Below are 52222 nucleotides of genomic sequence, written 5' to 3' on the forward strand. Positions count from 1 at the left end.
CAACGCCAATAACGGTTCCCGATACACCCAGAACATTTTTCATATATACCGGCAGAACCGCCACGAGTAATGATCCCTTAATAAACTCGACTAAAAAAATAATCGCGAGCAGCTCAAAGAAAAAAGGAGACATTAATCGGCGCTTTTTCACCGGGGAAATGACTTGCGACATATTTTCACATCCCATCGTTCATACTGTTACAGCGATATCTCTATTCTTGCCTGTTCTCGGGAAGACATGCCTCCTATATCCTTTGCTTGCATTCCCCCTCCATTTTGCTATACTCAATTTTGTTTATATGAAACACAAATAGACAATCATAAACAATTTCACACACAGAAAGGTTGTGACAGCGTCCATGGACCATAGCCGTACACCGCTCTTCACCGCATTGAAAGAACACGCGGCCAAAAACCCGGTGCAATTTCACATTCCGGGGCATAAGAAGGGTCTCGGTACTGATGCAGAATTCCGGGAATTTATAGGGGATAATGCCCTCTCGATAGATTTGATTAACATCGCTCCGCTAGATGATCTTCATCAGCCTACCGGTGTGATCGAAGAAGCACAGAAGCTTGCGGCAGATGCCTTTGGAGCGGATTACACCTTCTTTAGCGTTCAGGGTACAAGCGGAGCGATCATGACCATGATCATGTCTGTCTGCTCTCCTGGAGACAAAATCATCGTACCCCGAAATGTTCACAAATCTGTATTGTCTGCCATTATCTATTCCGGAGCCAAGCCTGTATTTGTATCGCCAGCACAGGACTCCAATGTAGGAATCGATCATGGAATTACAATTAGCTCCGTACGCAAAGCGTTGAAAAGACACCCTGATGCTAAAGCGGTTCTTGTCATCAACCCAACCTATTTCGGTGTCAGTGCAAACCTGAAAGAAATCGTGGATCTGGCGCACAGTTACAACGTACCGGTCTTGGTTGATGAGGCGCACGGTGTGCTGATTCATTTCCATGATGACCTGCCGATGTCAGCGATGGAGGCCGGTGCTGATATGGCCGCAACGAGTGTCCATAAGCTTGGTGGGTCGATGACTCAAAGCTCTGTACTCAATGTCAACACGAAAAACGGTTATGTGAATCCGTTTAGAATCCAGACGATTATCAGTATGCTAACCACGACGTCAACCTCCTACATTTTGCTGGCGTCACTCGATACGTCTCGGCGCAACCTGGCACTGAATGGGCATAAAATGTGCGAAACAGCGATTGAAATGTCTCAGTATGCTAGGCGGTCGATCAATGAGATCGAAGGCTTGTACTGCTTTGGGGAGGACATTTTGGACGGTGGCGAAGCGACCTATAGCCTTGACCCCACTAAACTGACCATTCACGTACGCCACTTAGGTATTACCGGATATGAGACCGAGAACTGGCTTCGTGAGCACTACAACATAGAGGTCGAACTCAGTGATATGTACAACATTTTGTGTTTGGTCACACCTGGAGACACGGCAGATTCCATTGAAACACTGATCACCGCTCTCCGACATTTGTCCAAGACTTACAATAATGTGAATGAAATCAATGAATTGATTGTGAAAATCCCAGAAATTCCTCAGCTTTCTCTAATCCCACGGGACGCGTTTTATGGCGATACAGAAGTTGTTCCGTTCAAGGAATCTGCAGGACGGATTATTGCGGAGTTCATTTATGTATATCCGCCGGGTATTCCTATTCTTCTGCCGGGCGAGGTTATTTCCCAAGATAACATCGATTATATTATTGACCACGTAGATGTCGGACTTCCGGTTAAAGGACCAGAGGACCGCAGCATTCAAAACGTTAAGGTCATTGTTGAGGCCGACCCGATCTTCTAAAAAAGGCGGGAGAGATCAAAGACCCCAGTGCGTTGCACTGGGGTCTTTACGTTTAACATATACTATTCCTGAGCTGCTACCAGCTCGTTATAAGCTGCTTCAACCGCATTCCATTCTTCTTCATCTTCGATATTGTAAAGAACCATTTCTTCATTCTCTTCTTCCATACGCAGAATGACGCCGTCTGCTCCCGGATTTTCACGTTCAAGAAGAAGTGCATACAGCTTCTCGTTAACATCAAATGTCTCTACGAGTACCATTTCCACTTCTTTGCCATGCTCGTCCGTCAAAGTAAGCACAAACTCTTCATGGTCGTGGTCGTGCTCATGATCGTGATCGTGACCGCAGCCACATGCATCTCCGTGTTCATGTTTGTGATCGCTCATTGAGTAATACCTCACTTCAGTTAAAATTATCTACTCCCGTATGGTAACACGGAAAAATAACTAGGTCAATTTACCAACACCAACACATTAATTCAAAACTGTAATTACTTTTTCAGCCACTTTTACAAAGCTGGATTCAGCTGAAGTCTTGATGTAAAAGCCGACGGAATACTTACCGACTGTGTTGAAATCATACGTGAAGTCATCCGTACGGAACCAGAAATTATCTTTACTATTCTTGACTTCCTGGGTCTGTATATCCGTCACTTTTCCGGCCGGATCCGAGATCGCAACTTTAACCGAATGGATGTTATCATTTAATGTATCGATTTGGCTGAACACATTAAATTTCAGTTTGCCTTTATTTACGTTCCCGAAAACAGTATTTCCTTTGAACAGGAAAATATGCACATTGGGCTGGATAATAATCACTTTTCCACTATCCTTGTCCCAATGTACCGCACCATCAATATCACGGACCGGAATGTATGTTTTGCCTTCTATCAGATAGCCCCCGTCTTTCAGCTCCTGGCCATTCATCCATACTCGTACATGTTCTTTAAAGGAATCCGCAAACAACAAAGAGCTTCCGCCCATTAATGAAAGGACAAGTGTGCAGGCCATTATTTTTTTCCATTTCAATTTCATATAAAAGCATCCCTCCGCTACTTTTTCTAGTTGTTATATGTGTATACTACAAGGTAAAAAACAAAGTTGCGCAGATATAGGTAATTAATGGTCAATTTTTTTAAGTTAAGGATAAACACATAATAATCCGTGTAAATAAACAGAGAATTCGTTAAAATATACCTATTAGCTTACTCTATTATCATTATCGCCTGGAGGTTGAGTTCATTGACACTAAAACTGCAAATGATCGGTACCGGTGGTGCTTTCGCAAAGTCTTTTTTTAATAACAATGCACTTATCATTGACGAAAACTTTACCCTTCTTCTCGACTGCGGTGTTACAGCGCCTATGGCACTTCATCGTCTTGGTCGATCCTTTGAGTCTGTAGATGCTGTGCTCATTACGCATATTCATGCGGATCACGTTGGCGGTTTGGAAGAACTGGCGTTCAGAATGAAAATGCAATACAACCGCAAAATAGCGTTATACATAGCTGAAGCGCTCGTTATGCCGTTATGGGAAAACACTTTGCGTGGAGGATTGTATCAGGAAGGATCAATCACGTCTCTGAATGATGTATTTGATGTCCGTCCACTTCAACCAGGGACAGCCGTTGATATATCACCAGGCATTCGGGCCGAGCTTATCCAGACACGGCATATCCCAGGGAAGGACAGTTTCTCCATCTATTTCAATGACCGCATTTTTTACAGCGCAGATATGATTTTTGATCCGGAACTGCTAAATCGTTTGGTGAACGAACGCGGTTGCGAAGTTATATTGCATGAGTGTCAGCTCGAAGGCCATGGTGCGGTTCACACCACACTAGAAGAGCTGCTTAGCCTACCGGAGCATATCTGCAAACAGATCTATCTCATGCATTACGGTGACGAAATGAGAAGTTATGAGGGCCGTACGGATAGTATGCAATTTCTCGAACAGCAACGTATTTACGAGTTGTAACAGCAAGTAGATATCTTTATCCAGTCCGCTCATGAATAGAATCCTGGGTGTAGCGGGGAAGCTAGGTGTGGGAGGCGATATCAAATGAACAATGATCAACAAGCAGAAGTAGTAGCCGTACGTAAGAACGGTGATGGTGACATTGTACAGCTGAAGCTCGATACAGGCTCTGTCGTAGACTACAAGGCCGCTCAACAAATGGTTCAAAACAATGAAATTAAGAACCTGAACGTATTCCGTGGGCGGGACAATGAGATGCATCTTCGCTCCAATGCCGATGGCGACCCGAGCAACAACCTCGATAATATGCCGATATTTTAAGGAAAACGTCTATCGACTTAACAAAGACCCCGAACATTGATTCGGGGTCTTTTAGTTAGAATGGCTGTAATTTTAAGTTTATTGAAGTTGTTTTTTCATCCGTACATGGGGTATTCCAGCATCGTCAAAAGGCTCATCCGAAGTGGTAACGTAACCGAGCTTACTGTAAAAAGCTTCCGCCTGGCATTGTGCATCGAGCACGGAATGTAACAGCTTCAGTTCACGGGCTTGAGTCTCCATAGCCATTAACAGCACACGGCCTAGACCTTTAGATCGAAAAGGCTTCCGAACAGCAATACGCTGCATTTTGGCTGAATCTTTATTGTAATATGTCACCCTGCCTGTTGCCGCATATTCCCCTTCGTATTTAATCAGGATATGATGCGCGTCGGCATCCAGACTATCAAGTTCGTCGATCTCAATATCTAACGGTACCTTCTGCTCAATGACAAATACTTCCTTACGAATGTCCAGCGCTTCACGCAACTGCTCCTCTGTCGTAACATTGATGATTTCTGCTGCCAATATAAACACCTCTTTATATGGGGAATTTCCTGCATCACTTCGCCGGATATAGATGAATTATTATACAAAATTTTTGTTTTCCTGTATAGTAGAGTGAAATGTATACTATTGGAAAGGGGCTGCAAGTGGGCATGGGTATGAAAGGCACAATTATTTGGTCTATCATCATTTCGGTTCTGTTGATTTACCCCATGTTTTATACCATCAAAAAAGGTTATTCCCGCAAATGGGATGATGAATAGAAAGCACACCACAAAACCGTCAGCTCTTTCCGGGCGACGGTTTTGTGGTGTGCTGTTACCGTTGAGGTAATCTCGACTATTTCACTGAATCTCGAAGACTATCCTGCGGCTTTAGAGACGGTTCAGGAATCAGGCTCTCCCCCCGTCCCCGACCAGACGAATAAACATCTTTATCGACTGAACGGTCATAGACATTTTGTAGTACAGGTGCAGATGGTGCTTGTAGGTTTTCCATCTCTACGGACGATCTTGAGGAAATACTGCACCCACCGAGCATTGGGACAGCCAAAAGCACGGTGCAAATTCCAATCCCACTTAATCTCAGATGCTTTCTTACCATCATGCAGCCCTCTCTTCTTTCTGGAAAAACCATGCTTTCCTTTAGTCTGAACCGGATTACCGGATTTTATAACGAGAAAACAATTGACACTTGTAAAGGCAGCTGATAATATATAAATTGTCTTTCGAAACAGCATATTTATTATTTTATTATGATCTGTTAGCTCAGCTGGGAGAGCACTATCTTGACAGGGTAGGGGTCAGTGGTTCGAGCCCACTACAGATCATCAACGAAAACCCTTGTGGCACTAAGCCGCAGGGGTTTTTTCTTGTTTATACACCTCTCTGTTTTTGGTGCCGTGATACGAATTTGATACGAATCGACTTTCGATACGAATGATACGAAAAAAGCAGCGGTTATGCTCCGCTGCTTACTTTTTCTGGGATGGTATCAAAATTCGTTCCCTCAAACCAATTTCTAAATACCATTTTACTGATGTAAATATCTCTTCCTGCTCGGGCTACGTGGAATGGAGCGTCTGCTAAAAATTCATATGTTTTCTTTTGACTCATCCCCATTATCTGCTCGATGTGCTTTGGTCTAAGAGTCATCGGGTAATCATTCCAATCCAAGCTATTAGTGATAGTCCCCATATTGATCACCTTCCTATTTTTACACCTTTTCCACCACTAAATTCATATTTAAAGCCAGTTTGTAGAACGCCCTCCATCTGATTTTGCTATAAGTCTTCTCGCTGATCGGTGGCTGAAAACTGAAACTATACACCTTTTGATCAGTAATATAATCATGCTCGGTTGTCATGTAACGCTCCTCGATCAGGAATTTTTCCATGCGTGGCAGACGTTTTACCAAACGCTCAATACGATCGCAGTAATCATTCCGATGTTTACTCGAGTCAACGTTGTAAATCGCAATGCTTGCAGTTTGATCACTGGTCACATTTGTAGGGCCACTCGGCCTATCCTCATATGAGGCTGTGATGCTTGCCTCACGCTCTTCAAAGGTCAAGTACTTATATATCCTGTATTTCTCGAAAGCAGCTTCAACGGCTGCCTGTGTCTTCTTCCGGTCTATCTCTGGCAAAAAGCTTTGTTGACCCACCTTATCACCTCAATTCCAAACTTGAAGGGGATCCCCGACCGAAGCCGGGAAATGAATTATGTTAAAACGGCAGATCATCATCATTGTCTGGCATCGGTGGTCCATCTTCTTCAGCTGCAGCTGCCTCTTCCAGTGTCATCTGGTTCTCGTCCTCAACCTCGACCGTGCCATCTGGATTGATCTTGCCGCGAATACCTTCTCTCGGCTCGTTAAACTCCTCTATACTCATCTGGCTTGGAGCGACATTCAGTGTTACGTTACGACCAGCGAACCGATATAACTTCGCTGCCTTATCGTCGCTGTCACCTTTAATACCGAATTTCATCACTGTCTTTTTACTATCACGTTGCATTGAAATGAACTCAGCGTTGATCTCGCCGCAAACATCATCTCCACCGACTTCCATGGAAATCACAACGATATCACCGGATAAATCAAACAGCTCAGCTTCGCCGTCCACATCCTCGGCACCCTTGATTTCAAACTTCAGGATCTCTTTCTTATCATCTTTTTGCATCGATTTAAAAAGTACGTTCATGCTTGTTTTCATGGATTATTGCTCCTCTCGGTTATCGATTAAATTAAAAATCTCCAGGTAGGTTGATAGGGTCCAACACAGCAATAAGAGCAGCTTTACAGATGGCTTCAGGAGCAGTGATAGCAAATGCGGCTATACAGTTGACTGATGCGATGTAACCACCGCCATGATTAGTTTCAATAAATGCATGGTAACCAAATTTTTCGAACACTTCCCATGCTGCGGATAAATTCGTGGAGTAGTTCGGAACATCTCGCCATATAACACTTGTATCTGTAACCTTCACATAAGATCCGTTGCCCTTATACTCAAATTCAGATAAGTCTTCACCATCGAACAATATCTCATGGACATGCCTATCTATTTGCCACGGCTTCATAGCCAGTATCTCTTCCCTTGTCATTCTTCTTCCTCCCTCAATCTCGCTTGAAGCGAACTGACTTCTAACTCCAACCCTTCAATCGTCATGTTTGCCGAGAAGAGTTCATTGTTGAGATCCTCCGCAACCTTCGTCAGCTGATCAGCACGAAGTTTTTCATCCGCCAGCTCTCTACGCTGATTTAAAAATTGTTGGTGCTCGGAATAATAAATAGCGTTTATACGTGCGAATGCTTCTTTATCTTCCGGCGTAGTGGTGGATGCTGGTGGGGTGTCATGAATGATGTTGCCGATCTTAACGAGTTTGTCATTGTCATTTGCGCTTAACCAAAACGTCCCCTTGCCATCTGTCATTTCGAAGTGTCCTTTGCTTTTTTTTCGAATAAAAATCCCGATTCGTCTTGGATTGTCTTCACTGGCATAATGGTTCTCAATGAGGTCTCCGAATTTGAATTTGTATTTCGGCTTTACTTGGCTATTCATGTCTATCCCTTACCTACTGGGTAATCCCGACCTTTTAACATAGCTTCATATGCCCTGTACTCGTATACCTCGCCAGTATAAGTCTGACGTAGCTTTTCAATGCTGTCCTTGATTGCACAGCTACCTGTAAAAACAAAACAGTTTTCTAGTGATTGAATGTCTCTATAGGTTACACTCACAAGCTCTTCTCCTAGCAAACTTTCTACTTTTTCATAACCTCCATCCCACCATTGACCATAACAATGTACAACCTCTCCATTTTCAAGAGGGATGTCGAATTTATGCCCACCGAAGGCGTAGAACCCTGGACTTGGTCGATCATAATAATATGACTTTATAAAGGTGCAGCTATCATCAATACCAATGATCAAATCACCTTGTTGGTAGTACTTGTACTCGATTGGCTTATCCAGCACATAAGCAACACCATCATTAAACTTAAGCAATTGCCTCGACATTGTATGTCATATATGTCTTTCCTCCTTATACTGGAGCTTGCAACCACACCTGGAATTACAACCACACCTGGAATTACAACCACACCTGGAATTACAACCGCCGTTCTTGCTGATAGATCAATTTCTCGCCCTGGTATAGCTCAGTCATGTGATACCCAACCATTTCCCGAGGAAAGGGCAAAGGGCCATGTTTGCAAGCTTCACAACGGCTGAACCTAACTTGAACAGATGTTTGTTTCCATTCGGCATTTGGAAGCTTAGGCCTCACGTAGTACCAGTAAATTGCCTTATATTGAACGTGGTCGATTGTGTTAACGATCTGCTGGCAGTAATCGCACTTGTAAGGCAGAAATCCTTCGAACACATCTCCTTGACCTTCGACCGGTCGATCTTGTCGATACCAGCAAAAGCGTTCATGATCGACTACCTCATACACGTTGCCGTACATCCCCCGAACGAACTCCCAACGTTGTCCAGCAGCCACCCTATCAGCTGAACGGCGTTTTAATCGCTGGTCCGCTCTGACGTTGAGCTTCATGCCGGTGTTCATGCATTGGTAGGGCACGTTTTATCCCTCCTTGATGGGTTATGGCGGTTAAGGCTGTTTGTATGTGATAAATACCGTATCTCTGGCGTATTGAGTTTGCTGTTGATGGCTTCCACGAACCATCATGACTGTCGTGAAGTCCATCTTTATAATTTGGAAGGCTGGGTTATTGCTTAAAAACTTAGTGATACGAAGGTCAAGGTCATTTTCTATCGTCTTGATTTGCGTCACAAAGATTTCGCTCGCTTTTCCGATCATCGTTTATCGCTCCTTTGGTATGAAAACTTCTTGAAATTTATCGCGTATTACATATAAGAGGTGATTTTATGTTAGTTCTAGATTTGTTTGTTATGTTGCTTGGACTTTTTGTTACCGTACTAGCGTTTCTTTTTTTGTTAAAACCCGATTCTGACTGGGTTAGATGGATCAAAAAGATCCCTGAAGACGTGACCCTAGATGATGCTGATTTATTACGTTTCAGAATTATTGGATTATTAAACATCGGTGTAGGAGCAGCTCTTATCGTTGGTTCAATTTTGAAAATTTTTGTGTGGTAGTCGAATTAATAGTAGGGTTATGTGGGTTAAGCATTTACACCCACAACCTTATGCCCTAAGATCTCAGCGGCGATCTGCAAACCTGTACGATAAGCCAAACCTTCTTGAGCTCCATACATCGCTTCTGCTTGCTCAAACTCATACAGCAGCTGTTCCTCTGGAGTCCGCTTGATCTCGTAGCCAAAATACACTGCGCGGATCATGTCATCCATCGTCATATCATTCAGCGGATCGAGCTCACCCAGCCTTCTCTCACGTGTAATAATGAACGTCTGTGAGTGATGCAGGACAATCTCATCCGGCTCTTTGACCTGTAGGACCATTCTCAATGCATCTGCCTGTTCTTGAGGCAGACGTACAGGTATTTGCGGGATCTCCTCTTTTTGTATCGTATCCATTTCAAGGTGGATCGGAAGAGGTCCAATCTCTGGCTCAACTGGTACCTCTTTTTTTACAGCAGTATCCTCGGACTTCTCCTTTTTCCCTTTGATGGCTTCCTTGTATCTGAAAATCGCTACCTCTTCAGCAGCTTCATCTTTAATGCCCCACTGTTTCGTAAGCCAGTAGCTTTCAAGGCTTGCCAACGTAGTTCCGAGTTTCTTGGAAGCTTGTTCTTTGGACAATCCCTTAGCCCGTAGTGATAGGTAATCCTGCTTTTTCACCTTTGCCATATTTGTTTCGACCTCCTTAATTTTGGTTGCAAATCCTATTGGTTTTTTGTGTGATGGTGGAATCGGTTTGCCTTGTATCGCAGCTAATTCCTCTGGATTAAGGGTGTAATGATTGATTTCGCTTGGTGGTGATCCACCTTGAATTTCATTCTTCCAATTGGGTACAGATGTGCCCATATCATCCCTCCTTCACTCAAAATAAGAACGGCTGTTCCGTCAATTGGGTGTGACTATCTGCCGCCGCAGGCTTCCCCCGGCGTTTGGTCGATTTTGATTTTTTCTTCTTCGTTTTCTCGTACTCTTTGTATCCGACCGGATCGATGATGGACCAGATCACTTCTCGCTGGTACTCCAGATGGAAATCGTCCAGCGTCTTCTCACCGTTCCGGATCCGATAAACCGCCTCGCCGATCTTGGCGATGATATAAGCGTCAACCACGTCATGCCTTGGGTTGGAGTATCCGAAGTGCTCCAGGGCCGCGGCTGCCATTGCCTCTTTTTTTGCTTTCCCTTTGAGTCGTTGTTTGGATCCAGGCTCCCCTACCCAGCCGCTTACATTTACGAATTTCTTAACGGCATTGGGGGCAACCTCGTCGAATTCTAGCCCCCTGCGGGTGATCATCCCTTCGAGACCGCCGTGAATCTTGGCTGTGGTGATCAACATTTCGGTTGCGTGCCCAATCCCCTCTTTGGTGACCACATCTCCGGGCCGGAGAATGCTGTATATCTGATTTTCAAGGGAAATCCGCTGCTCTTGAGTGATGCCACCCGGCTTATACTCTCCTTTCCCTGTCAGTACAGCTGCTCCTATGGGCTGTCCCGTGGCATCCAAGATGACCACTCCTGTATTTGTGGCGGGGTCGATGCCGACGATTCTCATTCTGATGCCTCACGGCTCCATGAAATCAACCAGGATATCTGATGGTAAAGGTACCGCTGATGTTGATTAATTTTTTTCCGGTAATAAAGGTTGGTCTCGTTACTGATCGCTTCACGATGCTCACCACAGAGATCGACCAATGCCCAAGTACCTTCAGCAGCATGGTTACACTTTGGAAACTTACATCCTGGCATCTTGCACAACCTCCCATGACCGCTGCCGTGCGTACTCATTAATCTTGTAGAGATGATCAAAATAAGCTCGTTTAATCACATCGTCGAGTACTTTGTTTGCTTCGCTTGGTGACGTGATCTCCCTTGCCTGCTGCCGGATTAGCCCAACGGTTACCTGAAGTACATCAAACAGTTCGCTGAGCATGCGGCGCTGATCGTAGTTCGCTGACTCAATTTCCTCAACCAACTCGTTTACTTCTTCCTGAAGCTTCACTCTCATATCCCCTGGCTGGTATCCCTTAACCGGATAATCAATCAGAGGGATAGCAAAGCATATATGTTCTGGCATCCGTTTCCCCTCGCTTTCTAAAAATCCAGCCATCCTCCCAAACTCTTCTTCGGCTTCTCTTCAACTGGCTGCTGTGGCTCCTGTGGTTCGTTTTCTGGCGCCTGTTCAGATTCCGGCTGTATTTGTTCCGGTATGTGTTTTGGTCCTCCGCTTAGGTCCTGATAAGGCCATCCTAATTCTTCATACTTCTTACGTAATTCCGGGAACTCTTCCGCGTACTTTCCTCTGCTGTATTCCTGCACAAGCTGTGCGGTTCGAGTGAGCATCCACTTTTTCCGGTTAATGTCCTCCTCGTCCGCCAACGGATCGATATCTTCCAATTCTTCCGTCAATGAGACCATGCCTTGTATAGCACGGTTGAATTCTTCGTCATCTTTTATAACTCGGCTCATGCGCTTAATCCCTTCTCCTTGCGCTTTTGCTTCATTTCTTCGGTGATATTCAAGAAGGACTGGTACGGTTTGTCAAACACCATGGTTATCGTTCCAGTGCCGACGTTTCGACCCTTGGCAACGATCAGATCAATCAGACCTTTACGGGCGCTATCTGCGTTGTAGTAATCGTCCCGGTAAAGGAATATAACGATATCAGCATCGCTCTCAATATTTCCGCAATCTCGAATATCTGACATCATAGGACGCTTATCTTGTCGCTGATCTACGCTTCTTCCTACCGCAGCCAAACACACAACCGGAATCATTAACGTACGAGCAATTTGTTTGAGTTGATAAGAGATATACTTGTACATTTCCCTCTCGCTCGTGAAGTTCTTTTCACTTCGGAGATGCTGAAGGTAATCAATATACAGTGTCATTTTGGGATACAGCTTGACCATCCTGCGAACGGTACGCCATATATGTTCAATGGTCGGGCCTGACGAATCGTCGATGAATATCTTACGTTCACCAATCAAATCGGCGGCCCTACTGTAACGTTCCCAGTCACTTTCTGTCATCTGGCCGGACTTCATGTGCGATATCTTGACCCGTCCAACCGCCCCGATCATTCTCTCAAGCATATTAAATGCCCCATCTTCACCAGAGACAATAAATGAAGTCGATCCGTCTTCACTGGATGCATAAGCTTCATTGCAAAGGTAAGCTGATTTACCTACCGACGGCCTGGCTCCGACGACGATAAAATCACCGTTCTGATGCCCTTTACTCATGTTGTTGTAATCTGTGCTGCATGACTTACGTCCGGTTACACCTCCAGGGTGTTGCGACCGCTTGATGATTATCGACGTATGCCTCTCAAGTAGATCCGATAGATTCATCGGGCCGTCCTTAATCGATGTTCTAGCCTGGATATCCTCCAGTTCTTCCATGCGAGCCTTGGCGTTTTGCAAGGTTGTTTTCCCTGTTGCTATTAGCTCCGCAGCATCTTTCATCTCACGCTGTACATATTCATCGTTAACAATCTGTTGATAATGCCTGAACATCCCATTGGTGTGCGGAACTGATCTTTGGATTTCAGTGATTCTACTGAATCCGCCGATCTTCTCCACTTTCTTCCCCCAATGTTGTGCAAGTAAGGGGAGGTAAAAGGGATCCGGCTGATCTGAGAATTTCTTATACGCGTACTTTAGCACCTCGAAGATTTTCCCATTGTCCCAAGCCGGGGAGAATGATTCCGGCATCAGAACGCAGTCGTCCATAAGTGTTTTATCCAACATTATCGATCCCAGGACGTTGATCTCAGCTTCGTATAAGTAGTTGTAATCATTCATTTTCATCACCGCCGCCGCTGTAATCCTTGAAGGCCGGAACCCTAGTCTTGTTAAAAAGTTTTTGTAGCTTCTCCAGAACATGATCTGGGGGTGGACCGACAATATTGTTTTCGTGGTACTCCTTCAAGGACAAAACTTCTTGCTCTCGCTCAATTTTCTGCACGTCATAAATAGAAAGTTGTTTTTTAGGTCTAAGAATATCGGCTATAGTCGGTTCGAATCTCTCGTTATCAATGTGTAAATCCAAGGCGTACATAGCTTGATCCAACGTGACCCCATTGATATTCAGTCTTTCATGCCAAAGCTCTGCAGTTGGACTTGATAGAGCCCTACCACTTTCATCGCGGTTAATTAGATTTGTGAAGCCTGGATATGCCCTTTTGATTTTCGCCAACAATCCGATCACTTCCGGCATTGATATTGTCTGCACCTTTGTTCACCTCGTTGGCATAAAGTTGTTTCAGATCGTCAAAGTCTTCATTCGCCTGTTGGCTACGATTTTTGTACCCCCCAGACTTTTGTTTGTTCTTAGACAGATGTTCCTCATATTTCAATCGCAACCATCCACCTCGTTTAAACACTGCATAATCACTTGCATAAAACTTATCCACGGATAATTTGTATGAACTGAGAACATCGAGCATCCACGTTAATCCTTCTTGTCCAAACTCGTTCAGCAGCTTCTCATGTTCTTCGGGCTTGAGCCATACACTTTCTGCATATTCACTTTTGCCCTCACGACTCTTTTCCACTTTGGATTTAGAAGCCATTTTGTCTACAGCCCCTTTGTGAGTTTTATCAGTTAAACATTCTTCTTTAATACCTTCTTCTTTAATACCTTCTTCTTTCATTGGTTGCTCTGCTGGTTGCTGTGCTGGTTGCTCTGAAAAATTCTGCTGGTTGATTGTGCCTGAAATCCCTTGTCCTGCTTGGGTTCCTGCTGGTTGCTCTGAAAAATTCTGCTGGTTGCTGTGCTGGTTGTTCTGCTGGTTGCTATTTTGGATTATTTCGGGCTCATATTCGAAGGAATAAACAGTGAATTTACTGTGCCTTTGGGTCTGTTTTATGAACCCTTCATCAATCAGTTTTTTGATGAGAGTCTTCAGCCGCTGCTCGGATATATCAAGCCTCCGACTCCAACCAGGGCGACCAAAAATGAATTCCTTGTGATGGATTGTGACTTCCAGCCCGTCTATGGTTCGTATCTCAGGCTTGTCTGAATAACGGGCCAGAAAGTACATTTCACAAAACACCATCCAGTAATCTTTATCACGCCTGAGCCAGTGATTTTGAAGCTCTCTACCAATCGGGATAAACCCGCTCATGCCTCCTCACCAACGTTCTCTTTAAGCGTGAATAGCTTTGTTTGGTATTCAATTCCCCGTGGCACCGAGGACACACCCGAAAATCATCAATGTATTCCTCTCGTCCTGGGTTAATCTCGTTGCCGCATATCTGGCAATCTGGGCAACGTTCATATATTTCTACAACTGCCTGTTCCATAAGTAGATAGGAAAGCCGTTCATTTGAGATTTCATGTGAAATGCGCCTCCTAAGCGTTTATGATTTTGGTGGATTCGTTCTTGCGATGGATAATTTGAAGCAGATCAGCCTTAACCTTGTAAACAAGCCAGTCATTAGGATCAAGTCCAGCTGCTTCTATGAATCGTTTTTGCCTGAGTGTGGGATTCTTTCCATTCTTCAATACTTTCACTCCATTCAGATGATCTATCTATCAGCGACATACACAGGGCACCCAGTCAAAGCTTGTACTTCCTGTTTGAAAAGATCAGCATCACTGTTCGTATCAGACAAGTGAATCAACCAGATTTCTTTGACCTTACTCATGTCGTTTGCTCTGATGAATTCCTTCATGTTTTCAAGGCTGAAATGGGATTTCAGCAAACGTCGCTTTCGCTCAACGCCGACTATTCCTGAGATTATGTTCTGGTCCAAAATATGTTCTGAATAATTGCACTCTATGAGCAAATGTGTCAGACCGCTAAACTGGAACTGGATATACCAGGTATCTGTTGCGAATAACAGCTTTTCCCCAACCTTGTTCACGAGTAGGAATCCAAGTGGTTCGTCAGCGTCGTGTTCGACCTCGAATGGCAGGATCGTCCATGTACCTAGTCTGAATTGCTCCCTGGCCTTCACAGAGATTGCACGATGCCCACACAATCCAGCTGCTTCCAACGCTCCAGCAGAAGCATACAGGTCAATTCCGAATCTCATGATATTCCGCGCAGCCAAAGAATGATCTTGGTGATGGTGGGTCATTAAACAACCAGCTATTTCCGACATTCGATAATTTAGGGCTCGTTGTATGTCCTTGAACCGAAGCCCGCACTCCAGCAGCAGGGGTGTATGACCGTCAGTCACATAATAGGCATTGCCCGCGCTGCTGGACCCTAATGGCTTAATCTCGATCATCAGAAATCGTCGTCAGCTGGAACGTTGTTCTTCTCAGGCTTATTGCTGGCTGGAGGTGGTGTCTCCATCTTCTGTTCCTGTTTAGGTTGATCAGGAGCAGGCTCGTCTTGTGGCTTCCATTGTGGTTCAGTTGGCGTCTCAGGCTTGATGTCGATCGGTTCACGATTGGCTCTTTCTGTGATCTCCTCTCGGACTGCAGCATAATCGCCGTCTGAAGCTTGATCATGAATCAGCTCAACAAAGGCGCTACCGAAATCTTTTGGAATCTTTTTGACCAAGTTGTTCCGCATCTTACGAATGATCATGGCCTCACGGCTGTGATACTCAGACCATGCCGGGCTAATCCATTTTTGAAGCTCGTCATCATCCAGTGCCTTCAATCCGAGTTCTGAAGCTTTCTTCAACAGAACAGTTTTCTTCTCAGCAATTTTCTTTAACTGGTCAGCATTAGCGTCATATCTCGTTTTCCCTGCTGGCAGCACGCCGAACGTTTCGTTCATCATGTTATTTTGAATATGTGCGACGAGGTTTTTAGCTACGTCATCACGTTCTGAAATAAAGTATTGAATACTCTGATCCTTGAAGATGATCGGATACACAACCCGCACGACATCCCCCTTGCCTTTAGGTGTCCATTTCGGAGGAGTCATCTCCAATCCATTAAAGGACGGGTATTCGAATTCATCTCCTTCTCGCACCAACCAGAAGGGACGGACCTGATCGACGTTTCGACCGAAGTTACTCAGGATCGCATCGTTACCGTCGCCTTCGATCCCCATTTCAATCTGCTTCTTCCAAACGTCCTTACCATCGACCTTGACCTTGACGTTCCGGATTTGGAAGTACACTTCGCGCGGACTGGCAGCCGCATTCAACTTCAGTGCAGCCACATTCAGCAGGGTTGTCGTCACATTGTTTTTGTCGAGCTGCGAGTCGTTGAAGCTCAATCCTTTTGTGTCCAAAGCAGCGTTGATGGAAGACAAAGCATTCATAACGCACTGCTTCGAATACTGATCCATGTTGATGCCGTTATTGACTAATTGACTTTCGATCATTGGAAGGAATGTATCATTCACTTTTGTTAATCCAGTGGAATAAGTTTGGTTACTCAAGGTTAAACGCCTCCTGTGTGGGTTTCGGCTTTATCAACGTATAAGTCGTGATATTCTTTGCTTACGATCAATCTGATTTGCTGGCCTGCCGTGCTCTCGATATCAGTCACAGCCTCAGCGTTATCGATAAATATTGGAGCGATCACCTTGTAATGCTCCGACAGAGTATTGATGATATCCAAGCCGGCATTAACCTGTGCTGCTCGGTTTAGGCCGTCTTCGTATGGAACCAGGTTCGGACCATAAAGGATTTTGCATGTCTCATTCAAAGCGCCGTTAACCTGGGTTTCGAACAACCGGAATTTCACGTTACGGAACTTGGCGTTGATCTTGGATTCGAGCATCTGAACTTTTGTGCGAGTAAACTCCTCTGTCAGATAGAGCTGCCGCTCCAATTCTTCATATTGCCGAGCAAGTTCTTTCTCCTCTGTCTTCAGCTCCTCGATGCGCTTCTGCCCTCTTTGGATCTGATCGAACCCGGCGTATTTTCTTTCTTGGGACTCGAGTTCAGCACGCAGACTTACCACTTCCAAACGGGCCTCACTTAAGGCACTGACAGACTGTGAGCGAAGTTCTCGTATCGTGCGCTCAATTTCCTCGCGCTCCTGCAATTTGCTTGCATACACTGGATCAGAAGCAATGTTTGGAGTAGATGACTCGAGTGTTTCGATTCCTGTCACGAGCTCTTTGATTTCTTGGTCCAGGGCATCCATCTTGATTCGGTTAGTTTCGATTGTGTCTGTGATCTGTTCAATTTCTTTAGCCCATTGATCAGCCAAAAGCTTTTCGGTTTTTCCGCGAGACACGATCTGTTCAAGGGTTTGGGATTTTCGTGTGTTAAACTGCTCCTCTGCCCTTTTCCGCGCTTCTTCAACCTTTTCTATGGGCAACGATTGACCGCAAGTTGCACACGAGTCTTCACCGGAATAAACGAACTGCGATTCTTTTTCCTTGTCTCGCTCATCACGCAGCCGGGCTCTCGTTTCCTCGTTCTCTTTAATTTGGGAGCGCAGCCTTGTTACATGGGCTTCCATCCTTTTCGTTGCATCCTCAAGCGCCCCATAGTCGGCGTTTTTCTTGGAGAGATGCTGGCGCTTGGCACTGATTTTTTCAAACGAACCTGCCTGGATTTCATTTTTGATCTGAAGCAGCTCGCCATCGATCTCCCGCAGACGGTTTGTTTTAACAGCTATCTCCCCGCCGTTCTGGATTCGGTTCATTTCGTCTTCTTTGTTGCGGATCCGGTCGCGAAGCGTCTCGATTTGCTTTTGCATCATTTCCTCATTCAGACCGTCAGTATCAGGCATAACTCGCTTGATTTCTGCTATGCCGTTGGGGATTTCCTTCAGCCTGCTATTAATTCGAGCCTGATCGCTTTTGATCTTATTTTTGTGAATATCCAAGGTCCGATTTTCCAGAATTGACGGAAGCTCGGACAAATCCTTGTTGTTCGAGATAACTTCGTTGTCGGATATGTCACCGCAGACCTCCAACAACAACTTTCGGCGTTCATTTAAATCAAGTCGCTCAGCATAGTACGATGGATTAGTCAGCAGTTTGAACGCTTCCTCGTCAATGATCTTTGAAATCTCAGTTGTGTAATTTCCTTCACTGTATGGAGCGCCATCAACAAAATGATTTGTCTTATGACCTGTGAATTCAGCAGTAGCAGCTCCGCGCTTCTTCGTCCATTTTTCGGTGAATACTTTACGGAACTCCCGGCGCTTCCCATCAACTTCAAGAACACCAATGACCTCGTGCTCAACTCCATGCATCGGCTCACCGTTAGATTCCAGGGTTTTAATCCATTTCTCAGGTTTCCCCTTCTCCCTGCTGTCCTTGTTAAACAGGAGCCAGTAGAAACCATCGAATAGAGTCGTCTTACCCGCTGCATTGGGGCCGTAGATGTTGGTGTCCTGACCGTCTGGCTGAAGAGTGACTTCCTGAAGACCTTTGAAATATCTAAAGGTTAAAGAGATAATCTTGATTTGCTTTACCATTTGCCTTCCTCGCTTTCCGTGGTATTATGAATTTGTATAATTTCTTATTGACCGCTCTCATTGGGCGGCTTTTTTTGTGTGATCTGTGACAAGGTTGTATTTTTGTTCGATGATGTTCATCTGGCCTTTCAGAACTTCCCTATGCTTTGGATCGGTTTCCTCCAGGTACCATTCGTATAGAAACAGCAGCTTATCGATGTCTTTCAGGGTTTCAGGTGTAAGAGATTCGCGGAAACTACTAAACAGTTCGCTTTCTGTTCTCATGCTTTAAAGCTCCGCAAGTTCTTGTTCGAGCCGAGTAATTTCACGGTTGATAGCTTCAATAACAAGCGTATTTATCTCACCAATCAACTCATTCGAACCGAGGTCAGGTTTTTTAGCAAAACTATCAATGTGTCCAGTTGTATTTCCGTGTTTATCAAAGAATCTCATCCGATCGCAAATAATCATCCCGGTGCGCGTGCGATTAAGCTCCTCGATTTTCCTCATGATGGCTTTACCTTTCGTCACTCGCTCTGCCATCCATTCCAACGTCTTTTGATCCATGTGATTTCCTCGCTTTCTATTAATTTTTATTGTTAATTCCCATCCAGTTCTATTTCAGCAGCTTTCTCTTGCAAACTCTTGAGCATTGAAGGAATATTCAGGCGATTGATAATATCTGCGGAAAGCTGTTCGCGTAAGTTCTTTTCGAGCGTGCTCAGAACAGTATTTTCAGCCTTCTGCCGTGCATCTGCTATAAGTTCCGATAGTTTCTTTTCAAGCTCCTTGCCGAGCATATTCTTGGCGAAATATTCATGAACGGTATATTTAGCTTCGCGTTCGCGGTCTGTACGTTTGCCATATTCATCGAATACCTTTCGTTCAAGGAACTTGTCATACTGCGTACCAACAAATTCACTGAGGGATAGTAACTTCACCTCATCCCTCCACATGCCTGTGTCATATGGGATTTTGATGTTTTGAAGTTTTTCTTCGAAGATGGCAATAAGGAAATCACTTGTTACCTTGTCAGCAGCTTCTTTGATTTTTGATTCAATCGTAGACTGTACTTGCTTTTCTACTTTATTGATCAAACGATCTTGCAAGCCCCTTACAACCTCGGTTCTAAGTTCATCCGAAACGGTTCCAGTTTCAGAGTCAAACCAGTCCAGCTCCAACTCAACTTTCAGCTTTGTCATTGCTCATTCTCCTTTTTTAGGGCTCAAAAACCCGATTTTGGCAAAAAAATAATAGGTGTTACCGATTTTACACGCGCGGCGGCCAGTTCCATTGACCAGGTTCGTTACCTTGGCGAACGTTTAAAACATTGAACTGATGTCCGAATTCATTCCATACAGATAAATTCACAACATTGTCTACAACTGCGACAATAACTGCAGCTAGTGTCTTACCCACTTCATCGTTAAAATGAACTATACGTCCAATACTTGGTTTCATTGGTTTGTTCACCTCCAGTTATTCGTTTTCGCAATCTTCACACTTACGTGGATACCCCGGCTCCTCGCCATCCACATAAGCCCCGCACACTTGGCATAATAGCCCCTTCAGAACCATCTCAGCAGCTTCTGTCGTTTTCATCTCCTTCCTCATATGGTTCGAATTGATCCAGTACATCCTGTTCCGTCAAATTCGGTGTGTGGAATGCTGGTGCGGCAACTGGTGATAATCTGAATATTTTGATTTCCTCCACCACAACAAATCGCTGCCCCGTTGACTTGAGCTTAAATTTCTTTCCTATCTCGACCTTGCTCATCTCCTGTTTCACCTCCTTCCAGTGAATGATGTTTTATATGACTTCCTGCATTACATCCCGACGATCACCCCACAGTTTCAATAGCTCCTGACGGCATCTCCGGTATTCTCCACGAGCATCCAGCGCTTCCAGGTATCTGCGCTCAGCCAGCATACGCCGTTCAGCTTGCAAGGCTTGTACCATCTTCTTGCGTAGTTCATTTGCTGCGTTCAAGTTTGCTTCTCCTTTCTTTCATCTCTGCTACCATCCAAAGCCGGAAGACAAACAATGCATTGATGAGGACCCAAGCTGCGACGATCAGCAATGCGGTCATTGTGATTCCCTGATGCGAGGAAAGTCGCGTTCGATCATTGCGATTTCCATCAGGACGAAGTCAATTTTCGCGGGATTCACAAGGCCACTTTCTGAGAATATGTGAAGGTTGTTATAGTGGCTCATGACTTCCACAGGGATTTCATTAATCTGCGTCACGAGTACTTCGCCTCCATTTCATCTAATTTGACGGTGATCTCTTGCACCCAATCCATATCCCCCGCTGTCTGTGCTTCAAGCGCCAGGTTCTTCAACTCATCCGTCTCTCGGACTAGCATGAGGTTGTCCATCAATAGTGGGAAAAGCAATCTCATCTCAAGATTTCTGACTTTAAGCTCGCCACTATGATGGTCAATTATCATTTGTACAAGCTCGGCTAGTTTACGGTGTGCTGGGTGGATGATGACTGCCATGTTAATCACCGTCCTTCGTTGATGATCTTTGCGCAACTACGGCACAACTTCAGATCATCTATTTCAGTCATCCCGGGTTGCTGCTGACACAATGGGCAGCACGATAATGAAATCGCCTGTTGTACTGATGGAATCCACTCTTCAATAAATTTGATTCCCGCGTCATAATCTTTTTCAAGGGTGTCACGGTATGATCGAATCGGCTTAAACCACTGCCTGTACTCACTCCAGAGCATTGAAAATCCACGCCGCTTATTAGCCTTAAAATTCTCTGAATCCGGATCTCCCAACAGTTCGATCATCCGAGCTCTTCCCCTCACTCGAAGCGCTTCTTGATCTTTACGCGTGCAAATCACGCGCTTTTTCAATGCCTCAATTTGCTTTTCATACAAGCTCAGACGTTCTTGTAATGATTGCACTTCAACTGATGTCAAAAACTTTGCCTGCATCCTCCCCTACCTCCTCAATAATTGGATTCTGTAATGCTTGGTTCCATTTGGCCCGATTGCGACTGATTGTTTCATCCAACTCCGCCCAAAATTTAGCGGCGTATTCTTGAGCTTCACGGTGATCTGAAATGGATGAGAAGTACATCAGAGCGCTTGACAGATCGACATCCACATAGGCCCTTGTTTTGTTCAGTGACTCCTTCATTTTTCGAAGATTTGAACGGGCATTTTCATCAGCGGTATTCCGCTCAAGCATTTCGTCTTCCATCCTGCGATTAGCTTGATACAAACGCTGGTTTTCCTCGATCAGCTCACGCAGCTTCTTTTCATCCTCCGGTGAACGTTGTGTGTTGGATTTTAACGTTTCAATCTGTTGGGCAAGAGCATGCTTTTGTGCTATTGCAGCCTGCTTGTCCATCTCAGCTTCGTGAGCTCGCTGTTCGGCTGCTGCCCTATCCTGTTCTGCATTCTTTAGCGCCTTCTTCACTTCCCGGAGTTCACGGACCGTCATTTCATCAACTGTCTTCGTTTCTCCCGTTGAAGGGATTTCGTGTTCCTGTTCGATGAACTCTTCCCTGTCGATAGATTCTGGAAGTGAGAGCATTTCAAAGATTTTGCTTGTTTCCAAAAGCGACGACGTCGTCGTATTTGAGAACTGCTCATACGCCTGAATCATTCGCTGTGCGGTTCGCGGAATTAAATCAACCTGTTCAAGCCATGTTTCCCATTGCCCATGAGCCAAGTCATTTTCCTTTACGTGCATTAATCGTTTGCCGATCTCGAATACTGACTGTCCGGCGATTTGTTTGTAACTGTTTATTTCAGCGGTTATAATCTGAAGATCGTTAGATAATGTTAGCTCGTTCATACTCACCATCCTTTTCATCAGTAGCAGTACAAGAAATACTGATCGTAATTCCAAGTGCATCGCAGACTTTATTTATCGAGTCTTCGTTCCATCTACGTTCACCTGCCAACAAATCATGTATGTGCTGATAGCTGTATCCTGTTGCACGGGCAATTTCGGCTTTCCTCATTCCCGTTTTCTCCATAACCACCTTAACTGCCTTGGAAAAATCCATTATGTTGCTCACCTCCTGTGATTCGTATTATCACGCTAATAGCTTTATTTATCAAAGTGAAAAATAAAGCATATTGCGTTATTTTAGAGATATTTTAAGCTATATACAGCTTAATGCTTGATTTTTCTCCTATTTCCAGCTATTTGCGTGTTTACTTTTAAATATTTTAGTGATAGTATCTATTCAGCATATAGCTTTATTTTTAAGGAGCGATGAGAATTGGATAACAGTAACCGTATAAGAGAACGCAGAAAAGAATTGGGGTTAAGCGGTCCAGAGGTGGCTGCCGAACTCGGAATTTCAACTCAGTACCTGTATGATATTGAACGGGGAAAACGTGGACTAAGTGGAGAAATATTAATTAACGTGTCAGAAATATTAAAAGCAACAACCGACTATTTGCTGAAGAAAACGTCCCTCAATTTTTATGGTGTTGATATTACAAATAAAAACTCCGATCCTCATGAGGAGTCGGAGTTAGCTGATATTCCTATTGAAAAGTTAAACCAATTTAAACTTACGTATAAGGGGCATGAATTAAGTAAAGAAGAGGCGGATGACGTTATCAATCTTTTAGAAGCTGCTTTGAAACGCTGGAAAAAATAAGGTTATCCAAGTAAGTGTTCACTTCAGAAACATCGATACCTTTATTAGTAAGCATCTTCAAATAATCTTCTAAACTAATGTCAGCTTCTGATTTTTGCATGTACAGCCCTCCAGTAATAGTGCAATGCCTGATTTTTCCGTGTGAGATTGTAAAAAAAGCATATCATAAAACCGAACAAAAAACGAGAACGAATGTTCCGAAAACGAAAGGAGTTATGAATGAGTTTCCAGCTCGGGGATTGCACCCTGCTGGAACGACTAAATGAGAAGGGATGGACACAAGCAGAGTTTGCTAAACGTATGGGTGTTTCACGCCAGTATGTAAGTAAGCTCATCAATGGAGAACGCAAGATGTCCCTCGAATTTGCCTTTAATGCTGCTCACATTTTAGGCTGCCGCATCACAGATTTATACATCCTCAAAGTCGTTCGCAGGAGTTGAGTGGTTTTCACTCTCCCCCGGGCTACTTGTCACCCAAACGGGTGACACATCACTCCTTAGTTACAAAACCTTCCTAGCACCACCCCCTTTAAAGTTTTTTGGACGCAAAAAGGCCACTACAAATATCAAATAAGATAAGAAGTATCTCTTTTGAAATTCAAAATTCAATAAGTGTGCGTATAACTATCACTATTGAACTTTTTTTTAAAAGAGATGATGCTTCTGTCCTCAAACTTGATTTTGTAGCGGCCTTTGTAAACCACTAATCAATAATTAATCTACTTAGAAAGCCCCTTCTGCCCAGGCTAGGAGTAAGTTAATTGGTAAATATATGATATGGTTCTCATAATAGCACATAATATATTCAAGGTTCAATCTCTAATTTTCTTTTTCATTTCCTCGACATTATTTGAATGCTGCAGATTTTTGGGGCTAAACAAGATTACCTGAATCTGCTAGACTTTAAGTAATAATTATATGAGGTGAGAAAGTGAAGAAAACATGGGTGTTTACTGTGCTGATTCTCATATTACTTGCTGTTACGGCTTGTGGTAACTCAGAGGGAAAATCAGTTGATCAAAGTCGTCAATTATTACTTAAAGAAGCTGAGCTTTACATTAAATTAATGGAAATGGGAGAAACAGAAGAAGCAAAATCGTCATCCGAATTTATTCGGAACCTGGCAGATGGTGAGGACAAGAAACAATTTCTTGAGTTGGCAGATCTAATGGATCAAGAGGATGTAGAAAAAGTGCGGGCTTTGCATGCGAAATTAGGCGGGGAATACATTGAGCCTAAAACCACCTCGAATGTTCTAACTGAAGCAAACGATAAATTTGCTGCTCTTTCTATTGAAGCTGCTCAAATATACGTTGAGTCTGTCGGTCCCGTATCGTTAGAAAATCGAACTGACATCGCTGATCTTATTAAGAGTAATTATCTTCTTTTATCAGAAGAACAGCAAAATGATTTCGAGGAACTTGCTAAATTTATCGAAAATGATAACAAAGACAAAGCTATAGAATTACATCAAAAACTCAAAGATAAATATGGCCTATAATAATTAAACCTGTCGGCATCTTAGCTGACAGGTTTTTTAATGTTTCGTCATTGTAATTATTACAGTTCTTTAAGTGGCCGAAATTATGTCTTCAATTCGAATCCACTGCCATTCGTCTGTCTCTATCGACAGCTTAATCTCCCGTCTGAATTTATGGACCATAACAACGATGCCGGTCAATTGCAAATCCTCGTACTCATCAAACAGTTGCAATGTAATTCTTCGATGGTCATTATAAGATTCGGCCAACGCGCTTTCGATTAGTTCGATTTCCTGCGCATCTAGTATTGGCCTTCCTTTTCGGCATTCTTCATGTTGCTGACAAATAATAGCTTCTTTATGCTCAGGCAGCATCATACGGCTTGATTCCCAAAGTCCGTTACCCTCCAGCTTTTTTCGTGTTGTCATTTATAGTGTCCTCCAATCTTAGCTGAACGATCAAGCGCTTGGCCTGCTGCTGTCATCGATGCAGCTCTGATGAGAATAGAATTACCGTATTTGTTTTTCAAAGCATCAGTAGCTTTTTCCAAGGCCATGGACTTCTCCCTACCTGAATCAAACAGCGACATTTGATATTCCGTATCTGGTGTCAGCTGCGTCAAACTTATGCCTACACGCCGGACCGGCAGACCGTCCCAATACAACTCAAGAAGCCTACACGCCCATCGGTAGACTTGATTAGTAATATTGGAGGGGTCCTCCATCTTCATTTGATGGTTAAATCCTGTGGGATGGTCATAATCTGCCCCCATACAGCCAACAGATACCACATGACCCATACAACCAAGAGCACGGCAACGCTGGCAGACCAGCTCCGTTAGTTCCAACAGTATGACCTTAATCTCCGCCAAAGTGCCATAATCCCTAGGGAGCGTCATCATATGCCCTACAGACTTGGGGGCGACCTGATGTGTCCCTGGCCGTACTGGGCTGTCGTCAATTCCGTTGGCAATACGCCAATACATCTCTGCCTGAATATCTGAGTTTTTACCAAACTTCCGGCGCATCATCTGCTTTAACTTACCAAGCGTTGTTTCTGCAACGCTGCCGATCGTAGGCATGCCCATCGAGACAAAATGACGTGTCATACGGCTTCCAGCCATAAACATATCACTCACGGGCCGTTTCCAAAGCGTTTCGGGAAGCATTTCTTTGGTCAAGGTGTATATGCCGGATGAATTTTTCTTGGCGTAATTGTCACACGCTGTCTTTGCTAGGATTTTGGTTTCTGAAATGCCAAAACGGGCATATACTCCCGTTGACTCTTGGATATGATTTTGAATAATTTGCGCAAGTTCCTTTGGTGTGCAGCCGAACAGGTGTAAAGAGCCGGTTACATCCAGAAACTGCTCATCGATGCTGTACGGCTCCACAAGGTCTGTATACTGCTTGTATATCTCCGTAATTTGCATGGACACATCTATATACTTTTGCATCCGCGGTCTAATAACAACAAGATCAGGGCATTTGGCGACTGCCTCCCCTATCCTCTCTGCAGTCGTTATCCCTTTTGACTTGGCAATTGGGCAAGCTGCCAGTACGATGCCAGACCGCCGCTCTGGGTCCCCTGCAACTACTAGTGGACGATCTTTGTACTGTGGATGGTCTACTTTTTCCACACTTGCATAAAAAGATTGGCAGTCTGCCAACATGACCACTCGGTTCGATGCCTTCACTGTTCGCACCCTCTGTCCGAAATATTTAAACCCAAGTAAGTGTAAGACCGCTGAATAACCTCTGCTTCGATCAGCCCCCAAAGCATAGACAGCTTATGATGATATCCTCTGCAAATAAACTCAACTTCAATGCCGAGCTTTGTCCTTCGCTCTTCATAAACTTTCAAACCGCACTCACGCATGTCTCTTCGTACTTGAGCCAAATCACCTAAAGCAGCTGCCTGTAAATGATCGATTATAACGTTAGTCATTTCTGATGTCTTTAAATCTGACACGCAAAGAATCGCTCGATCCTTTTCAAGAACATCAAGCAACAAAGGGATCAAAGTGTAATCCTTAACCAGTTTAGTTTCTTCTGGCTCTAACCCAATACTCAACATCATTCCTCACCTCAAAAAGAGAACGTTTGTTTGTATTATATGCGAACGTTCGTTCTTTTATCAATGACAAAAGAAGGAATTCAATTGTGTTTGAAGAATAAACGACCAGAAGAGAAAAGGGGGTTGCCTTGCTCATGTGGAGAAAAGAAATACTTGCGGCAATTGAGAAGAAACAATCAGTTACAATCAGGTTGATGGATGGAGAAATACTGCAAGGGATCGCCGAGACTTGCGCGGATCGGGTTAAGATTCGAAGTGATAATGGAGTGGTTTACATACCTATTTTGGATATCGATCATGTAAGTAGGTTAATTCAATTACGATAAAACAAAAGACCCTTAATCGATAGGGTCTTTTTTGTATTCAATCAAGTCTGAAATATTGCTGATCTCTAAAGCAAGCATTACCTTCTCCAGATTCTCAGGAGACCAATGCTTCGATTTGTTCTTAACCATGTCATCAACAGTATTCCAGCGTATCCCCGTCATCTCGCTTAATTGCTTTGTATTAATACGCTTTTCGTCCATGAGCTCACTTAATTTTAAATACAGCATTATACTCACCTCATATTTAATATACCCCAACACATAAAAAACATCAACGATATTAGTTAATTATTTCAACTATTTTAGTTGATGATCAACGATATTCGTTGTATAATAAGAGTATAAGGAGGTGAAAGAAAAAATGCGAAAGACGAGAAAAGAAGAACGACGCGATGAACGGACTGCAAAGATCATGCTAATGACTGCAATCATCAGCTTGATTGTCTCGATCATCACCCTCATCACCGCTCTGGTTCGCTAATCAGACGACCCGGAAGGGAGCCCCACAAGGGGCTTCCCAAAGGGTTGGTGAAATATAAGGTGTCGTTCTTCTTTACTCGATTATACCATAAAGGAGCTGATCAAATGAACGCCTCTAAAATGCTCAAATTAACATCATGGCTTTCAGTTGCATCGATCGTTATCAGCTTAATTACAATAGGCATAGTTATTGCAAGGTGGTAACCATCTGTAACGCAAAAAAGACCCTGCCAGCACACGCACGCCGGTAGGGTCTTTGTATTTATTTTAATGTGTTAAAATCAATACATAAGGAGGCATTATGAAAAAACTATACATAACACTTGCACTTATTTTATCTGTACTGGTTGCCTGCTCCCCGATTTCAAGTATTACAACTAGTGAAAAAGAAACTGACCAGACTATGCCAAAGTTACAGCAAGAACAGGCATCAGGCACACTGCGAGTCTATTACCTCGACGTTGGACAGGGTGATTCCACACTGATACAGACACCTAAAGGTCAACATATTCTAATAGACGGCGGGGATAACCACAAGGGCGACGAAGTGGTTGATTATCTTAAGCAGCTTGGCGTTAAAAGTTTGGATGCAATCATTGCAACACACCCGGACGCCGATCATATTGGCGGGTTGGATACGGTGATCGATGCCATACCGGTTAAGTCTGTTTATGCCCCACGAGTATCACACACCACAAATACATATAAGGATTTTTTGCTTGCAGTTAAAAACAGCGGGTTAAAGATAAAAACTGCTAAAGTCGGTCTAACGCTCCCGCTTGATGGAATTACAGCGGAGTTTGTTGCCCCCGTTGCGGAGTATGGCAAAGACTTAAACGCTTGGAGTGCTGTGCTACGAGTACAATACGGCAACACTTCCTTCCTCTTTACTGGCGACGCAGAGGCCAGAAGTGAAAAGGACATGTTGAAGAGTCCAAAACTCTTGAAAGTCGACGTCCTGAAGGTGGGACATCATGGATCGGACACATCGACATCGCAAGATTTCCTCAATGCGGTCAGACCAACGTATGCCGTAATCAGTGCAGGGAAAGATAATAAATATGGCCACCCAAAGTCTGCTATTATCAATCGCTTGAAGAGAGCTAAAGTAACTGTGTACAGGACTGATACTCAAGGTACGATTACTGCTGTAAGCGACGGGAAGACAATAAAATTCGATACTGTGAGGTAACCAAAATGATAAAGGGAGTTATTGACCGATTTGAGGACGATATCGCTGTAGTCGAAGTCGAGGATGGTAAAACACTGCATTACCCAAAGCATCTCCTACCAAGTGATGCGGAGGTTGGGGATGTTATTAAAATCGATGGCAACCATTTTACCGTGGACAAAGATGAGACAAAAAAGCGAAGAAATGAAATTGATGGGCTCATGAATGAGCTTTTCGAAGATTAAAGCAGAAAGGACCCTACCGGCATAGAGCCGGTAGGGTCCTCACATGTATGAGGTAATTATAACACTACATTCAATAAATCCCTTTATAGGGTACTTTAGGAGTTTAGAAAATTCAACTATCTAACAACTACGAACAAGAATATATTCGCAGTTCCACCCATCCCCGCAACTGTCAAAGTTGCCTCTGTATTACCTCTTGGTCCAGAGACTTGTGTGTCAGGGTACCACTCAACATAACCCCATCCGGTATTATAACTAAAAGTATTTGAGGTAGGGTTTTTTTCTATTTTGTTACCAGGAAAACTTTCACCGTCATTCATGGAAGCATATCTATTGCTTACAATAATAAATTGTCCTGGCTCCCATTTACCACTGAAGTTGTTGATCTTGATCTCTTTTCTTGTAGGACTATTAGCCTTTTGACGCCAATCGTAAGTAACAGTCATACTTGCTTTAACAGAATTCTCCTCTTTTTCTCCTCCTGCTGAATCCATAGGACTAATCTCTGAAGATGGAAGCACAACCGTAACCTCATAGGTTTCAGTTATCTCCTTGTTACCCGAAGAGTTGTCGTAAGTTCCAATAGTCTCCGCCTTAGAAGAAGTTCTCTTCACATCTTTAATCTCATAATCTAACACTTCACCATTCTCATTAGTAATAACCGCTCCAAACTCGAGATCTGGTTTCAAAGCATCAGCTTTAGACGCAGATGTCGTTGCAGGTGAAACAACTCCAAAAAACAATCCTAGACATAAAACTAACGAACTGATCTTCTTCATACTTTGATCCTCCTTTGTTTTTATGACCTCCTACAATATACCAATTACACCATATAATATCAACACATTTAATATTTTATACTTTTTTCCTAAAAGCAGAGGATATAGAATACCCAAATACTATACTAGAAACAATGAGAATATAATCATGTTCAAGAATGAATAGATATATCGAATTATTGAAATTTAAGAGTCCCAAGTCAGACCAAATATAACTCATTGAGACAATAAAGGATGGTAGAGTAAGTGTTAGAAATCGTGATTTATCAATAATATATTTAGTCTTTTTAGTGAGTATGATGTTATCAGAACCAAGTAAAGCTCCAATTCCCCCAAAACACAGTAATAAGATTAACGTTGTATTAGTTGGGCTAAACTCAAAGCGTTCTCTAGCCTGTGTGTAACTGTTGGATAATAGTATACTTCCGTAAGTGAGCAGTACGATAATTAGTACCAAATAGATCAAATCACGCAATATTTTTTTTTGAGTTTGTTTCATCAAACTTCTCCCCTCTCTTCTCAAATGAACATACCCACCTTAACATTAAAAGGATAATTAATCCATTAATATATGTAATCATTAGGTTTTAATTTCCATATTTTCTTCAACTTTTTTGGTGTTTTCCGTTCATCTAAGAAAAAAAGAACCCCGCCAGCAAAGCTGGTGGGGTCTTCAGTATTATTTAAAACTTTGTTAGTGTAGCTGTCTTTGTTTCTTTTTCCCACCCTACTTTAGCGTCAAGAGCTTCACCCACGGCCCGCAGAGGTACATATGTCACTCCGCTCTCAAGTTTCCCATCAGCAATCCGTTTTCCATTTACGATGACTGTTACCTTATCGCTCACAGTAGCTGCAGCCTCCCTTTTTTTAAGGCCCAGGTATTTCGCGATCCCTGTAACATGGCCATCAATCAATGCATTAATGACATCCTGCCGTTTCAGCTTGGCCGCACCAGCTGCCACATCGATAAACAGGTTCTCCGTCAGGACCGCTGGCATTTTAGATTCACGGACCATGTGGAGGTTCGCTGCCTTCTGGCCGCGATCAGTAACTGCAAATGCTTTGAGCGCAGCCATGATCTCCTTATGAAGCACGTCTTGCAGGGACTTCGAAGCCGCTGAAGCATTGGTATATCTGAATGACTCAAACCCACCAGCTCCGCCTCCTGCATTACAGTGAATGGAGACAAGGAGATCTGCACCAGCTTTGTTAGCTGCAGCAGTTCGATCCCTCAACTCGTGGAACACATCCATGCCTCTGGTTAGTAAGACTTGCACGCCCTCGTAATCTGACTCCAGACGCTGCTTGATGCCTTTGGATAACACCAGGACGATATCCTTTTCCTGCAGCCCGTTTCCAACAGCTCCAGGATCCTTACCGCCGTGACCTGCATCAATCCATACCTTCCTCATGACTTAATCCCTTCTTTCGTTTGCTTCACAGCCTGATGACCGAACACCGCGAATGCACCGGCTAGGATTCCCTGTATCAGCGCTTCAACGCTCCATCCAATCAGCCCCACTGTAAGTCCCACAGCAAACACAATAACGATATAAACGATGCTCCAATCAGGTACCTTCGGAGTCTTCTTTAAGATAAATCCGATAACCCAACATGCAACCACAACAATTAACAACCTTGGATCAATGAGTTCTAAAATCATGTTCCATTCCATTTATCTCACCCTTTCGGAATCGTAATTCCATGTATTATTCTATTCTTCCAATCTATCAATTGGTCTGTGTGCAATCCCTGAATCATCATCCTCTACTGCCTTTTCTCCGCTTTTCTCGTTGAATATCTCAATAGCTTTTCTTAATACCTTTGGGACCGGTAAACCCATTCTTCCAACGTTTTCTAAGATTGAAAGCAGCTCGTTCGCCAAATAAAAAAAGACCACAGCATTTTGAAAATACTGTAATCCTCCTAATGCATTATCGATAAAATGAGAAAGTGCAACCAAAAGAAAAATAGCAACTTTTCGAGCGATTCCAAAATAACCTTTCCGGCTTTTAAGCTCTCCATTAATCCATGCGGCTGCCCATCCCGTCAGCCAATCTACAATTACAAACCATAGTAATAAATGTATCAACAGGCTCCAACCTCCAAACATGTAACCCATCAGCGCCCCCGATACTGCGGATATGGTTTTTATAACATGTGACCACTCCCCCATGACCTTCCCCTACTCTCTTTTTTTAATAATAAGCCCCCGGATAACCGAGGGCATAAAAAATACGCCTTGCGGCGCGCTGGTTAAAACTATTCTTCGATCAGAAATTCAAGACCACTATCTGTCAGGATATCCTTAACTCCTGGTTGTAATGTGGATGGTACCTCAACATACTTGGTTTTACCCAAGATTACCCGCTGTGCAAAAAACATTGCCATCATATCCGTGTCACCTCCTTTCAGAAATAACCAAGTGATGAAGCGCCGGATCACTTGTAAACCTGTGTGGCCATCTCCGCAATAACGTCCTCAACGAAATCTGTGCGCTCTGATAAAACTGTAGTCTGAGCTTTCAGCAGAGTGTTTTCTTGCTTCAGCTCTTCAACCTGTGAACTTAGTGCTGGTCGTGGCTCCTGTGGTGTCTCTGGGTCCGTTGGATCAGGATAGGTAAACAACGGTTTGAGTGCGCTCAGATCAACCCGTGTGATCCGTCCGCCCTCCGCAAAGTCTGATGCATACGCTCCATACTCAAGTTGTATCATTCCAACTGTTTCCGGGACGCGTTCAGAAAGTGCGATGTATACCTCGAAGTCTTGTTCGCGCGTCGTCTCAACAACAGCCCCGGTGCGCTCACCGGTATTTTCTATCACATCGCCCGTAATCTTATCAAAATAAATTTTAGACCCTATATTCATTAACCATACACCTCCCAATACACTGTACTGCCGACAATGGCGGAACTTCTGGATGACACCGGAATTCTAAAGCTTGTGCCACTGAAGGTCTGTGTAAAATAATTTCCGTAAAGGTAATTCCAAGCATTTTGTATAATTCCAGTCATGCCAGTTTCTGCGACATGTACCGCAGAAACAAGGCTAGCAGTATAGACAACAATTCTTTTCGGAACAAAGGCAAGTCCGTTAACTTCTATATATGCGGTGTCTTGCCTCCCGCCTCCATCCATAGTAAATTCTATACGATCCTTCACAATAGCGCTTCCTGACGCAAAAGGCTTGCCCTCGATTAACGTACCCAACAAGCCCGCAACATTAACCCCGGACCGAAGGTTATTCGCAGTCAACCCCGGTACCATCGCCGTTACCCAGGACCCCCCATCATAATAGCCTTGCGGTGGGCGAATGAAAAAGCGGTCCCCCGGCCATACGGTTGATTCAAGCCCCGGCATGTGGGTGTTTTCCGCGCTTCGGTTAGGCATACCACCATTAAATGGGCCGCTGGCATTCGAAGCACTTTTCCCGACCAATAGATCCGCTGCTATTGCATTCCCGGACGCCCGAATGATAGCCGATATCTTCGGAATCAACTGCGCCCATGATTCATTTGTGGATGCCTGTACCCCTATGGAATTGAGCGCGGCAACCACATTCGCTTTCTGCTCAACTCCAAGCTGCTTTCCCGCAATGGCTTCGTCCATTGCCGCTTTGACCGCTTTAGGCGTTGCGGCCATGTTTTCAGCAACGCTGTTCGTTGCATTGGATAGCTGCACGATACCCTTTTCGGTTAGAGAGGCATCTGGGATGTCTACATCAATTGCAGCAATCTTCTCATCTGTATATTTCTTTGCCTCTGCTAGTGATTCAGCCACATCGTCAGGAGTTGCGAATATCAAGGAGCTGTTTATCACAGCTGAGACATTCTGAGCCTGTCCGAAAGTGACGATCATATCAATTGTCTTCTCGATGATATCGGCTGCACCAGCTGGCGGAATATACTCTGCTCCGCTGCCTGAATTACCGTACGCATATAGGATTTCGCCCTCATCAGGATCTTGAGCAAAAATACCCATCTCCCGGAAGTAAAATCCTGTGGTCACGTCTTGATTAGATAAGACAGCCCCCACGATTGCTTGTGCCGTCATTAAAGTTTTCAGCCGAGTGATCGGTAATGATTTCTTCTCGCTGATCAACCGGTTCAACGTAGTGATGGACTGCCCTCCTAGTTGACCGTCACCTACACCCATCCGTGTAAATTTTAGTAATGCTCCCGCCTCTGCCTTAGCTTGCAGGTTACGGCCTTTATTGGTCTGAATAAAACCACCAAATGCCCCCATGTATTACACCATCCTTACTGTCATTTTCTCGCCCATACGCAACACACCAGCAAAATATAAGTTAATCGGTTCAGATTGAGACAGGATCACTCGCTCCAAATGAGCGCTCAGCCGCTTGACCGATTCGACCGCTCGATAGAATTCCTGTGCTTTCTCCTGCGTTACTTCCGGATTATTCGTAATGACCTGAAAGTAACCCGGTTCCCCTCCGTATTCAAACCACTCTTCGACCTTGCCCTCACCAAAGAGGATCGTTACCAGGTCCTCAATGGCAGCAGGCGTCCCTTTGATCCGATGAAATTCCTTAGCGTTCATCAGCAGTTGAATCTTCTGCTCCAAGGGAAGTGACGTATCCCAGAAATCAACATGGTTCTGCCACGCCCGCTCATCCGCTTCGGCATCCGTGATCTTTCCTGCAAGTAGTCGGCGGTAAAAGGAAAGATCTTTAACCTGCTGAGTGAGTTCCTGCATGTGGCTATCCAAGGAACGAGCTGCCGCGGATACAGTCGGATCTGCCTGCGCATTCGGCGGCAGTAGGTCATAGATGCTTATCTGATCGATATTAATCATTGGCAAAACCTCCGAACGTGGCGTTAATCGTCACATCTTGGGCCACCTGCAGATCAGTTATCGGCGTATAGACAGGACTGACCACATTAACCCGAAGTGCTCCGACATTCATAATCCTGCCGATCAGCTCGGACTGATTTATATGCCGTCCAAGCTTTGATTTCTGCCACAACGCATAGGACGCCACGGCCTTCTCTACAGCATCCCGTATGACCAAGGACTCGGCAGCACGATCACTGCTGATGTAATAGGTTAACTCGATGTTGTAAGGGACTACCGCAGGAGCCTGGACGGTAACCTTATCTGTAAGTGGTCGGATTCTACGGCCATTAACTTTTTCAGCCACAGCGTCAAGGATTTCCTGAGTCGGGATAACCCCTCCCTCAAGCAATGGCACGACAGTAACCTCCACCGGTGACTCTGACACGGCCGCAACGTCCACAATAGCGGCACTGGCGGTCTTGGCCCAGTAAATGTATCCTTGTTCCGGTCCAGCCGTAGAAAACGACTCAGGAGCCATTCTGATGCGCTCCCGATATGAATCGTCATCCTCGGTATCTGCGCCGCCTGTGGTGGTGGTCAGGTTCGTCACGGACGCGACAAACGGTAAAGGGTCGATCAGTGTATTAACCTGTCCTGACAAAAAACCATTTCCAATCACACCTGGTGTTACGCACTCGATCAGGACATCAATTGATGTGACTCCCGCTGGAATGGTCACCGCGTTTTTAGTGGCAAATAAAATAGAACCCTCTGCACCTTCTGGAGCGACTCGGGTTCCCGCTGGGATGACCTGTGGAGTTACAAGGGGGATAGATAGCGTGAATCGCTCTGTAGTAAGAGCTGGTTCAGCCTGCAGCCGAGGCGTTTCCGGATCACCCAAGTGATCAAGAATAACGCCCTTGGCATAACGAAGTAACTCACCCTTTGCCACCTGATTAATAAGAACGCGTTGCTGGACAAACATCATCCCGAACGCCCGAAGAGCCAGCATATCAGGATCAGCTCGGTTTAATATCCGACCGGTGATCCCCTGGAAGATGGTGACCAACTCGGCAAAAACCTTGTCCACATCATCCTCAACAAATTTGATATCCGGTAAATCAACGAGTGTCATCACTGCACCTCTCTTTCCACGAACCGGATAACAGGCCGTAAGATGCCCTGCTCCGCTTCTTCTTCGCCTTGCTCATAATCAATACTGATGACTTCCGCTCTTGGCTCAAATTCGGTAATGGCAGCTATGAGTTCGTTAACCAGGAGCGCCTGAGAAAGGGGGTAAGGCTGATCGACAACCTCAGGAGATATACCAAAGGCACGATCCAGAGGGACCGTGCCTGCATATGTGCTTGCTATGACCTGTATATTCTGCTTGATAGAGTCGATGCCGGTTAGACCGAATCTCATGGCAGCCGGCGGCGTTCCGATCACCTTATGCTCAATCATACGTATTCCTCCAATGTAACGGACAGCGACGACTTCAGGAGATTTCCATCTCGATCAATGCGTTCCCACGATTGACCAAGACTCATAATCTTCCACTTTCCTTGTCCGAGTGCCTTTCCCCCGATTTGTAACAGCAGCACCTTTCCATCCCTCTCATATTTAAGTAGCTTTTCCATCTCTTTTCGGGGATTCATACCAAGACTCACATCAAAAGACATTGTGAAGGTAATCGTATCAAGCCCCGGGCCTAAAAACTGGCTACGGGGCTTTTGCAGATGTATTTCATTTGTCCCCCATCGGGCCGATGAATCACGTTGAAAATCTTGAAACGTCCGGACCTTAATAGGGGTCTTGAACGAAGAAATAAACACGATATCCCCTAATGCACCAAGTCCAATCTTCATATGATTTCACCGCCTCGTGTGATGGTTCCCTCTACAGTCAGGTTACCTTTAATGGTCACATCCCCTTCAAGGGAGACGCCTCCTGCAGCCTTAACCATCAGTTTTTGAGTGGTTCGGTCATAATAAACATAACTACCATCCTCAAACCAAACTCCTCGCTGATCAGGCGTTCCTGGTGGGTCCTCCTCATCCTCAATTACACCCAAACATATGCCCTCACTTATCCCATTAGCAAGGAATAAACAAGCCACCTCTTGACCGGGCTCTGGCAATTCATTACTGCGTGCCCATCCACCGCGAGTAAGCACGGGAAGATCACCGGAAACCATATCATCCCGATCCTCAAAAAAGGCTGTTATTGTTCCTGATTCCGGATCTGATGTGGAACATGTCCCGATCCGAAAAATATTTCTAATTGCACTCAATCTCACCACCCCAAAACCTTGCGTATTTGAATATCAGTTGTGTATGCTTGTGTACCGACTTTATGTGTCGCACTCACAATGATGTATTTACCGTCAAATCGTCCGTGACCCTTCACGTTAACTGTCACACTAGAAGCTAGTCGGATATCTCCATCAAGGGTGAATGTGGCTAGTCCAGCCTGCTTGTTCTGCTCCCGCAGCTTGTTTTTAGCCAGCCGTTTAGCTTCGGCAACGGTTTCCACACGCTCATTAATCCGAAGCACTGGAAGTCCCTTTGCATTTGGCAGACTATATTCCCCTATAATCACCTTAGGAGTTTTTGTCTTTGCTGCTACAGCTTTGGGCTCGGACTTACCACCCTTACCTTTCCCCTTCTTTTTAGCCTTCTTCGCTGGAGCTGGTGGACGATAGGTAACAATACAAGATCCATATGCTGTTGCCGTGCTGCTCTCGCTAAAGCTGTAGTTTAAGATCTTACTCTTGCCCCGAACAATGTCCAAAACTGCTGGTTTCTTCTCATACTCAGCTTCGTCAAATAGAACTAACTTACCACCTGATATTTTGACGGCTATACCTTCGTCCTTAGCAGTTTTAACCAAAAAGGGTAGGTCGGATTGATCGCTCTGATCTAGACGATCGTATGAAGGATTAGAGGAGGCTGAGTACACAAGTTTTAACTTTGCACGTCTGGCTATATCGTCAGCGATAGTTTCAAGCTTGACCTTCTCCCATGCTTTTGTCCGTTTCTCCTGCTTTGCCTGAGCGCCACTAAGCGGAAGAACTGAGGCTTGTATGATTGCCTCATCCGGTGGTCCTTTAATATCTATAGCGTCTACTTCAAACGATCCACACGGGAGCTTCGCTTTCTCACCTTGTTTATCCCAATTAACCACTGTAATCTCTGCTATGAGCTTGTCACCAAATACCGGCTTCCAGGTTCCTTGCCAGTTCGCATCCCTGTCATCTAATGTCACTGAGATGATGTCCTGATCTCCAGGAGCTGCATCCGTATAGTTAAACTCCTTAAGATATTTGTTTAGGTACTCGACCCCCATCTCTTTACCGTTGTATTTAAGCATCAGAGAGGCCCTGCGTCCATCCACGACCGTTTTCATTACTCATCATCCTCCAGTCTCCAAGGTGGTAGCGTAGAAGCCATAGAGACAGGCACTTCTGGCACATTCAGGATGATACCTGCTGGGAAGATAACAAACTCCACATGGTCAGGGTTTGCATTCATCAACTGAGTCATAAAAGACTCCTTGCCAGCAATTGAAAAGGCGATACCATCCCAAGTATCGCCCTGAATTGTTCTATAGGTTTTCATGATATCGACATCCTTTGTCGCTGACGTTCATGTGCGTTCAGGTGTGCCTCCCAATCACGCTGGGAATCTTTCATAACTGTCCGGACCATCTGCTCATCTGCATTGCCTTGAATGGTTATCTGTGGGCTATACACAGGAGCGAAATTACCACTCGGAGTTATTCCCAAAGCCTCACCTGCTGCAGCATAAAGACCCTTAGAGCGTTTTGAATTATTGACTGGAATAACATATTCATCATCCCCACCTTCGCCAATCCACGCCAGTTCGGGTTGAGTGATATGCCCGCCATCAGCATACCCATTAAAACCTGTCCCTTTTTTCGGTAGTTGCATGAAGTTAACAGGGTTACCAATTTGATTCCACAACACATCGACATTTATTTGTTTTTCTGTCGGCAAGAGATCCATCTCTTGGCGCAGATTAGATACATCCTGCATCGCTCGAGTGAAACGTTCTTGTTCTTTCTGTGATAGCGTTGTGTACTTGCTTGCCTGTTCTTCCAGATCCGCACCGTAGTCCAGTTCGATGAGGTTGAGCTGGGCTTGATATAAATCTTCGTAGCTGGTTCGTGCTGTCCCGAGCTCTTCCATTTTGGCGATATATGAATCTAACGTGCTTATTCTATCATTAGTCAAATCCTTAATATTGCTATCCAATAAACCTAGGTGAGTGATGTTGTCAAATACGAAGCCCACCGTGTCCCCAACTTCATCTGCCTTCTGCCGAAGAGCCTCGAGTTGCGCAGTACGGCCCTCCGAATCATCAGCCTGTATGATTTTTTGGTACTCAGCCTGATACTCTTTAAGTGCAGGCAACGCGGCATCAAGTGCTTGTTTTTGCTCTTGTAAGTCGGCAGTCTGCTTTTCGAGCGATAATATTTCCTCTTCCAACTCCGGAAGCTTTTTCTGACCTTCAGCAGCTTCCTTCTCAAGTCGTAGCTTTGCAAGTTCAAGCTCCGCGTCTGATTCCTGCTTTAAGAGCCCTACTTTTTCCCTGACCTTACCACTTTCAACATCATATTGAGTTATGGTCTCGGGATAAAGTTCTTGCAGTTTTGCAGTCACTTCAGCTAATTTTTCTTTTTGGGCAACAAGCTCTTGAGAATTTCCACTACTGTTTGCTATTGCATCGCTCAGATTGTTATAAGTCCAAACCAAGTCATTGGTCTGTTGCGCTTTTTCAGAAGCTGCATCGTACTGTTTAGCAGTTTCTTCTAGCTTATCCCCCATGTTAATGAGGGATTGACGGGCCATATCTTGGTGCTTTTTATAAGCGATAACTCCCATAGTGAGGGCGCCAACAGCACCAACGGCCAAGCCTACCGGATTAGTTAACAGCCCTGCGAACTTGCCGAACTTGCTTACTCCATCCGTTGTATCGAAAACGGCTTTTTTAACTTTAGTGATATCTTTAACCATGCTCACTGAATTTTTCGCAAGCATGGCGGCAGGAACGGCAAGCCCAATAGCTTTTATTACGTCTTTATTGTCCTTTGCCCAAGCTGTCATGTCCTTCAGTACCGGCATCAAGTCCTCACCGATCGGGATGATCACTTCATCCATCAATTCCCGCCCCAACACCTTAAGGTCATGCGTCAAGTTGTCGTATTTGACGGCAGCCATTTCTTCCATGGTTGCCGTTGTCATGTCAAACTGACTTTGGGTTGAACCAAGAGCAGCCACGACTTCCTTCTCCAAATCCTCCCATTGCGTGCCGAACAACTCCACGCCGAGCACATTACGATAAACATTGTCCTCGATTGTTGAGAGTTCGGTGATGACCCTTTGCATAACATCCTTACCTTTAATAGCCCCTGTGCTCAGGTCTGTAAGAATTTTATCGCCATCGCCCAACATACCTGATAATGCCTTGAATGTATCTTCAGCGCCTTTGCCGCCCTTTTTCAAGTTCTTGACCATTTCCTTGGCGGTATCCGCGGACACATGCTTGAGCAGTTCCAGATATTCGGCGGACTTCGTTCCGCCTTTGGTGAGAGCCATGGTGAACTCTTCGATTCCCTCTGGAGCAAACAAAGCTCCCAGGGCATCAGCGGTCTTATCACTACCATCTTGGATCCGGATATTAAATTCCTTCGCGAGGTCGCCTACTTTATCACATTGTGTTCAGCGAGGTCCGCTACACCTCGCCCCGCCCTATCAGGCAGCTGCATGTTTCCATGCAGATCAGACTATATCAAGAACTCTTTGCGAGTCCCCTCCCATTTCCACGCGCTTGCGTGTACTCGGTTTTTCACCGATAGTCGTTGCACGTTCCTGCTATCAGCAGGCTTCGCTCATGATTTCCCTCGTCTTTACGTTAGGGGGTTCCATGAATTAGAGAGGTTTCGATATGGTGTCGCCACCATAAAGCCCTAATAAAAAGGTTCCAGGCGCCTGCTTGAAGTCCTGAAGCAAAGAAATCCATCATCTCATTAGCTGAGTAGCCGAGTGCAGCAAACTGCGGTGCGTACTCATTCGCGGAGTCCAGCAGTTCACCGGACTTATCCAGCCCCCGCTGTGCCCCCTGGGCGAGCAAGTTCATCGATTCTTCGGACGTGATACCAAACTGCCGCATCATGGTGTCCGAGGCTTTAACAGACTCTGGAATGTCAAAACGGAAGACGTCTTGCAGGACAATCGCATTCCTGGTCGTTGTCGCCAGTTCATCGCCTTCCTGTTTGGTGACATTTCTAGCGACGACCAAAGCGTCTGTGAGGTCGTTCACGCCCTCACCAAGTCCTTTACGGTACAAAGACTGGGAAATGTCCTGAAGTCCCGCCAATTCCTTTGCTGTGGCCCCTGTAGCCGCTGCAAGCTGTCCTGATTGGGCGTCAAGCTCACCGATGGTATTGATCATTTCACCGATTGAACCGGTTATCTTTTCGATAATGGCATAAGCTCCAGTGTATTGGGCAACCCGGCCAAAAACATCCCCAAATTCCGCAGCGTTCTCTCGAAGTTCATGGAATGCACCTGAAGCCTGCCGTGTATCCTTGGTTATCTGGTCAAAACTTCTTACCTTACGTAGATCGCCAAGGTCCTTGCCGAGATCCGTGACGTCCCTGCTCATGGTGTCAAACGACCTCTTTAGTCGGGGGTCTATGTCGCCGTTCAATTCAAACGACATTTCGTATTTCTTTGGCATGGGTTAACCCCCTCCCTTCCGAGATTTATCTTCGTTATTGACTTCTTCAAAAGCCGTATCCCACTCATACAGCGTCCAGATCGGTATGCTCATCCAATAAGAGAGATCCCCCTTCATAACACGGGACAACCTTATCGAGATTCTCATTAAACTACGAATAGGATTATTGGCTAAACCAAACCGTTCAAAAAATCTTTTGCAGCACCTGTCGCTTTCAAGAAATCTCGTGCAGAAAGCTTCTTCATGAGGTTTGGATGTACGCCTGCGCCTTTAGCAGCGAGAACAGCCAAATACCCAGGATGATCTACTTTAAATGCAACGTAGACATTTCTTTGACCACGTACAAAATCCATAAAGTCCGACTCGATATCCATAATGTCGTCACCTGAGAGAGTAGCAATGTCGATCCGGAGTTCTTTAATCTCCGCGTCCTCCCAAACAACAGGCCGGGACAATTTAATCACTGTCCCGGCCTGCTTTACTTCTTCCAAATTTTCAGTATTTACCACTTTTTCAGTATTGATTGTTTTTTCGCTCATCCTCTGTTCCTCCTTCGTAAATTAGGCCTTTCCTAAAGCTTTTCTTACGTCGAACATGTCATCTTTACCGTTAATCCGACTGATATAATTAAGTTTGTCCAATTCAAATACTGAAGCACCATCAATGAATATTTTCAAATAGGTGGCTTCGATTGTATTGGTTGTATCGGTGGCAGCATTGACTGCGAGTGTTCCGAGATCGACCCCTTTACCTACACCACGAACAACAATTTTTATAGCACGAGTCACAAAAGCAGATCTTGTGTTATCAAATTCATTGAAGGCACCGCGAATTTCAAGCCCCTTCATCTGCGAGCCAGCCAGCTCAAATACATACTTGTTAATGGTTCTCCACGTAATTCCCAATTCCATCGAACTGTAATGTCCAGGTGAAGGAAGATCAAGCTCCCCTAGGATCCCGGCACCTGAAACCGTGCTAGTTAGCGGCGTTAATGATGGAAGTGTGATATCGCCTGTGGCAAAATCATTGTCACTTCCCTCAATGTATAACGCCACACCTTCCAGTTTAATGGGAATATTTCCAGCCATTTAAGACCCTCCTTAAGCTGCTGTCAAAGCAGCCAAATATGATACGTCGTAGAAGACAAAGAATTCAATTTCCTGTGCCATGGACGGCGGTGTGACGTACACTCGGTATACGACCTTGCCGTTGCCAAGTTGGTCACTTGGATTGTCTGCAGCGAGGAATTCAACGCGCCCGCCGAGCAAGTAACCTGCACCAACCAAGCCGTTAATCCAGACGTTAGCTCCATCAGCTATCGATTCAATCAGTCGGATATTGAGTGGATTGTCCACCTGCTGCCAATGCCGGAGAACCAGTTGATTTTTGATATAAGAGAACATCCGCCGAACCGGAATGAATGTACGCTGCGCATCCGTATATTCCGGATAAGCACCTGTCCGGTTGCCCCATGCGTTGAATCCACCCGTCCAGCGGATGCCTGTCACGATGCCGTTAGCATTCAGTACATTTGCTTGATCGTATGGAATAAGAACTGGAGTGCCATCAGCGTAGACCAGTCCGTCCGCTGTAATCGGCTGGTTCGACGGAGTCTGAACCGGCACCCCTTCATTCTGACCGTCAGTCGCAACCATGGTTGCTGTGACCAGAGTAGACATGTGGTAAGTGCGCCCCTTGTATGTCGCCATTGGATATGTGTTGGTTTGGAGATGGCTGGTATAGCCGTTTTCCTCTTTCCATGCCACAACATCAACATATTTCTGACTTGGGTCCAGGTCGGTCACTGCATGAGCCTCGAACAAACCGTTGATAGATTTGGTCTTAGCTACCATCACCGCACCGACAACAGGATCGTGTGAAAATCCCGGTGCGACGATCAAATTCGGGACAAAGGAAGTCTCCAAAAACACTTCTTCAATCAGTTCCATCCCTGTTCTGACCCCAGTCTGTGCATCTGTTCCACCGATGATGCGGCTAGCCGTAACTGCTGATGGCTTTAGAGATTTGTATCCGACTTGCAGGGAGCTGGTACCTACTGGGATAGCACCGCCTGCCACGATTGAAATGACGAGCTTACCAGCGTCGTTAAACGTCAGGGTGTAATCTTTACCCAGGTCATATGTTGTCGAGCCATCAGCGACGGTTACCGAGGCTTTCAGGACACCCTCTTTATCAATGGCGTGCATGCCATCAATAAAGTCCACTGCTGCCGCTGCTGTGGTTTCCGTATCCGTAACATCAAGGACGTTCACGAAGGCGATAGGACCTTGTTCATTCTCATCAAGATGCAACTTTGCTGCTTCGCACAATGTGTAGGATTTCCAGTCATCAGAGTAGCCAAGTTTCCGCTTGAAATCGTCCATGCTATTGGCAAGGATAACCTTGTTAACAGCAGCAGACGGGTTATCAGCAAGGTTAATCGGTGCCGTTCCGATGTATAGCGGCAACGTATTGGTTTGTTCCACTGCCTTCTTTGGTTGATATACCTCTGTGGCTTTTACACCATGAAATTCAGCCATATGTTACACTCCTTTCAGTGACTGGAGGGCCGTGTTTAACGCAGTCCCAGTCTGTTTGATTTGTTTTAATGATTCCTGCAGCTGATCAACTGGCACAAACAAATTTTTGATAAGCGGATATTCCGCATAAAGAGCCTTGAAGTATTCCGGATGCCCGCCGATAAACACTTGATTTGTCCGGATCCCAACGCCGTTCATTCTGATCGACGGTCCGATATAAATTAGTTGCTCTGGCTCAGCAGCCACTTCAACCTTAGGCTCCTGTGGCGCTTCGCTCGTACGGGTCAAAGGCTGTATCTCTTGCCTCTCTTGATCTTGTCCCTGATTTTTCTTAGTAGCCATTCCTCCATACCTCCTGTACTATAGATGGCATTTCCCACGTGGTAGACATGTAGCCCATCCAATACGGATCAGCCTGCTCTTCGTAAAATCCCATTGAGAGCGGTCGTGTTAACCGGGATGGCCATCCTTCATATGTTTCTCGCAAAAAAGAGGCCCTGACGTATTCCATGAGATGCAGCACATCCATGTATCCATCGGAACCTCTTCCTTCACATCCAAAAATTAAATCCATTTGTACCGTGCGGTACCCCTCCTCATTATCCTCAGCTGGATCGCTAAAAACAATGATGATAAACGGCCACCGTTCGTCTTTCTCGTCTGGAAGTGTCGTCTCTAAAGGTGGAGATGACGGCGGGGGCGGCATATCCGTGCCCTCTACAGGAGGCTCGTAACTCGGAACATCCCTTGCCGGTAAATCAACCTGATAGATATTAGGCGGGATCCCGGCGCCAAGAGCCATATCTTTCGTTAAATCCTGCAAATACTGCTGCAGCTTATTCATTAAAATAACAGGCGTCACGCTTTCAGCCTCCCTAACATCCTATCCAATTCATGCGGCAGGCGCTTCTCCATTTCCTCACCATACACCTGTTGCACATGCTCTCGGACCTCTTCATTGCCGACCATCGACGGTACAGCTGGTCCGCGTAGCTCTCCGATCGGTAGCCGCTTTCTGCCTGCTCTCATAAATACTCCGAGATGGGTCCCAGCGGTAGCGATAAATGCACCAGGGATAGGCTTCTTGACCCCACCCCGATATACCGCAGCCTTTAACGCCTTAGGAGCTTTCTTAAGCTTGCGCTTCGGTGCCACCGTGAATTTAATCAGGGGAATGGAGTGACCTTGAGAAGTCAGCGTTGCCTGCAACTTGTTGCTCGCAGCTTTCTTAATGCGGATCGTCTGGACTACCTCTTTCTGCTTGATAACATACTTCTCGCGCACCTTGCGCCCCGTTTCCGTCTTTGCCCGCTGCGTAGCCCGGTTAATGCTGGACAAGACAGCCTGACGCACCGCCTTGTCCATTTGCTTCAGCGACCGGTTTACCTGCTTGAAATTGTCCTTCACATCGATAAAATCACTCATGGCCGTTTACCGTTGGCTTGCAGCACGATTTTAAGGATCCCCGTCTCATTCGATACCCCCATTACTTTGTACCATGATCCATCTAGAGCGAAATCCTGATCCACACGGGGGGTAAAGCCGAGAATTCGATGCTCGATATGAACGACTACGTTATGAACAGATACTCCCTCAGCATACTGCAGAGGTCGACCGTCCAGCGTGAATGCTTCGATGATCATTTTCAATTGACGATGGATATTCCCTTTGACTTTGTCATAAGTGGTGACGGTATGGACCTCAGCGAATTCGTTTGAATTCATGAAGACCGAGAAAACATCCTTCGCCATTTGCTGTTTAAGATTCATAGCGAATCAGCCTCCCTATTCGGCGTCTTCCTTCGCTTTCTTAGCAGCAGCTTCTTTGATTGCCTTCGCTTCAGCTTCAGGATCAACGATAGCTTTAGAATCTACCAAGCGTTCGATCTCCTCTTTTTTCACCCCAGTGGTTGGGAATTCTTCACCGATACCGTATTTCTTACCGTTATGACGAACATTAGTTAAAGTTACGTATGCCATGTTTTTTATCCTCCTTTGGATTAAAGAACTTTTGCGACGTACCAGCCATCAACGTTAACTGGAACGCAGATCGGACGGGACAGCAATTGCAGTTTACGACTTGGCGGTTCAACTTCGCTTAATACTTGTGGGTAGATTTCAGCTTGAGCAAACACAAAATCACCGTTCTCGTTAGCGACCAGGTTCGCACCGTACAAGAATTCGAACGGTTGACCGTCAGGAAGCAAAGCAAGAGTTCCTTCTGGGATGTAACTCACTTCATCGCCAGCTTCATCTGTGTAAGAGTTGGTGTAAGACCAGATTTCCAAGTTAGCTTGGCGCAGGTAACCGTGAAAGATTACACCTTCCGGCAAGATGCGTTGATTCAGATCGCCCACGTCCAAAGTTTCCTTTTTGGCTTCGATCAGTTTTTGCACTGTTGGATGGTTTACGATAGTTCGAGCAACCTTTCCGGTTGTGAGTACACGACGCATTGTCCGACCGCTCTTGTCCATTACCTCTTGAACCTTATCAGTCAGATATTCTATGACATCGGTGTCAGGATTGGAAAACAAGTCTGTGCCGGACAAGACCTCTTTGTTCGTAAAACCCCAATCGAGAACTTGACTTACACCCTCACCAATCTGCTCGGTTTTACCCGTGAACATGATTTCGGAGAGTTGCTGCACTTTACGACGATCGATAGTGTCTGTAAGCTCTGACAGGTCCTTGACAATCAATTCCTGATAACGTTGTTCTGGAGATTTAGGATTCAGCAGTGTTTCACCTGCCTGTTTCACTTTCAGATCGTGACGAGTAATCACGCGCATTGGTTTCACCAGCGCAGGCTTATACGTTTTGGAAGTGAACCCAGTACGCAATACAACCTTACCTGGAAGCAATTCATTTACGTACGGAGCCAAAGGGCGATGACCCTTTTTGGTTTGAATTTCAATTTCATCTGTCGTGAAAGTCTCTCCTTCACTCGCGAACGTATTAGTCAAGTAATACGAATCTTTCGGGAATGCTTCAACAACCTGTACAAGTGTTGGAATTTCTAAAATTTCGTGGTAAGATGCCATGTTTTTATATCCTCCCTTATTTAACTACTCGTTTAGTGATCAGGCCGACGTTACGCATTGCAACCTCATGTTGGGCCACTTTATCAGTACCACCAAATTTGAGTGCATCACGGTTGAATTCACCGTCGAGGTAAGCAGCAGCACGAGCCTCACCCGTGGTGGCATCAACAATGGTATCCGCGAGAATGCAGTACGGGTTTTCGGAACCGTCTGTGTTCGCTGAATTTACCGGAACCACGATCGGCGTGCCAGCGTATAGGTCGCTTTCAGGCAGTTGGCTCACACGTCCCAATACAGTGCCACGCGTCACTACCCCGGCCCCGGACTTGATGATAATCGCCGTCATTCTCTCCGGCTGAACGCCTCCTGCAAACAATTCGTCAAACGATGGACTTGTATACTCCGCCATTATTTACGGCCTCCATTCTTTTTGATGTTTTGGGCCATAGCAACCATATTGGCTACTGCATCGCCCTTTTTTTCTTCTTTGGCTGTCTCAGGTGTTTTGGCTTCGAGTGTCGCCACGTCGTCAACGCCGCTTTCCTTCGCATCCAATGCGCGGTTTGTAGCCTCTTGGCCGTTGCGCTTCATCGAAGCTTCCATTACCTTCACCGCAACGTCCTGTACAGTTTCCCCGTTGGTGATAGCCTCGTTAATAAACGCAGCTGCACCCGGTGCTGTCGCATATGCTTGCAAAGCTGCAATGCGTGAACGCTCGGCTGTTTGTGCCTCATTCTCGATCTGATCAACCAGCTCAGGGTGTTTTTCCTTCAATTCATTGATGTCCATTGTTTTTGGTTCCTCCTTGTTTTTAATAGGTTTTGGTGCTGGCGGGACAGCGGCAACAGCTTTAGCCGTTTGTTTGTGATCGCTATACTGATTACGCATCTTTTCGATGACTTCCGGCGGGAGCACATGCCCCGCGGCAGCGTTATTAGTTACTGCAACCTTTTCGGTGAACATGATTTCGTCAGCGAATCCCAATTCAACAGCCTGCTGAGCGTTCAACCAGGTTGCTTTGTTCATCATGGCGAGAAGCTCGTCGCGATCCATACCCGTTTTAAGCATGTAAGCGTTGGCGATGGCTTCGTCAGTGTTTTTCAACATTTCTGACACACCATCCATGGAATTCTTGTCCCCCCATGCAATCGTGGACGAGTTGTGAATCATGATCTGGGCTGTTGGAGACATCAGAACCCTGGTTCCTCCCATTGCAATTACTGAAGCAGAAGAGCCAGCCAAGGCAGTAATCTTGCTCGTTACATCAACGGAGTGATGTTCGGCGTAAGATTTAAGCATAGTGTAGATTTCCGAACCTGAATCAACCAATCCTCCGCCAGAATTGATAAGCAATTCAACTTCATCCCCGTTTGCCTCGTCCAAAAAGTCCGAAACAACTCCGGGGCTAATCGTTGGAATGTCAAACCAATCGTAAATCCATTTTTCATCATCAGAGATAACAGGTCCGTTAAGCTTGAGTTTCTTAGACATTAGTTTTGTTCACCCCCTTCCTCGTCATCGTTGTCTTCATCGCCTTCATTCGAAGGTTCGGACGGTGTGACAACCGTCGGAGCAGCTTGCACAAGTCCCAATTTTTTCAGGCGGGTTTGCTCATAAGCGCGCTGCTGAACATTGTCCTCCCATGATCCACCGTTGATCTCGGCTGTTTCGCGCGTTCCGGTAGAAAGATTGTTGTCCATCCTCATGACGGCTGCTTGTACCTCTTTGGTTGGGTCAAGCAACCCCTGCGATGGTCCGTGCCATTCGGCCTTTGTGTAGGCAGCAAAAATAGCCGGATCATCAAAGATGCCGGGTGCGTCAATTCTTCCTTTGGATACTGCCTCCACAAACCATTCTTCATAAATGGGCTGGCAGAACGTTTTTGATAGCCAAGCGCGGCGCATACGATACATTTTCCAAGCTTCCAGCAGTGCGCCGCGAGAAGCTGAATAAGAGCTCGTGAATTGCTTGGTCAAGATCTCATATGGAAGCTCTAAAGCTGCGGCAATCTGTTTAAGCATGGCACGGACGAAGGCTTCATAGTTCGGATTCGGCCTAGTAGGGTCGGCAAACTTAACATCCTCCCCCGGATCGGTCCGCATGATGGCGCCTTGTCCGAGCTTTATCTCATCTCCTGTGGCGCCCGGTACATCTTCAGCGCCATCCAAATCTTCATCGTCCATCCCGACACCGTCAAACGGGGTTCCTCCCTCGTCATCGGCGGGTGTTGTAATAAAGACCGTGTACATGGACGTGATTACTGCGGCGGCAAGCTCGGCATTCGTGTATTGGCTGAGTTGCTTCAGCGATTCAATGATTGGAGCGATGACCGGAATGCCTCGACGTTGCCCTGGCCTTTCTGCCTCGAACAAGTGAAGTACGTTCACCCGCCCGGTGCGCTTGCCGTATTTATTAACGCGGACCCATTCATTTGACCCGCTCAGACTGTATCCGCCTGCTCCGGGGTGTCGGTTGCTGAAATGATAAGCAACAACCATTCCGTCGGCATCTACCTCAACCCCTGACTGGATGCGTTCCCTGTCAATGTTGACTTTATCAGGAGGAGTTGCACATCTGTCCGCCTCGATCAGATTCACTTTCAGGTCATACACCGACCAAGGACGTGGTTTACTTGGCATCAGCGCGAATACATCGCCACTCATAAGGGTTGAAATGAAGGCCAGTCCTTGTAGTTCATAAAAGTCGTTGAGTCCGGCAGCGTCGCACTTGGTTGTATCTGCCCACAGAGCCCATTCTCTCTGAATGGAGCTACGAAGCGTTTCTGCGTGTTCTTTTGTCAACCCTAGGTAACTGGCATCAAAAGCCGGATTCAGCCGTAAGCCGGTACCCACAATATTGGTCCGCAGACCTTTGTGAGCTGCGGCGACGATATCCGAACCCATATGCAGATCCCGTGCCCTCTCGCGAAGCTTTGGAACGTTCTGGTGAATGTCCGTGTCAGCATCTCCGACAGGGGTTTTCCAGAACAGCATGGACGACTTAGTTGTGCTGGCTCCATGCTTGCCATATCCTCGCCCGTTGCTTCCAACTCCACCGATTAAGCTATTGGTGACCTTGCGTACAGCTTGTTGTCTCACGACCTCCGTCCTGGCCTGCTCGCGCTTAGCAGCAATTCCAGGAGCGAATATGTTTAGCGCCTTATCAATGATGTTCATCGGTCAACAGGGTAAATCCCCGACGTTCTGGAACGACGTTTGCCACCATTCTCATACGCATCGATGATCCGACCATACTTTCGTTTCATCATTTGGATTTCTTCCATGGTTGTTCTCGTTAACGCTCTCCCCGCAATGGAATATGACGCCCCGGTGGAACGTGCATCCTCTGCATCACTCCACATCTTGTATTTCGCCTTAGCTTCTTCGTAGGATATTCTTGGCATTTTCCCTTTCTCACCTCCTTCCAGTGGGCTATATGCTGCTGGCTACGTTCTTTTTCTTTGATCTTTTGGGGCGCTTTGCCCCGGTGGCCACACCTCCTGGTTCAGGCAAAGGCAGGTCGAAATTGGGATTTATCATCTCAATCGCTGCCCGGTTGTAAACCGCCAGGTCAAGAGCCTCGTTTCGAGCTCTTGTCTGTACCCAAGCCATGTATGGCTTGCCCTCTTTATACCGGGTGACAAGCTGCTCTGCCGTGAGTTGCTGGAAATATTCTTCGTCGTACACGAATGGGTCTGGATTGTCCGGGTGCGGCAGTGGGAACCGGCATGATCCCGGCTTGCCTGGCTCCAGGCTAAGCGAAGAAAATATAATCGACTTCCCCTCAGAAACCCCGACACGAACGACAGTCGCTTTCGGGACGTTGTTCGTGCTTATACCGTTAAGGAGCGGAGTCTCCTGTCCGTCTCCCTTCTCTTCCCCCTTGAGGGCGTAGATGTTCCGCGCTTGTCGGGGCTTGCAAAACTTATAAACTTTCAGCGTGAAGTGACCCCCGGAGTCAATCAGGGTTCTAACCGGCCGGAACGTGCGACCAGCTGCATCCTTCCAGGTCCGTGAAAGGAATTCATCCAACTCCTGCCATGGTTGCTGCTGATTGAGGTCCCCAACGATAACATGGCGCTGTATCCTCCAACTGGAATATCCTTTGCCCCAGCCGACTACATCGATTTCGAAGCGTGTATCTTGGGTATCTACCGCAGCTGTGATGTACCGAACACCTTCGGGAACCCTAGCTTGGTACATTTCGCGGCGATTCATCAGGATTTCGTGCTCAAGTTTCTGGCCCTCTTCCTCCCAAAGCTCAGCGAGGACCGTATTTATGAATACTTTAATGGCCTGTTTACCCTTTTTGTTGGCTGCTATCCACTCTTTTACAGCCATTTTCCAAGTGTAATTTATGGTCGCAGCTAAAGCAGAGAGGTGAAATCCGCGAGTTGTAGCGTGCTTTTTGCTTGCAATCCACTTCGTTCTATTTGCATAATCCCGTTTCCACTCATGTTCCTCATGCATCGCCCCACATTCCTCGCAAGCGTGCGTCACTTCGGTACACTGGCTCGTCTCTTCGTCGTAGGTATACTTGATCCGGTTCCATTGAAGCGTTTGGAGATGGTCGCAGCTTGGACACATGAAGTGAAGCTTCTCTTGTGTGCTGTCCTCGTATAGCTTTTCAATCTCGGATTTCCCTTTGATCGTCGGGGTCGAAACGAAGACCATCCGACGGTTGTAAAAAGTGGTTGTCCTCTTGATCGCAAGGTCCAATGGTGAACCCTCATTACCAGCAGAAATCGCAAAACGATCGATCTCGTCCGCAAGCAGGATGCGGATCGGCTTAGAAGCCAGTGATGCCGGAGCGTTCGAACCAGCGATGTTGATCCGCCCACCTTTAAAGCTCTTATAATAAATCGTATCTCGGCTGTTCCTGCTTTTACTTTTGCCAAACAGCTTGGCGAGTTGCGGTGAATCTCGATACAGTGGGCCCAAGCGGTCATTGGAGAAGTCTTTTGCGACGCCTAGGTCTGGTTGAACCATCATGATTGGAGACGGGTCGTGTCCGGTGTAATATCCGATCACATTAAGCTGGAAAGCCGTCTTCCCGAGCTGAGAACCAGCCATCATTACAATGGTGTCAATGTTCGGGTCGGTTGTAGCATCCATAATCGTTCGCATATACGGTACCCGGTCAGTTCTCCACGGTCCTTTTTCGGCCGAATCCTCGGCAGAGAGCACCCGGTTTTCCTCAGCCCATTCTGTAACGGTAATCGGATCGGGAGGCGCGACCAAACCGACGACCTGTTTTATAAGCCCGAGTGTTCGTCGTTTGCTGGGTTTC

The 52222-nt window shown here is 45.6% G+C and carries 81 protein-coding genes and 1 tRNA gene (3 of these 82 running past the window's edge); 11 read left to right on the top strand and 71 right to left on the bottom strand.

Annotation, left to right across the window (positions count from 1 at the left end; all coding sequences use genetic code 11):
* Positions 1-172, bottom strand: partial view of an MFS transporter gene (locus tag B9N86_RS19800; protein ID WP_208914848.1) — the 5' portion only. It extends 1124 nt beyond the left edge of the window; the window shows 172 of its 1296 coding nt (coding positions 1-172); it begins with the start codon at positions 170-172; the stop codon falls past the left edge of the window.
* Between the two features lie 187 nt (positions 173-359).
* Here B9N86_RS19800 and B9N86_RS19805 point away from each other — a divergent pair, with 187 nt between their 5' ends.
* The gene (locus B9N86_RS19805; RefSeq protein ID WP_208914849.1) at positions 360-1838 is read left to right on the top strand and encodes an aminotransferase class I/II-fold pyridoxal phosphate-dependent enzyme; all 1479 of its coding nucleotides are present in this window, start codon (positions 360-362) and stop codon (positions 1836-1838) included.
* A 62-nt stretch (positions 1839-1900) separates the two neighbouring features.
* Here the strand turns inward: B9N86_RS19805 and B9N86_RS19810 are convergent, their stop codons facing one another.
* Positions 1901-2224: a DUF1292 domain-containing protein gene (locus B9N86_RS19810; RefSeq protein ID WP_208914850.1), complete on the bottom strand. Its 324-nt coding sequence runs from the start codon at positions 2222-2224 to the stop codon at positions 1901-1903.
* Positions 2225-2311: 87 nt separating this feature from the next.
* Positions 2312-2866, bottom strand: a complete 555-nt coding sequence (locus B9N86_RS19815) for a stalk domain-containing protein (protein ID WP_208920560.1) — start codon at positions 2864-2866, stop codon at positions 2312-2314.
* A gap of 213 nt (positions 2867-3079) precedes the next feature.
* On the opposite strand from B9N86_RS19815, the gene B9N86_RS19820 reads away from it, so the two are divergent.
* Both B9N86_RS19820 and B9N86_RS19825 read left to right on the top strand, forming a co-directional pair.
* Entirely contained in the window at positions 3080-3817 is a 738-nt protein-coding gene (locus B9N86_RS19820) for an MBL fold metallo-hydrolase (protein WP_208914851.1), read from the top strand.
* A gap of 84 nt (positions 3818-3901) precedes the next feature.
* Positions 3902-4138 carry a DUF3892 domain-containing protein gene (locus tag B9N86_RS19825; protein ID WP_208914852.1) on the top strand — a complete coding sequence of 79 codons (237 nt, stop codon included), beginning with the start codon at positions 3902-3904 and terminating at the stop codon, positions 4136-4138.
* Between the two features lie 78 nt (positions 4139-4216).
* Here B9N86_RS19825 and B9N86_RS19830 read toward each other — a convergent pair whose 3' ends face one another.
* Positions 4217-4663 carry a GNAT family N-acetyltransferase gene (locus B9N86_RS19830; RefSeq protein WP_208914853.1) on the bottom strand — a complete coding sequence of 149 codons (447 nt, stop codon included), beginning with the start codon at positions 4661-4663 and terminating at the stop codon, positions 4217-4219.
* Between the two features lie 318 nt (positions 4664-4981).
* Positions 4982-5248, bottom strand: a complete 267-nt coding sequence (locus B9N86_RS19835; protein WP_208914854.1) for a hypothetical protein — start codon at positions 5246-5248, stop codon at positions 4982-4984.
* A gap of 150 nt (positions 5249-5398) precedes the next feature.
* Here B9N86_RS19835 and B9N86_RS19840 point away from each other — a divergent pair.
* Positions 5399-5471, top strand: a tRNA-Val gene (locus tag B9N86_RS19840).
* A 130-nt stretch (positions 5472-5601) separates the two neighbouring features.
* Here the strand turns inward: B9N86_RS19840 and B9N86_RS19845 are convergent.
* The 8 genes from B9N86_RS19845 to B9N86_RS19880 all read right to left on the bottom strand — a co-directional run bounded on the left by B9N86_RS19845 (position 5602) and on the right by B9N86_RS19880 (position 8969).
* Positions 5602-5838 (bottom strand): hypothetical protein, encoded by a 237-nt coding sequence (locus B9N86_RS19845; RefSeq protein WP_210190593.1) that lies wholly within the window; start codon positions 5836-5838, stop codon positions 5602-5604.
* 19 nt (positions 5839-5857) lie between these two features.
* Complete coding sequence (locus B9N86_RS19850; protein ID WP_208914856.1) at positions 5858-6307, bottom strand: ArpU family phage packaging/lysis transcriptional regulator; 450 nt, start codon at positions 6305-6307, stop codon at positions 5858-5860.
* Between the two features lie 61 nt (positions 6308-6368).
* Positions 6369-6857, bottom strand: coding sequence for a hypothetical protein (locus B9N86_RS19855; protein WP_208914857.1), 489 nt, complete (start codon positions 6855-6857; stop codon positions 6369-6371).
* 31 nt (positions 6858-6888) lie between these two features.
* Positions 6889-7248, bottom strand: coding sequence for a BC1872 family protein (locus tag B9N86_RS19860; RefSeq protein ID WP_208914858.1), 360 nt, complete (start codon positions 7246-7248; stop codon positions 6889-6891).
* Positions 7245-7706, bottom strand: coding sequence for a hypothetical protein (locus B9N86_RS19865; RefSeq protein WP_208914859.1), 462 nt, complete (start codon positions 7704-7706; stop codon positions 7245-7247). The genes B9N86_RS19860 and B9N86_RS19865 overlap by 4 nt, the downstream gene beginning before the upstream one ends.
* Before the next feature lie 2 nt (positions 7707-7708).
* On the bottom strand, positions 7709-8164 hold the full coding sequence (locus B9N86_RS19870) for a hypothetical protein (RefSeq protein WP_210190594.1): 456 nt from the start codon (positions 8162-8164) through the stop codon (positions 7709-7711).
* Positions 8165-8255: 91 nt separating this feature from the next.
* The gene (locus B9N86_RS19875) at positions 8256-8714 is read right to left on the bottom strand and encodes a hypothetical protein (RefSeq protein ID WP_210190595.1); all 459 of its coding nucleotides are present in this window, start codon (positions 8712-8714) and stop codon (positions 8256-8258) included.
* Positions 8715-8759: 45 nt separating this feature from the next.
* Complete coding sequence (locus B9N86_RS19880; protein ID WP_208914862.1) at positions 8760-8969, bottom strand: hypothetical protein; 210 nt, start codon at positions 8967-8969, stop codon at positions 8760-8762.
* A 68-nt stretch (positions 8970-9037) separates the two neighbouring features.
* Here B9N86_RS19880 and B9N86_RS19885 point away from each other — a divergent pair, with 68 nt between their 5' ends.
* Positions 9038-9268 carry a hypothetical protein gene (locus B9N86_RS19885; protein WP_208914863.1) on the top strand — a complete coding sequence of 77 codons (231 nt, stop codon included), beginning with the start codon at positions 9038-9040 and terminating at the stop codon, positions 9266-9268.
* Between the two features lie 26 nt (positions 9269-9294).
* Here B9N86_RS19885 and B9N86_RS19890 read toward each other — a convergent pair whose 3' ends face one another.
* The 23 genes from B9N86_RS19890 to B9N86_RS19995 all read right to left on the bottom strand — a co-directional run bounded on the left by B9N86_RS19890 (position 9295) and on the right by B9N86_RS19995 (position 22630).
* Positions 9295-10116, bottom strand: coding sequence for a hypothetical protein (locus B9N86_RS19890; protein WP_208914864.1), 822 nt, complete (start codon positions 10114-10116; stop codon positions 9295-9297).
* 16 nt (positions 10117-10132) lie between these two features.
* Positions 10133-10819: a hypothetical protein gene (locus B9N86_RS19895; protein ID WP_208914865.1), complete on the bottom strand. Its 687-nt coding sequence runs from the start codon at positions 10817-10819 to the stop codon at positions 10133-10135.
* Positions 10816-11013, bottom strand: coding sequence for a hypothetical protein (locus B9N86_RS19900; RefSeq protein ID WP_208914866.1), 198 nt, complete (start codon positions 11011-11013; stop codon positions 10816-10818). The genes B9N86_RS19895 and B9N86_RS19900 overlap by 4 nt, the downstream gene beginning before the upstream one ends.
* Positions 11000-11374, bottom strand: coding sequence for a MazG nucleotide pyrophosphohydrolase domain-containing protein (locus B9N86_RS19905; RefSeq protein WP_208914867.1), 375 nt, complete (start codon positions 11372-11374; stop codon positions 11000-11002). The genes B9N86_RS19900 and B9N86_RS19905 overlap by 14 nt, the downstream gene beginning before the upstream one ends.
* Positions 11359-11733 carry a hypothetical protein gene (locus B9N86_RS19910; RefSeq protein WP_208914868.1) on the bottom strand — a complete coding sequence of 125 codons (375 nt, stop codon included), beginning with the start codon at positions 11731-11733 and terminating at the stop codon, positions 11359-11361. The genes B9N86_RS19905 and B9N86_RS19910 overlap by 16 nt, the downstream gene beginning before the upstream one ends.
* Positions 11730-13070, bottom strand: coding sequence for a replicative DNA helicase (locus B9N86_RS19915; RefSeq protein ID WP_210190596.1), 1341 nt, complete (start codon positions 13068-13070; stop codon positions 11730-11732). Before B9N86_RS19915 ends, B9N86_RS19910 begins: the two co-directional genes overlap by 4 nt.
* Complete coding sequence (locus B9N86_RS19920) at positions 13063-13500, bottom strand: hypothetical protein (protein WP_210190597.1); 438 nt, start codon at positions 13498-13500, stop codon at positions 13063-13065. Before B9N86_RS19920 ends, B9N86_RS19915 begins: the two co-directional genes overlap by 8 nt.
* A complete protein-coding gene (locus B9N86_RS19925; RefSeq protein ID WP_208914871.1) occupies positions 13418-14395 on the bottom strand; it encodes a hypothetical protein in 978 nt (325 codons plus the stop codon). Before B9N86_RS19925 ends, B9N86_RS19920 begins: the two co-directional genes overlap by 83 nt.
* Before the next feature lie 227 nt (positions 14396-14622).
* Positions 14623-14775, bottom strand: coding sequence for a DUF6906 family protein (locus B9N86_RS19930; protein WP_208914872.1), 153 nt, complete (start codon positions 14773-14775; stop codon positions 14623-14625).
* 23 nt (positions 14776-14798) lie between these two features.
* Positions 14799-15506, bottom strand: coding sequence for an MBL fold metallo-hydrolase (locus B9N86_RS19935; protein WP_208914873.1), 708 nt, complete (start codon positions 15504-15506; stop codon positions 14799-14801).
* Positions 15506-16618 (bottom strand): hypothetical protein, encoded by a 1113-nt coding sequence (locus B9N86_RS19940; protein WP_208914874.1) that lies wholly within the window; start codon positions 16616-16618, stop codon positions 15506-15508. The genes B9N86_RS19935 and B9N86_RS19940 overlap by 1 nt, the downstream gene beginning before the upstream one ends.
* 2 nt (positions 16619-16620) lie before the next feature.
* Positions 16621-18618, bottom strand: a complete 1998-nt coding sequence (locus B9N86_RS19945; RefSeq protein WP_208914875.1) for an AAA family ATPase — start codon at positions 18616-18618, stop codon at positions 16621-16623.
* Between the two features lie 57 nt (positions 18619-18675).
* Complete coding sequence (locus tag B9N86_RS19950) at positions 18676-18882, bottom strand: hypothetical protein (protein WP_208914876.1); 207 nt, start codon at positions 18880-18882, stop codon at positions 18676-18678.
* Between the two features lie 3 nt (positions 18883-18885).
* Complete coding sequence (locus tag B9N86_RS19955) at positions 18886-19164, bottom strand: hypothetical protein (RefSeq protein ID WP_208914877.1); 279 nt, start codon at positions 19162-19164, stop codon at positions 18886-18888.
* Positions 19165-19196: 32 nt separating this feature from the next.
* Positions 19197-19799 (bottom strand): hypothetical protein, encoded by a 603-nt coding sequence (locus tag B9N86_RS19960; RefSeq protein WP_208914878.1) that lies wholly within the window; start codon positions 19797-19799, stop codon positions 19197-19199.
* Between the two features lie 67 nt (positions 19800-19866).
* Positions 19867-20058, bottom strand: coding sequence for a hypothetical protein (locus B9N86_RS19965; protein ID WP_208914879.1), 192 nt, complete (start codon positions 20056-20058; stop codon positions 19867-19869).
* Between the two features lie 18 nt (positions 20059-20076).
* Positions 20077-20199 carry a hypothetical protein gene (locus B9N86_RS30680; protein WP_280174944.1) on the bottom strand — a complete coding sequence of 41 codons (123 nt, stop codon included), beginning with the start codon at positions 20197-20199 and terminating at the stop codon, positions 20077-20079.
* Positions 20177-20374: a hypothetical protein gene (locus B9N86_RS19970; protein ID WP_208914880.1), complete on the bottom strand. Its 198-nt coding sequence runs from the start codon at positions 20372-20374 to the stop codon at positions 20177-20179. Before B9N86_RS19970 ends, B9N86_RS30680 begins: the two co-directional genes overlap by 23 nt.
* 33 nt (positions 20375-20407) lie before the next feature.
* Positions 20408-20587: a hypothetical protein gene (locus B9N86_RS19975; RefSeq protein ID WP_208914881.1), complete on the bottom strand. Its 180-nt coding sequence runs from the start codon at positions 20585-20587 to the stop codon at positions 20408-20410.
* Positions 20588-20841: 254 nt separating this feature from the next.
* Positions 20842-21099 (bottom strand): DUF7667 family protein, encoded by a 258-nt coding sequence (locus tag B9N86_RS19980; protein WP_208914882.1) that lies wholly within the window; start codon positions 21097-21099, stop codon positions 20842-20844.
* Positions 21100-21104: 5 nt separating this feature from the next.
* On the bottom strand, positions 21105-21548 hold the full coding sequence (locus tag B9N86_RS19985) for an ORF6C domain-containing protein (RefSeq protein WP_208914883.1): 444 nt from the start codon (positions 21546-21548) through the stop codon (positions 21105-21107).
* Entirely contained in the window at positions 21520-22416 is an 897-nt protein-coding gene (locus B9N86_RS19990) for a DUF3102 domain-containing protein (protein ID WP_208914884.1), read from the bottom strand. The genes B9N86_RS19985 and B9N86_RS19990 overlap by 29 nt, the downstream gene beginning before the upstream one ends.
* Positions 22394-22630 carry a helix-turn-helix domain-containing protein gene (locus tag B9N86_RS19995; RefSeq protein WP_208914885.1) on the bottom strand — a complete coding sequence of 79 codons (237 nt, stop codon included), beginning with the start codon at positions 22628-22630 and terminating at the stop codon, positions 22394-22396. The genes B9N86_RS19990 and B9N86_RS19995 overlap by 23 nt, the downstream gene beginning before the upstream one ends.
* Before the next feature lie 219 nt (positions 22631-22849).
* On the opposite strand from B9N86_RS19995, the gene B9N86_RS20000 reads away from it, so the two are divergent.
* From B9N86_RS20000 to B9N86_RS20010, 3 genes are all read left to right on the top strand, one after another.
* The gene (locus tag B9N86_RS20000) at positions 22850-23236 is read left to right on the top strand and encodes a helix-turn-helix domain-containing protein (protein ID WP_208914886.1); all 387 of its coding nucleotides are present in this window, start codon (positions 22850-22852) and stop codon (positions 23234-23236) included.
* 219 nt (positions 23237-23455) lie between these two features.
* Positions 23456-23677 carry a helix-turn-helix transcriptional regulator gene (locus B9N86_RS20005; protein WP_208914887.1) on the top strand — a complete coding sequence of 74 codons (222 nt, stop codon included), beginning with the start codon at positions 23456-23458 and terminating at the stop codon, positions 23675-23677.
* Positions 23678-24167: 490 nt separating this feature from the next.
* Positions 24168-24737 carry an outer membrane protein assembly factor BamD gene (locus tag B9N86_RS20010; protein WP_208914888.1) on the top strand — a complete coding sequence of 190 codons (570 nt, stop codon included), beginning with the start codon at positions 24168-24170 and terminating at the stop codon, positions 24735-24737.
* A 69-nt stretch (positions 24738-24806) separates the two neighbouring features.
* Here the strand turns inward: B9N86_RS20010 and B9N86_RS20015 are convergent, their stop codons facing one another.
* From B9N86_RS20015 to B9N86_RS20025, 3 genes are read right to left on the bottom strand one after another with little or no spacing between them, the layout of a single operon-like run.
* Positions 24807-25145, bottom strand: a complete 339-nt coding sequence (locus B9N86_RS20015) for a YolD-like family protein (RefSeq protein ID WP_208914889.1) — start codon at positions 25143-25145, stop codon at positions 24807-24809.
* Entirely contained in the window at positions 25142-26413 is a 1272-nt protein-coding gene (locus B9N86_RS20020; RefSeq protein ID WP_244562771.1) for a DNA polymerase IV, read from the bottom strand. Before B9N86_RS20020 ends, B9N86_RS20015 begins: the two co-directional genes overlap by 4 nt.
* On the bottom strand, positions 26410-26796 hold the full coding sequence (locus B9N86_RS20025; RefSeq protein ID WP_244562772.1) for a YhjD family protein: 387 nt from the start codon (positions 26794-26796) through the stop codon (positions 26410-26412). Before B9N86_RS20025 ends, B9N86_RS20020 begins: the two co-directional genes overlap by 4 nt.
* Before the next feature lie 131 nt (positions 26797-26927).
* On the opposite strand from B9N86_RS20025, the gene B9N86_RS20030 reads away from it, so the two are divergent.
* Positions 26928-27119, top strand: a complete 192-nt coding sequence (locus B9N86_RS20030; protein WP_208914890.1) for a hypothetical protein — start codon at positions 26928-26930, stop codon at positions 27117-27119.
* 12 nt (positions 27120-27131) lie between these two features.
* On the opposite strand, the gene B9N86_RS20035 is transcribed toward B9N86_RS20030, so the two are convergent.
* Positions 27132-27347 carry a helix-turn-helix domain-containing protein gene (locus B9N86_RS20035; protein ID WP_208914891.1) on the bottom strand — a complete coding sequence of 72 codons (216 nt, stop codon included), beginning with the start codon at positions 27345-27347 and terminating at the stop codon, positions 27132-27134.
* Positions 27348-27900: 553 nt separating this feature from the next.
* Between B9N86_RS20035 and B9N86_RS20040 the strand changes: the two genes are divergently transcribed.
* Together B9N86_RS20040 and B9N86_RS20045 are read left to right on the top strand one after the other, a co-directional pair.
* Positions 27901-28791, top strand: coding sequence for a ComEC/Rec2 family competence protein (locus B9N86_RS20040; protein WP_208914892.1), 891 nt, complete (start codon positions 27901-27903; stop codon positions 28789-28791).
* 5 nt (positions 28792-28796) lie between these two features.
* Positions 28797-29015, top strand: a complete 219-nt coding sequence (locus B9N86_RS20045) for a DUF3006 domain-containing protein (protein ID WP_208914893.1) — start codon at positions 28797-28799, stop codon at positions 29013-29015.
* A gap of 116 nt (positions 29016-29131) precedes the next feature.
* On the opposite strand, the gene B9N86_RS20050 is transcribed toward B9N86_RS20045, so the two are convergent.
* The gene (locus B9N86_RS20050) at positions 29132-29794 is read right to left on the bottom strand and encodes a hypothetical protein (RefSeq protein ID WP_208914894.1); all 663 of its coding nucleotides are present in this window, start codon (positions 29792-29794) and stop codon (positions 29132-29134) included.
* Positions 29795-30477: 683 nt separating this feature from the next.
* Complete coding sequence (locus B9N86_RS20055) at positions 30478-31206, bottom strand: N-acetylmuramoyl-L-alanine amidase (RefSeq protein WP_208914895.1); 729 nt, start codon at positions 31204-31206, stop codon at positions 30478-30480.
* Positions 31203-31469, bottom strand: coding sequence for a phage holin family protein (locus B9N86_RS20060; RefSeq protein WP_208914896.1), 267 nt, complete (start codon positions 31467-31469; stop codon positions 31203-31205). Before B9N86_RS20060 ends, B9N86_RS20055 begins: the two co-directional genes overlap by 4 nt.
* Before the next feature lie 39 nt (positions 31470-31508).
* A complete protein-coding gene (locus B9N86_RS20065) occupies positions 31509-31970 on the bottom strand; it encodes a phage holin family protein (protein ID WP_208914897.1) in 462 nt (153 codons plus the stop codon).
* 86 nt (positions 31971-32056) lie between these two features.
* On the bottom strand, positions 32057-32188 hold the full coding sequence (locus B9N86_RS30685) for a hypothetical protein (protein WP_280174945.1): 132 nt from the start codon (positions 32186-32188) through the stop codon (positions 32057-32059).
* 47 nt (positions 32189-32235) lie between these two features.
* Positions 32236-32661 (bottom strand): hypothetical protein, encoded by a 426-nt coding sequence (locus tag B9N86_RS20070; RefSeq protein ID WP_208914898.1) that lies wholly within the window; start codon positions 32659-32661, stop codon positions 32236-32238.
* The gene (locus tag B9N86_RS20075; protein ID WP_208914899.1) at positions 32661-34037 is read right to left on the bottom strand and encodes a tail fiber protein; all 1377 of its coding nucleotides are present in this window, start codon (positions 34035-34037) and stop codon (positions 32661-32663) included. Before B9N86_RS20075 ends, B9N86_RS20070 begins: the two co-directional genes overlap by 1 nt.
* 3 nt (positions 34038-34040) lie before the next feature.
* Positions 34041-34607: a phage tail protein I gene (locus B9N86_RS20080; protein WP_208914900.1), complete on the bottom strand. Its 567-nt coding sequence runs from the start codon at positions 34605-34607 to the stop codon at positions 34041-34043.
* Complete coding sequence (locus B9N86_RS20085) at positions 34600-35724, bottom strand: baseplate assembly protein (RefSeq protein WP_208914901.1); 1125 nt, start codon at positions 35722-35724, stop codon at positions 34600-34602. The genes B9N86_RS20080 and B9N86_RS20085 overlap by 8 nt, the downstream gene beginning before the upstream one ends.
* Complete coding sequence (locus B9N86_RS20090; protein ID WP_208914902.1) at positions 35724-36053, bottom strand: GPW/gp25 family protein; 330 nt, start codon at positions 36051-36053, stop codon at positions 35724-35726. Before B9N86_RS20090 ends, B9N86_RS20085 begins: the two co-directional genes overlap by 1 nt.
* Entirely contained in the window at positions 36050-36457 is a 408-nt protein-coding gene (locus tag B9N86_RS20095; protein WP_208914903.1) for a phage tail protein, read from the bottom strand. Before B9N86_RS20095 ends, B9N86_RS20090 begins: the two co-directional genes overlap by 4 nt.
* On the bottom strand, positions 36454-36882 hold the full coding sequence (locus tag B9N86_RS20100) for a phage baseplate assembly protein V (RefSeq protein WP_208914904.1): 429 nt from the start codon (positions 36880-36882) through the stop codon (positions 36454-36456). Before B9N86_RS20100 ends, B9N86_RS20095 begins: the two co-directional genes overlap by 4 nt.
* 2 nt (positions 36883-36884) lie before the next feature.
* Positions 36885-37997, bottom strand: a complete 1113-nt coding sequence (locus tag B9N86_RS20105; protein ID WP_208914905.1) for a phage late control D family protein — start codon at positions 37995-37997, stop codon at positions 36885-36887.
* Complete coding sequence (locus tag B9N86_RS20110; protein WP_208914906.1) at positions 37997-38209, bottom strand: tail protein X; 213 nt, start codon at positions 38207-38209, stop codon at positions 37997-37999. The genes B9N86_RS20105 and B9N86_RS20110 overlap by 1 nt, the downstream gene beginning before the upstream one ends.
* Positions 38206-40209 carry a hypothetical protein gene (locus B9N86_RS20115; protein ID WP_210190598.1) on the bottom strand — a complete coding sequence of 668 codons (2004 nt, stop codon included), beginning with the start codon at positions 40207-40209 and terminating at the stop codon, positions 38206-38208. The genes B9N86_RS20110 and B9N86_RS20115 overlap by 4 nt, the downstream gene beginning before the upstream one ends.
* 316 nt (positions 40210-40525) lie before the next feature.
* Positions 40526-41353: a phage tail tape measure protein gene (locus B9N86_RS20120; protein WP_208914908.1), complete on the bottom strand. Its 828-nt coding sequence runs from the start codon at positions 41351-41353 to the stop codon at positions 40526-40528.
* Positions 41354-41523: 170 nt separating this feature from the next.
* Positions 41524-41892 carry a hypothetical protein gene (locus B9N86_RS20125; protein ID WP_208914909.1) on the bottom strand — a complete coding sequence of 123 codons (369 nt, stop codon included), beginning with the start codon at positions 41890-41892 and terminating at the stop codon, positions 41524-41526.
* 21 nt (positions 41893-41913) lie between these two features.
* A complete protein-coding gene (locus tag B9N86_RS20130; RefSeq protein ID WP_208914910.1) occupies positions 41914-42441 on the bottom strand; it encodes a phage major tail tube protein in 528 nt (175 codons plus the stop codon).
* Between the two features lie 12 nt (positions 42442-42453).
* Positions 42454-43893 (bottom strand): phage tail sheath family protein, encoded by a 1440-nt coding sequence (locus B9N86_RS20135; RefSeq protein WP_208914911.1) that lies wholly within the window; start codon positions 43891-43893, stop codon positions 42454-42456.
* Between the two features lie 3 nt (positions 43894-43896).
* Positions 43897-44235, bottom strand: a complete 339-nt coding sequence (locus tag B9N86_RS20140; protein WP_208914912.1) for a hypothetical protein — start codon at positions 44233-44235, stop codon at positions 43897-43899.
* Entirely contained in the window at positions 44225-44755 is a 531-nt protein-coding gene (locus tag B9N86_RS20145; RefSeq protein ID WP_208914913.1) for a hypothetical protein, read from the bottom strand. Before B9N86_RS20145 ends, B9N86_RS20140 begins: the two co-directional genes overlap by 11 nt.
* On the bottom strand, positions 44752-45318 hold the full coding sequence (locus tag B9N86_RS20150; RefSeq protein WP_208914914.1) for a phage tail protein: 567 nt from the start codon (positions 45316-45318) through the stop codon (positions 44752-44754). The genes B9N86_RS20145 and B9N86_RS20150 overlap by 4 nt, the downstream gene beginning before the upstream one ends.
* Entirely contained in the window at positions 45315-45662 is a 348-nt protein-coding gene (locus B9N86_RS20155; protein WP_208914915.1) for a hypothetical protein, read from the bottom strand. Before B9N86_RS20155 ends, B9N86_RS20150 begins: the two co-directional genes overlap by 4 nt.
* Before the next feature lie 15 nt (positions 45663-45677).
* Positions 45678-45872: a hypothetical protein gene (locus B9N86_RS20160; RefSeq protein ID WP_208914916.1), complete on the bottom strand. Its 195-nt coding sequence runs from the start codon at positions 45870-45872 to the stop codon at positions 45678-45680.
* Between the two features lie 20 nt (positions 45873-45892).
* On the bottom strand, positions 45893-46933 hold the full coding sequence (locus B9N86_RS20165) for a major capsid protein (protein WP_208914917.1): 1041 nt from the start codon (positions 46931-46933) through the stop codon (positions 45893-45895).
* Positions 46934-46949: 16 nt separating this feature from the next.
* Positions 46950-47342, bottom strand: a complete 393-nt coding sequence (locus tag B9N86_RS20170) for a head decoration protein (protein WP_208914918.1) — start codon at positions 47340-47342, stop codon at positions 46950-46952.
* Positions 47342-48424, bottom strand: a complete 1083-nt coding sequence (locus B9N86_RS20175; RefSeq protein ID WP_208914919.1) for a head maturation protease, ClpP-related — start codon at positions 48422-48424, stop codon at positions 47342-47344. The genes B9N86_RS20170 and B9N86_RS20175 overlap by 1 nt, the downstream gene beginning before the upstream one ends.
* Positions 48424-50109 carry a phage portal protein gene (locus B9N86_RS20180; protein WP_208914920.1) on the bottom strand — a complete coding sequence of 562 codons (1686 nt, stop codon included), beginning with the start codon at positions 50107-50109 and terminating at the stop codon, positions 48424-48426. The genes B9N86_RS20175 and B9N86_RS20180 overlap by 1 nt, the downstream gene beginning before the upstream one ends.
* Complete coding sequence (locus B9N86_RS20185; protein ID WP_208914921.1) at positions 50106-50336, bottom strand: hypothetical protein; 231 nt, start codon at positions 50334-50336, stop codon at positions 50106-50108. Before B9N86_RS20185 ends, B9N86_RS20180 begins: the two co-directional genes overlap by 4 nt.
* A 28-nt stretch (positions 50337-50364) precedes the next feature.
* A protein-coding gene (locus B9N86_RS20190) for a phage terminase large subunit family protein (protein ID WP_208914922.1) crosses the window boundary here: on the bottom strand, positions 50365-52222 show its 3' portion. 2 nt of this gene lie beyond the right edge of the window; 1858 of the gene's 1860 nt are visible here — the last part of the coding sequence; its start codon straddles the right edge of the window (only 1 of its three bases is visible, at position 52222); its stop codon occupies positions 50365-50367.
* Positions 52221-52222, bottom strand: partial view of a hypothetical protein gene (locus B9N86_RS20195; protein WP_208914923.1) — a 2-nt sliver only. 508 nt of this gene lie beyond the right edge of the window; a 2-nt sliver of its 510-nt coding sequence is all that appears in the window; its start codon lies off the right edge, out of view; the stop codon is cut by the window's right edge — 2 of its three bases fall inside, at positions 52221-52222. Before B9N86_RS20195 ends, B9N86_RS20190 begins: the two co-directional genes overlap by 4 nt.

The sequence above is a fragment of the Paenibacillus uliginis N3/975 genome (genome assembly GCF_900177425.1).
GTDB lineage: Bacteria > Bacillota > Bacilli > Paenibacillales > Paenibacillaceae > Paenibacillus_AQ > Paenibacillus_AQ uliginis.

Bases quoted from the DNA above. Each gene is read 5' to 3' on its own strand.
- B9N86_RS19805 (WP_208914849.1), top strand. From the start codon at position 360: ATGGACCATAGCCGTACACCGCTCTTCACCGCATTGAAAGAACACGCG.
- B9N86_RS19810 (WP_208914850.1), bottom strand. From the start codon at position 2,224: ATGAGCGATCACAAACATGAACACGGAGATGCATGTGGCTGCGGTCAC.
- B9N86_RS19825 (WP_208914852.1), top strand. From the start codon at position 3,902: ATGAACAATGATCAACAAGCAGAAGTAGTAGCCGTACGTAAGAACGGT.
- B9N86_RS19835 (WP_208914854.1), bottom strand. From the start codon at position 5,248: ATGATGGTAAGAAAGCATCTGAGATTAAGTGGGATTGGAATTTGCACC.
- B9N86_RS19845 (WP_210190593.1), bottom strand. From the start codon at position 5,838: ATGGGGACTATCACTAATAGCTTGGATTGGAATGATTACCCGATGACT.
- B9N86_RS19855 (WP_208914857.1), bottom strand. From the start codon at position 6,857: ATGAAAACAAGCATGAACGTACTTTTTAAATCGATGCAAAAAGATGAT.
- B9N86_RS19860 (WP_208914858.1), bottom strand. From the start codon at position 7,248: ATGACAAGGGAAGAGATACTGGCTATGAAGCCGTGGCAAATAGATAGG.
- B9N86_RS19865 (WP_208914859.1), bottom strand. From the start codon at position 7,706: ATGAATAGCCAAGTAAAGCCGAAATACAAATTCAAATTCGGAGACCTC.
- B9N86_RS19870 (WP_210190594.1), bottom strand. From the start codon at position 8,164: ATGTCGAGGCAATTGCTTAAGTTTAATGATGGTGTTGCTTATGTGCTG.
- B9N86_RS19875 (WP_210190595.1), bottom strand. From the start codon at position 8,714: ATGAACACCGGCATGAAGCTCAACGTCAGAGCGGACCAGCGATTAAAA.
- B9N86_RS19880 (WP_208914862.1), bottom strand. From the start codon at position 8,969: ATGATCGGAAAAGCGAGCGAAATCTTTGTGACGCAAATCAAGACGATA.
- B9N86_RS19885 (WP_208914863.1), top strand. From the start codon at position 9,038: ATGTTAGTTCTAGATTTGTTTGTTATGTTGCTTGGACTTTTTGTTACC.
- B9N86_RS19890 (WP_208914864.1), bottom strand. From the start codon at position 10,116: ATGGGCACATCTGTACCCAATTGGAAGAATGAAATTCAAGGTGGATCA.
- B9N86_RS19895 (WP_208914865.1), bottom strand. From the start codon at position 10,819: ATGAGAATCGTCGGCATCGACCCCGCCACAAATACAGGAGTGGTCATC.
- B9N86_RS19900 (WP_208914866.1), bottom strand. From the start codon at position 11,013: ATGCCAGGATGTAAGTTTCCAAAGTGTAACCATGCTGCTGAAGGTACT.
- B9N86_RS19905 (WP_208914867.1), bottom strand. From the start codon at position 11,374: ATGGCTGGATTTTTAGAAAGCGAGGGGAAACGGATGCCAGAACATATA.
- B9N86_RS19910 (WP_208914868.1), bottom strand. From the start codon at position 11,733: ATGAGCCGAGTTATAAAAGATGACGAAGAATTCAACCGTGCTATACAA.
- B9N86_RS19915 (WP_210190596.1), bottom strand. From the start codon at position 13,070: ATGAATGATTACAACTACTTATACGAAGCTGAGATCAACGTCCTGGGA.
- B9N86_RS19925 (WP_208914871.1), bottom strand. From the start codon at position 14,395: ATGAGCGGGTTTATCCCGATTGGTAGAGAGCTTCAAAATCACTGGCTC.
- B9N86_RS19935 (WP_208914873.1), bottom strand. From the start codon at position 15,506: ATGATCGAGATTAAGCCATTAGGGTCCAGCAGCGCGGGCAATGCCTAT.
- B9N86_RS19945 (WP_208914875.1), bottom strand. From the start codon at position 18,618: ATGGTAAAGCAAATCAAGATTATCTCTTTAACCTTTAGATATTTCAAA.
- B9N86_RS19950 (WP_208914876.1), bottom strand. From the start codon at position 18,882: ATGAGAACAGAAAGCGAACTGTTTAGTAGTTTCCGCGAATCTCTTACA.
- B9N86_RS19955 (WP_208914877.1), bottom strand. From the start codon at position 19,164: ATGGATCAAAAGACGTTGGAATGGATGGCAGAGCGAGTGACGAAAGGT.
- B9N86_RS19960 (WP_208914878.1), bottom strand. From the start codon at position 19,799: ATGACAAAGCTGAAAGTTGAGTTGGAGCTGGACTGGTTTGACTCTGAA.
- B9N86_RS19965 (WP_208914879.1), bottom strand. From the start codon at position 20,058: ATGAAACCAAGTATTGGACGTATAGTTCATTTTAACGATGAAGTGGGT.
- B9N86_RS30680 (WP_280174944.1), bottom strand. From the start codon at position 20,199: ATGAAAACGACAGAAGCTGCTGAGATGGTTCTGAAGGGGCTATTATGC.
- B9N86_RS19970 (WP_208914880.1), bottom strand. From the start codon at position 20,374: ATGAGCAAGGTCGAGATAGGAAAGAAATTTAAGCTCAAGTCAACGGGG.
- B9N86_RS19980 (WP_208914882.1), bottom strand. From the start codon at position 21,099: ATGGCAGTCATCATCCACCCAGCACACCGTAAACTAGCCGAGCTTGTA.
- B9N86_RS19985 (WP_208914883.1), bottom strand. From the start codon at position 21,548: ATGCAGGCAAAGTTTTTGACATCAGTTGAAGTGCAATCATTACAAGAA.
- B9N86_RS19990 (WP_208914884.1), bottom strand. From the start codon at position 22,416: ATGAACGAGCTAACATTATCTAACGATCTTCAGATTATAACCGCTGAA.
- B9N86_RS19995 (WP_208914885.1), bottom strand. From the start codon at position 22,630: ATGGATTTTTCCAAGGCAGTTAAGGTGGTTATGGAGAAAACGGGAATG.
- B9N86_RS20005 (WP_208914887.1), top strand. From the start codon at position 23,456: ATGAGTTTCCAGCTCGGGGATTGCACCCTGCTGGAACGACTAAATGAG.
- B9N86_RS20015 (WP_208914889.1), bottom strand. From the start codon at position 25,145: ATGACAACACGAAAAAAGCTGGAGGGTAACGGACTTTGGGAATCAAGC.
- B9N86_RS20025 (WP_244562772.1), bottom strand. From the start codon at position 26,796: ATGATGTTGAGTATTGGGTTAGAGCCAGAAGAAACTAAACTGGTTAAG.
- B9N86_RS20030 (WP_208914890.1), top strand. From the start codon at position 26,928: ATGTGGAGAAAAGAAATACTTGCGGCAATTGAGAAGAAACAATCAGTT.
- B9N86_RS20035 (WP_208914891.1), bottom strand. From the start codon at position 27,347: ATGCTGTATTTAAAATTAAGTGAGCTCATGGACGAAAAGCGTATTAAT.
- B9N86_RS20040 (WP_208914892.1), top strand. From the start codon at position 27,901: ATGAAAAAACTATACATAACACTTGCACTTATTTTATCTGTACTGGTT.
- B9N86_RS20045 (WP_208914893.1), top strand. From the start codon at position 28,797: ATGATAAAGGGAGTTATTGACCGATTTGAGGACGATATCGCTGTAGTC.
- B9N86_RS20050 (WP_208914894.1), bottom strand. From the start codon at position 29,794: ATGAAGAAGATCAGTTCGTTAGTTTTATGTCTAGGATTGTTTTTTGGA.
- B9N86_RS20055 (WP_208914895.1), bottom strand. From the start codon at position 31,206: ATGAGGAAGGTATGGATTGATGCAGGTCACGGCGGTAAGGATCCTGGA.
- B9N86_RS20060 (WP_208914896.1), bottom strand. From the start codon at position 31,469: ATGGAATGGAACATGATTTTAGAACTCATTGATCCAAGGTTGTTAATT.
- B9N86_RS20065 (WP_208914897.1), bottom strand. From the start codon at position 31,970: ATGGGGGAGTGGTCACATGTTATAAAAACCATATCCGCAGTATCGGGG.
- B9N86_RS30685 (WP_280174945.1), bottom strand. From the start codon at position 32,188: ATGATGGCAATGTTTTTTGCACAGCGGGTAATCTTGGGTAAAACCAAG.
- B9N86_RS20070 (WP_208914898.1), bottom strand. From the start codon at position 32,661: ATGAATATAGGGTCTAAAATTTATTTTGATAAGATTACGGGCGATGTG.
- B9N86_RS20075 (WP_208914899.1), bottom strand. From the start codon at position 34,037: ATGGGGGCATTTGGTGGTTTTATTCAGACCAATAAAGGCCGTAACCTG.
- B9N86_RS20080 (WP_208914900.1), bottom strand. From the start codon at position 34,607: ATGATTAATATCGATCAGATAAGCATCTATGACCTACTGCCGCCGAAT.
- B9N86_RS20085 (WP_208914901.1), bottom strand. From the start codon at position 35,724: ATGACACTCGTTGATTTACCGGATATCAAATTTGTTGAGGATGATGTG.
- B9N86_RS20090 (WP_208914902.1), bottom strand. From the start codon at position 36,053: ATGATTGAGCATAAGGTGATCGGAACGCCGCCGGCTGCCATGAGATTC.
- B9N86_RS20095 (WP_208914903.1), bottom strand. From the start codon at position 36,457: ATGAAGATTGGACTTGGTGCATTAGGGGATATCGTGTTTATTTCTTCG.
- B9N86_RS20105 (WP_208914905.1), bottom strand. From the start codon at position 37,997: ATGAAAACGGTCGTGGATGGACGCAGGGCCTCTCTGATGCTTAAATAC.
- B9N86_RS20110 (WP_208914906.1), bottom strand. From the start codon at position 38,209: ATGAAAACCTATAGAACAATTCAGGGCGATACTTGGGATGGTATCGCC.
- B9N86_RS20115 (WP_210190598.1), bottom strand. From the start codon at position 40,209: ATGGCTCTCACCAAAGGCGGAACGAAGTCCGCCGAATATCTGGAACTG.
- B9N86_RS20120 (WP_208914908.1), bottom strand. From the start codon at position 41,353: ATGCCAAAGAAATACGAAATGTCGTTTGAATTGAACGGCGACATAGAC.
- B9N86_RS20125 (WP_208914909.1), bottom strand. From the start codon at position 41,892: ATGAGCGAAAAAACAATCAATACTGAAAAAGTGGTAAATACTGAAAAT.
- B9N86_RS20130 (WP_208914910.1), bottom strand. From the start codon at position 42,441: ATGGCTGGAAATATTCCCATTAAACTGGAAGGTGTGGCGTTATACATT.
- B9N86_RS20135 (WP_208914911.1), bottom strand. From the start codon at position 43,893: ATGGCTGAATTTCATGGTGTAAAAGCCACAGAGGTATATCAACCAAAG.
- B9N86_RS20140 (WP_208914912.1), bottom strand. From the start codon at position 44,235: ATGGCTACTAAGAAAAATCAGGGACAAGATCAAGAGAGGCAAGAGATA.
- B9N86_RS20150 (WP_208914914.1), bottom strand. From the start codon at position 45,318: ATGAGTGATTTTATCGATGTGAAGGACAATTTCAAGCAGGTAAACCGG.
- B9N86_RS20155 (WP_208914915.1), bottom strand. From the start codon at position 45,662: ATGAATCTTAAACAGCAAATGGCGAAGGATGTTTTCTCGGTCTTCATG.
- B9N86_RS20160 (WP_208914916.1), bottom strand. From the start codon at position 45,872: ATGGCATACGTAACTTTAACTAATGTTCGTCATAACGGTAAGAAATAC.
- B9N86_RS20165 (WP_208914917.1), bottom strand. From the start codon at position 46,933: ATGGCATCTTACCACGAAATTTTAGAAATTCCAACACTTGTACAGGTT.
- B9N86_RS20170 (WP_208914918.1), bottom strand. From the start codon at position 47,342: ATGGCGGAGTATACAAGTCCATCGTTTGACGAATTGTTTGCAGGAGGC.
- B9N86_RS20175 (WP_208914919.1), bottom strand. From the start codon at position 48,424: ATGTCTAAGAAACTCAAGCTTAACGGACCTGTTATCTCTGATGATGAA.
- B9N86_RS20180 (WP_208914920.1), bottom strand. From the start codon at position 50,109: ATGAACATCATTGATAAGGCGCTAAACATATTCGCTCCTGGAATTGCT.
- B9N86_RS20185 (WP_208914921.1), bottom strand. From the start codon at position 50,336: ATGCCAAGAATATCCTACGAAGAAGCTAAGGCGAAATACAAGATGTGG.